Origin of the sequence: Corynebacterium sp. HMSC072G08 (assembly GCF_001809185.1) — a bacterium.
GTDB classification, from domain to species: Bacteria; Actinomycetota; Actinomycetes; order Mycobacteriales; family Mycobacteriaceae; genus Corynebacterium; species Corynebacterium phoceense.
Window position 1 is genome coordinate 55,210 of record NZ_KV796458.1, and the last position, 56,970, is coordinate 112,179.

Consider the following 56,970-nt stretch of genomic DNA (forward strand, 5'->3'; position numbering starts at 1 on the left):
CGGTGTAGGCCTTGGCCCGTGCGCGAGTACGCGGAGGTACCAGCGATCTCCACGGTGACCTCCTCCCCTACCGGCACGCCGGTGAGGTAGATGCGCGCGCCATCGAAGCCGCCGTCCACGGCCTTCCCGTTGACGAGAACCTCCTCGACGGAGTTGCCCAGGTAATCCACGAAGAACTCCGGATCGCTGGTCACGAGCCGGATGGTGGAACGGACGTTAAACTCGCTGGCCTGCGCGGCCTGGCTGAGGTCGAGGTGCAGGTTGTAGCTGTGAATGTCGAGCGCGGCGGTGTGGGCCGCGGCCTCTGTCTGGGAGAGGTTGCCGGTGGTGCGTGCAGTAGTCATGGTGCCATCTTATTAGCGCCACCGACCTGCGTCCCGAGATCCAGTCTCCTGTCCGAGTTGTTTCAAACAACTCCCCAACAACTAGCGTCGCTATTTTCGTTACCGCACGCCATAATCGGCGTAAAAGTGCTGGTCAAGGGAAAATGTAGTAGTTGAAAGTTGTTTATGGGTTGTTTGTTGCTCTTAGCTGGCTTGGATCCAGCGGGTTGCGGGACCGCGCTGGGGGCCGCTGGGGTCGACGCGCGCCTCGCCTACTGTGCGCAGGTGGCGCAGGATATCGGTGACGGTGTGGCGGTCGATTCCTAATTCGTCTGCAACTTCGCGCGTGGTGAGCGATGCTCCAGCGCGAAGCTGTGTCTGGATCCAATCCTGAACGGTGGTTGACGTGATGTGTGAACCATCTTCCAGCCCCATCGCCTCGCGTGCCGCGCCAGATAGCACCCATTCAGGTGCGCTGCGTAAGGGCTCGAGAAACCCAAGTCCGACGTACCACTCGAGGTTATCGAGGGTTTGGGGCTCGCCCAGCTGCAGGAGTTTCGCTGCGGTATGAAGGAGCAGAATCTTGTTATCCATGAAGTGTCGTGCGAGCAGTAGCCCGTTGACGCTCGTGAAGGCTTCAGCGTCGAAGCGCTCGCGGAGTGCTACGAGTGCATGGATGAATGCGGCATCGACGCTACCTGAAGAGAGCGTAACTTCAACGAAGTTCTCCTCTGCATGCACCGTGGGGACGCGGCGACCAGTTCCCAACATGGAGATCCACATGCGGTCAAAGCCGCGTGAGGACTCCTCTGTCAGTCCCAGCATGCGCAGTGCGTTCATGAGCCGCGGGTTGCGTGGCACGGACTGCGTCGTTAAGACGCGCTCGGTCGTCACTCCGACGGGGAAACCTCCGGGAGACCACACCGTGAAAGAGATGGGCGACTGGTCGACCACGACTGCTGCGGCGGCATCCCAGTCACGGTGTGCGAGCGCATTGGAAATGAGCTCGTCTACTGCGCGTTCTGGGAAGGCTGGGATAGCAACCTCTTGACCGTTGCTGAGATCGACGCGGGCAACTTCGCGTGCGGCATTGAGAGCTACCAGGTCCTTGAGCCGCAGATAAGTGGTCACTAAGGGTGCGGAGAGTTCCGTTGTCGTTGGCTCGCCGCTCGGAGTTGTACGCAGGAGATGTCGTACGGTGACTCGTCCATGCGGGGGCTTCATGAAGAGTATTTCAGCGGCAAAAGTGGGGGTGCCGTCATCAGTGAGGAGTGCGAGATCGATGAGAAGCTCGCTGGCCGTGCGCGGTCCCGGTTCCTCGCGTCCTTGTGAGGTGCGCTTCTGTGCGAGGAGGTGAAGTGCCTGGTCGATGGCTGTGGGGTCGAGCTCGCTCATGGTGCGCAGGGACGGTGCTGCGATGAAATCAGGGTTTGCACGGTCGAGATAGATCTTGTGGCGTTGCGCCTCAGTCAGTGGCTCGCACGACGTACCCACGCGGATGCTGGCTTGTCCTTTGGGTCGGTGATAGAGAGTAATTCCTGCTGGTACGCGCAGTGCGATGAGTCGCACGCCGTTGAAATCAAGCGCCTCACCTTCGACTCGGATGTTGGGACGAGTGCCGTCGAAGATCTTGGTTTCGAGCCACGTGATGTCACGATGAGTTCCTGTGAATGCCGAGGGACCGGACTTTTTATCCGAAACACCGAGCACGATGTACGCCGTTCCGCCGTCGGCATTGGAGAAACAGATGGTTTCGTCGATGAGGAACTCGATGAGGTGTGCATCAGGATTCCGTGCTTGTGCGTGGACAGCGGGATCTTCCTTGAAGTCGAGCGTCGGGGACTCTTGCGAGTCGCCTGTTGCGCCGTCGTAGATGGCGCGCAGCGCCTCCATAATGGCGTTGAGTTCGTCTTCCTTCATGCCGTTATTCTACTAGTTGTTTCAAACAACTCTGCAACAACTTTTCGGGTCCTCGTGCACACTTTTTGCATCTTCGGCAGTAAAAGAGCAGGTCAAAGAAAGAATATAGTAGTTGAAAGTTGTTTATTAGTTGTTGTGGGTGGGTGGAGTTGTGTGTGGGTAATACGAAAAACGCCGTATCCCGCCTCGCGAGGACACGGGATACGGCGTCAGGAAGGAAAGGGGCGATTGGGCGCGCCCCAGCGCCGGATTTCTGAAGAACTACTGCTTGATGGCAGAGACCTCGAGGACGATCTTGATTTCTTCGGACACTAGGACGCCGCCGGTCTTCAGCGGAGCGTTGAAGTCGATGCCGTAGTCGAGACGGTTGATCTTCGTGGTGGCCTCGAAGCCGAAGCGGGTGTTGCCGAACGGATCCTCGGCGACGCCCGCATCCTCAACCTTGAGGGTGACCGGCTTGGTGGTGCCCTTGATGGTGAGCTCGCCCTCGACGGTGCCCTCGCCGGACTCGTCAACGTTGAACGTGGTGGCCTTGAAGGTCAGCTCCGGGTACTGCTCAACGGCGAAGAAGTCGTCGCCCTTGACGTGGCCGTCGCGGTCCTCATTGCCGGTGCTAATGGAAGCGGTCTTGATGGTGACGTCTGCAGAGGACTCGTTGATGTTCTCGGCAACGTTAATGGTGCCCTCGAACTCTTCGAACTTGCCGCGGGCCTTGGTGACCATGGCGTGGCGAGCGATAAAGCCGATGTTGGTGTGGGCCGGATCCAGGGTGTAGGTGCCTGCGTTAACAGTCATGATTGTTTCTCTTTGATATAAGTAATCAGTTCGTTTGTTGATGTATCACTCATAGTACCCCAATGACTTCAAGCTTCAAGTCATTTTCTTTTACTATGTGCGAAAACGCATCACCACCTGCAAGGATCCGGTGAATATATTTCCTAAATTTCCGTCGCGGCGGCTGCGTTTCGGCACCCGCAACGCGCTCGTAGGTACGGGCCTGCGCGACAAGGTGGCCATCGGTGCCTCCGGCAAGATTGCTGGCGGCGCGGACGTCGTGCGCCGCATCGCGCTCGGCGCGGACTTCACGAACTCCGCGCGCGGCATGATGATGGCCACCGGCTGCGTCCAGGCACAGAAGTGCAATACCAACATGTGCCCGAGCGGTGTGGCGACCCAGAATCCGTGGCTTGCCCGCGGCGTTGACGTGGACGACAAGGGCCAGCGCGTGGCGAACTACCACAACGGTGTGGTGCGCTCCGCCAAGCGCATCCTCGCCTCCATGGGCCTGTCCTCCTTCCAGGACTTGGGTCCCGAGCATGTCTTCCACCGCGTGGACCCCGCGCATGCGACGTCCTACGGCGAGCTCTATGACTGGCTCGAGCCGGGCGCCCTGCTTACCGGTGAGGTCTCCGAGCGCTGGCAGCGCATCTGGGAGTGTGCCGACGCCACCGCCTTTACCGCCCTGCACCGCAAGCACCCGCGCGCAACCAACTAAGCCACCACATCCCAGAAAACGCAGAAAGCGCACTCCGCATGGAGTGCGCTTTTGTATGTGCCCGGATGTACGTTCCGGACATATAGGGCTTTCGTGGCTCTGGGCGGAGAGCCACTATATGTCCGGAAGGGATATGTGTGGGTCCGCCGGAGGAATTACGGTCGGCCAGTGACGAGGACGTCAGTGAGCGTCACCTTGTCTGCCTTGGGCAGGGAGTCGAACCAGATGAGGACGCCGTCGAATTTTTCCGGCAGCTCGTCCAGATCGACGTGGTCCTTGGCGGACTTGAGCTTGCCGCTGGCGAGCTCGGTGAGTTCCTTCGAGTCAGCATCGAGCGACGCGGGGTCCGGGGTGCCCGTGACGCCGAAGACGCGGTACTCGGCGCCCGTGGACTTGGACTGGGAGAAGACCACGTCGCGCAGCTGGGAGGGCTGGGACAACTCGAGGAGCACCCCGGTATCGGCCTTGGGCGTCGTCCACGTCGTCTTCGAGGAGTCATCGGTGAGCGCGGTCGTCTCCTTGCCAGAGGCCACGTCTACGGCGCCAGCTGGCGTGAGCACGAGCGCGGGGCCGGACACAGCGGTCGTCGTGGGTGCAGAGAGCGTGACAGGAGTCTCGGGCTCGTCGCCGCCGATGAGCGAGATGATCCATACGGTGAGCGCAGCCATGCCCACCACGAAGGCGGTCGCCAGCGTGCCGAGGAGGAAGACGCCGGAGCGTGAGTAGCCGCGGGAGCCGAAGCCCGGTTCCTCGTCTTCGACGATGATCTCAGGCTCGGAGATGGGCAGCGGCTCTTCCTCCGGAGCATCCTCCGCGTCGCCTCCTAATTCGCGGAGCTGGTCCGCGATGAGCGCGAGCGGTGCCTCAGACTCGCCCAAATCAATGAGCGCCTGCGGGGCCGGGCTGGCGGCATGCGCGAGAGTGGAAATCGCGGACGTGAGCGCCGCGTGGTCGGATTCCTCCGACGCGTTATTCAGCACGCCTGGGAAGGCAAGGCGGACCACGCCATCCGTGGCGACGCGGAAGCGCGCGCGATTGTCCACGCCGTAGGCAAGACCGGCGGCGTGGGCCGCGGCGGCATCGGCAAGCACGGGTGCGAGCGCGTGAGCCACGGCGCGGGAGTCGAGGTTGCCGGCCTCGGCGACGGCCTTGAGCTCGGTGCCCTCGATCCAGTCCGCAACCACGAGTCCGCCGTTGCGGTAGGACAGGATTTCAATATTGTCCGCGACGGTGGGCAGGCTCATCTCCGCGAGCTTGCGCGTGGAGCGCGCGACCTCGGCGGAGCGTTTGGCCACCTCGGCCGGGGTGGCCGCTGCCAGCGGCGCGCGGTTCGTGGTGTCGACGAAGGTGAGCGCGACCATGCGGCCGGTCTCTTGTTCGCGAGCCTGCCAGAAGCGCGCGCCCGGCACGGAGCCGTGCTCCTTGAGGAGGCGGAAGCGGCCGTCAGAGACCGGGGCACCCGGCACGAGGGCGGGGCCACGGACGATACCGGCGGACATCGGCGGCGGGACCGGCGAGGAGTTGAAGGCGTCGAAGGCGACGAGCGGCTGGATTTCCGCCTGCTCGGGTTGCTCGACCTGAATACCGGCGTCCGGCTTGATGTTGATGAAGCGGCTCATGCCCGGGACGCGCTGGAGCGCGCGGCCCAGGTTGAGGACCTCCGGCAGGCCGGAGCGGGACAAGACGAGGCCGGTGACGATGAGGAAGACGATGCCGGACAGGCTCACGCGCACGAGGATGAAGAGGCTGGGGACCTCGGGGATGACAAAGTCCAGGAGCCAGTTGAAGGCGAGAGCGACGAGCAGGCCCACGACGCCCGCGCCGGCGGACCACACGGTAGTACTCGTGACTTCGCGCCCGCCCAGCGAGCCCAAGTGTCTCTTGAGAAGGAACGCGCCGATGACGGCGCCGGCGACGAAGCCAAAGCCGTTGGCGGTACCGAGGAGGACGACCACGTTGTCCGGAGAGCTCGCCACGCGCACGGCGAGCAGGGAGAGAACGACCTTGCTAATGGTGATGCCCGCGATGATGAAGGTCGGCGTCCAGGCTTCCTCGCGGGCATAGAAGACGCGCAGGTGGAGTAGGACGAGGGCGTACGGGATGAGCGTGAACGCGGAGAAGGACAGCGTGAGACCGAGGATTTCGGCCTCGTCCATGGTGAAGCGGCCGTAGCCGAAGAGTCCTTGAGCGATGGGCACGCCGAAGCCGGTAAAGAAGACGACGATAGGGATAAGCGCAATGAAGGTGAGCTTCGTGCCCAGCGTGAGGTCGCGGACCACGGCGTCCGAGTCGCCGTCCGCGGCGTTGCGGGACAGGCGCGGCATAATCGCCGTGAGGAGGGTGACGCCGATGACGCCGTAGGGCACCTGGAGCAGCAGCCAGTGGTTCTGGTAGATGACGTTCGCGGCTTCAGAGGAGATGGACGCGATCTGTGAGGTCACGACGTAGCCGGCCTGGGAAATGGCGACGTACGCGATAATCGCGATGGCCATGGAGCCGAACTGCTTGAGGCGGGCGTCGATGCCCCACAGGGGTGTGAGGTTAATGCCCGCGCGGTGCAGGTACGGAACAAGGATGAGGCACTGGATCACGACGCCAGCCGTGGTGCCGAGGCCAAGGAGCAGGATGTGCGGGTCCGTGACTGGCGAGGGCGCGGCGGGGTTGAGCTCGCCAGGCAGGAACCAGTACGCCAGGAGCACCGCGATGGAAATGACGTTGTTGATGACCGGGGCCCACGCGCCGGGCGCAAAGATATTCTTCGTATTGAGGATGGCCTGGAAGAGAGCGAACAGGCCGTAGAAGAAGATCTGTGGGAGCAGCAGATACGCCATGGACGTTGCTTGGTCGACGTTGACCATGCCGTCCGATTTGATCATCATGCGCGTGAGTAGCGGCGCGCCCACGACGGAGAGGATGGTCACCACGCCGAGGAGCGAGGCGGCGAGCGTGAATAATCGTCGCACGAATTCCTCACCGCGGTCGGGGTCTTCCTTCTCCGCGCGTACAAGGACCGGGACGACGAGCGAGGTGAGCACCGCACCGAGGACGATCTCGGTGACGAGGTTCGGAATCTGGTTCGCCGTCTGGAACGCGGATGCGATGGCCGCGCCCAGCGTCGAGGAAATGAGCACGGTGCGCAGGAAGCCCGTGATGCGCGAGATGAGCGTCGCGATGGCCATGGAGCCGCCGGCGCGGACGACGTCGGCGTCAGAGGTGCCTTCTGAATTTTCGGCAGACGCTCCAGCGGATGCCGGCACGTAGTTTTCGCCCTGGAGGTGCGACTTGTCCGGCTCGGCGGGCGTGGGCTCGGGCTCAGGTTGGGCGCGTGGCACCGGCACGGGCGCCGGCGGAGTGGGTTGGACAATGCGCGAACGCAAGCCAGCGGGTTCTTGAGATGTCATAAAGAGCTCTACTTCTTCTTATGCGAGGCCCGGCGCAGGCGCACGGCGAGCGCGCCCAGCGCGAGCAGGGCGACGAGACCGCCCAGGCCGTAAACACTTAACATACCGCCCCTGGTCTGTACCGCAATGGTGACAGGCTGCGAGATGGTCGCGCCGTCAGGCGTCGCGAGCCACAGGCGGAGGTCTGTCCTGCGGTCAGTCGGCAGGTCGGCCGTCATCGATACCGTAATAGAACCCTTGGCGGGCACCCGCAGCGTCTCTGGCGTGTTGAGGGACGCGGACTCAGGGCCTTCATATTTAATGTGGGCCTCGACGGGCAGTGGCAGCGAGTTCTCCGCGACGATGAGCAGCGGCGACGATTGCGAAGATCGCGTATAGACGTTGCCCGGCGGAATGAGCGAGACGGAGGCGCGCAGCTCCTGCAGCTGCTCCGAGTTCGCCTCGAAGCGGCGCGTCGAGCGCACGATTGCGTCCTGGTAGCCGGAGGCCGTCTGGCGATCGTTGAGACTCAACGCCATGAGCAGGTCGCGGCGCAGCGGCAGCGTAAATCCGTAGCGCGTGAGCGCAATATTCGGATCATTGACCATGATGAGCATGAGCTCGTCCGCGTACCGCGCTTGTTGCTCGGCCAGCAGGATTTCCGGCTCGCTCAGCGCCGCGGGGTCCGCGTAGGGGCTGCCCGGCTGGTCGTTTGTCTCTGCCGCGCCCAGCTTGCCGATGCCCCTTTCGGCCGCGCCCTGCGCGAGCTCATCGAGGACCGCCGCAGCGGCGGCCGGATCGAGTTGGTTGGGCAGCTTGGCCACGAGGGGTGCATCTTTATCGGCTTCTGGGGCGGCGTGCTCGGTGCGCGCGAGGCGGATGCCGGCGGCGGCGCTGAGCGCGCGGGAGGCGGGGGCATCGGCAGCAAAGTCGTAGCGCAGTGCCGGGTTGGAGTACGCGGTGGTCTCCGGGCGCGAGCCGGTGGCGGCGAGCAGCGAGGCGAGCGAGGCGTTATACGTCGCGTAGTGCTCGCTGCCCGTGACTGTCGTATTGTCCGCGACGAGGACGGTGGGCGTGCCCAGGTCCGCGTAGGGGGCATTCGTCGTGAAATCCGAGGTGACGTAGCCGTTGCCGGGCACAAGGATAGTGGTAGGCGTTATGCCCAGGGTGTCCTCGATGGTCTCGTTGCCGCGGGCGACGGCCTCGTGGAGGAGCCACGCGTTGCGGGTTTTCGCCGCGGCGTTCTGGTCCGCGTTGGCCCACGGCATGGTGCTGATACAGTCGAGCTTCTTCAGCTTGTCCAGAAAGGCCTGCGCCGCGGCGGAGCCGGTGCCTTCGACGCCCGCGGTGTCGTTGGTCGAGCCCCAGGAGTCGCGCAGGCGCTGTGGCTTCTTCACGATGGACGGCCGGTTACTCGCCACGGTGTAGCCGTCCGCCATACGCGACGCAACGTCGACGAGCGCAGGGTCGAGCACGACGCAACCGGGCTGGTTGTGGTCGAGGTACGTGTCGACGAGTCGGGTAAGGCGCCCCTCGGGGCCGAGCTGGCCCGCGAGCTGCTCGGACTGGAGGATGAGCGACTCGCCGCCGGTCTCGCCCGGCACGATGTCCACGGTCGCGGTGAGCGGATAGAGGACCGTGAGGGAATCTTTGGCCTTGGAGTCGCCGACGGGAAGGAGGAGGCGGTCATCGGCAAGCGCATGCGCCGCCCCGTCCTGGAAGCCGGTGAGCGCGAACATGAGCGGGTAGACGCCGTCCTCGTCCAGGGCCAGGGTGCCCTGATCATTGAGGCCCGTGGGCACGCGGAGCTCGACCGTGGTGCGCTCCCCCGGTTCCAGGTCCGCGGGTGCGGCGGTGGCCGCGAAGTAAGGGAACTGGCCGGTGGCGAGCTCTGAGCGGCCTGCGTCGACGGTGGAGACGCGGTCCCCGCGCCGGGTGGTGACCTGGAGATCCGTCATCGTGGTGTCAGAGGTATTGACGATCTCGAGGGTGACGTGGAGATCCTCCCCGCGGCGCGGCGCGGAGATCTCCGTGACGCTGAGCTCGGCGATCTGCGGCGTGCGGACGCTCTCCCAGGCTGCGTCATCGAGCGTCGGCGCGGCCTGGGCGGGCGCCGTGAGGAGCGCGACGGAGGCGGCGATTGCGACTACAGCGGCGCGCCTCAACGCGGCGTGGCCTTCCCTGCTTCCTTGTCTGCGCGGGCTAAGTCAGGAAGCAGATCGTGGGCGATACGCGCGAGCTTGCGCTCGTCCGCGTACGCCAAATGCTCAATGAGTTGGGACACAGGGATCCAGGAGACTTCGGTGACCTCCGGATCCTCGTCATTGAGGATGCCGTCGCGGAACCGCAAGAGATAATGGTGCACCGTCTTATGGATGCGCACGCCGTCTGAGACGAACCAGTAGTCGATCTCGCCGAGGTCCGCGAAGACCTCGCCGTGGATACCGGTTTCTTCCCAGACCTCGCGCTCGGCGGTCGCGCGCTTGTCCTCGCCGGCCTCGACGTGGCCTTTGGGCATGGACCACAGGAGGCGGCCGCGGCGGTCGAGGCGCCCGATGAGCGCGACGTAGACCTGGGAGAGATCCACCGAACCGTCAGCCTGCACGGCCTCCGGCAATCCGGAGACAATGAGGCCGCCCGCGGACGTTTCGTCCCGGGTTTCCATCGAGCGCGACTGCTGGCGTTGCTGCTGTTGCGCGCGCTTGGCACGCCCGTCGGTACGCCGGCGGCGGCGACGCCTGCGCGGTGCGGGTTTGGTGCCTTCATTTCGGTTAGTCATCGCCACTTATCGTAGTAGACTTGGCCGCGTGAATTTTCAGGACACCCAGGACAGCACCGACCGTACGGATCCCGCCTCGCCGGAACGCCTGGGCGTCCTCGCGCGGGCAGACGCCGCGGTACGCGAGCTCTACCCGCTGCTCGAGGGGCTCATCGCTCGCTTCGAGGAGTCTGGCCACGCGCTCTACCTCGTGGGCGGCTCCGTGCGCGACGCCGCGCTCGGCCGCCTGGGTCACGACTTGGACTTCACCACGCCGGCGCGCCCGGACGTGGTGCAGGCCATCCTTGACGACTGGGCCGAGACCGTGTGGGACACGGGCATCGACTATGGCACGGTGTCTGCGGCGTACAAGGGCCAGCAGATCGAAATCACCACCTTCCGCTCCGACGTCTATGACGGGGACTCGCGCAACCCCGAGGTCGCGTACGGCGACACGCTCGAGGGCGACCTCACGCGCCGGGACTTCAAAGTTAACGCCATGGCGGTTGAGCTGCGCAGCGACGGGCCGGAGTTCCACGACCCGATGGGCGGCCTCGGCGACTTGGCCGCACGCGTCCTCGACACCCCGGCCGCGCCGGAGCAGTCCTTCCACGACGATCCGCTGCGCATGCTCCGTGCCGCGCGCTTCGCCTCCCAGCTCGAGTTCGACGTCGCCCCGCGCGTGCTCACAGCCATGCAGGACATGGCCGGCGAAATCCAGCGCATCACCGTCGAGCGCGTCCAGGTGGAGTTGGACAAGCTCATGCTCGGCTCGCTGCCGGAACGCGGTATCGACTTGCTCTGCTCCTCCGGCATCGCGGACTACGTCTTCCCGGAAATCCCCGCCATTGCCATGGAGCCGGACGAGCACGCGCAGCACAAGGACGTCTATGCCCACTCGCTCAAGGTGTTGCGCCAGGCCATCGACCAGGAAGAGGATGGCCCGGACCTCGTGCTGCGCTGGGCCGCGCTCCTCCACGACATTGGCAAGCCCGCCACGCGCGATACGACGGACGGCAAGGTGAGCTTCCACCACCACGAGGTCGTGGGCGCCAAGCTCGCGCGCAAGCGCCTGCGCAAGCTCAAGTACCCCAAGCACGTGACCGAGGACATTGCGCAGCTCATCTACCTGCACATGCGCTTCCACGGCTTCGATGGCGACTCGTGGACGGACTCCGCCGTGCGCCGCTACGTCACGGACGCGGGCGAGCTTCTCCCCCGCCTGCACAAGCTCACGCGCGCGGACTGCACGACGCGCAACAAGAAGAAGGCCGCGCGCCTCGCGCGGACGTACGACCTGCTCGAGGAGCGCATCGCGGAGATCGCCGCGAAGGAAGACTTGGCGCGCGTGCGCCCCGACCTGGACGGCAACGAGATTATGGAGATCCTCGACTTGAAGCCGGGTCCCGAGGTCGGCAAAGCGTGGAACTTTATGAAGGAGCTACGCCTCGAGGAAGGTCCCCTCGAGCGCGAGGTTGCGATTGCGAAGCTGCGCGAGTGGTGGGAATCTAGATAGCTATGTACGCCGACCGACTGTTTAAGGCCCTCGAACGCAACGAGCCAGCGCGCGGCCAGCTCCTCATCGCCGCGCCCGGCATGCGCTCTTCCGAGTTCGCGCGCTCCGTCGTGCTCATCCTCGAGCACAACGCGGAGATGACCTTCGGCGTCGTGCTCACCCAACGCTCCGAGGTCGCCGTCTTCAACGTGCTGCCCGAGTGGCTGCCGCTCGTGACCAAGCCGCAGGCCCTCTACATCGGCGGCCCGCTTAACCAGCAGTCCGTGCTGGGCCTGGGCATGACGCAGCCCGGCGTCACCTTCGACGAGGATGACGTGCTCTCCAAGATCGCGCCGCGTCTGGCACTCGTGGATCTGCGTGCGGAGCCTTCCGAGCTCGAAGATCGCCTCGCCGGCATGCGTCTCTTCGCAGGCTACGCGGAGTGGGCGCCCGGTCAGCTTGAAGAGGAAATCGCGGACGGCGATTGGTACGTCGCACCGGCGCTAGCGCAGGACGTGCTCACGCCTGGCCCGGCCGATCTGTGGGGCGACGTGATGAAGCGTCAGCCCATGCCTCTCCCCCTGTTCTCGACGTTCCCGCGGAGCGCCGACGCGAATTAGATTCCCGTACTGCGGGGCGTTCATACCATGTAGCGGGATTGGTATGCTGGCTCCATGAATTCCGTGGACACGCGTGCAGAGATAAAGAAGGGCCTTGCTGATACCTGGGCCGTGGGCTTGGGACTTATTCCTCTCGGCCTCGCCTTCGGTCTGCTCATGGTCCAGACCGGCTTCGCGTGGTGGTGGGCGCCCATCTTCTCCTTCGTGATCTACGCCGGTTCCATGGAATTCCTTGCCGTCGCCATGATTACCTCGGGTGTCTCGGCGACTGCGGCGGCCGTGACGGGTTTTATGGTCAACTTCCGCCATATCTTCTACGGCCTGACCTTCCCCCGCGATAGTATTCGTTCGGTGCTGGGACGTGCCTACTCGACGTATGCACTCACAGACGAGTCCTACGCGATCGTCTCCGCCCTGCCGCGCGGTGAAAAGCTCTCCGGTCCACGGGTGCTCACCATTCAGATCTTCTGCCAAGCGCTCTGGGTGCTGCCAGGCATCGTCGGTGCGGTGGCCGGCCAGGCTGTTCCCGACTCGGTCCAGGGCATGGAGTTCGCGCTCGTCGCACTGTTCGTGGTGCTCGCCTTCGACTCCTTTAAGAACAACCCGGACTACTCGCTGCCCGTCATCTCCGGCATCATTGCACTCATCTGTGCACTGCTTGTTCCCGGCCAGATGCTCATGGTCGCGCTTGTCGCGTACTTCCTCGTGCTCATTGCGCGCTTCTTCTCGCCGCGGCTCGATGCGGCACTCACCTGGAAACGGGGGGCATCGGAAAGCTCTGCACAGGTGGTGGACTAATGCCAGAAGGAGTGACCCTGGGCGCCATCTTCGCCGTACTGCTGCCCGTGTGTGTGGTGACGGTACTTATTCGATGGCTGCCGTTTGGCTTCGTCAAGGCCTTCAAGAATAACCAGTTCATTAGCCTGCTGGGCCTGCTCATGCCCGTGGGAGTGATGACGGTGCTCGTGGTGTACACGGTCTTCGGCCAGCGTGAGGCACCCGGCGGGCTGCTCGCGGCGCTCCTCGGCGTGGCGGCGACGGTGGGGTTGCACCTGTGGCGCCACACCTCGGGGCTCTCCATTATCGGAGGCACGCTCGCGTATATGGCGCTGGTGAATCTAGTGTTCTAGCCGCGCAGGTTGGAGCATCAGTATGAGAGCTCCGGGAAGCGGGCGGTGGCTTCGGCCCACAGCGCCTCAAAGTCCTCCAGGCTGAGACGCTCGGCCTCCATGCCCTCGTAGGAATCATAGGTGTTGGGGTGCGGCACCTCGGCGAGGGGAATTTGTGCGTCGCCCTGCGCGGCCTGAGGAGTCGCGGCGCCCACCACGGCGTCATTGGGGGCAAGAGCAACCAGGCGGTGCATGCGGCAGGTTGTGGGCGACAGCTCCTCGAGCTCGGCGACGTGGATGGCAACGCCCACCTGCGGGATGGTCATGGTGGTGCGGACGTGGAGGAAGGTGCTCATGGTGGACTATCTTACCGGCGTCTCTTCTTGGCGGGCGTAGCGGGCGGCCAGCCATGAACAGATCATGAGCTGTACTTGGTGGAAAATCATGAGGGGCAGGACGAGGAGGGCGAGCTGCGCGCCGCCTGCGCCGAAAATGACCGAAGCCATGGGCAGGCCCGTCGCGAGTGACTTCTTCGTGCCGCAGAATTCGATGGCGCGCGTGTCGCTGCGGTCGAAGCCCAGGAGCTTGGATCCGCGCTGTGTGAGCCACAGCATGAAGACGACCATGACGATGGAGAAGAGGACGAGGAAGAGCACCTGCCACACTCCGATATTGGACCAGATGCCGCCCACAATGCCGGCGGAGAATGCGGAGTACACAACCATGGCGATAGACCCACGGTCGACGATCTTGGTGCCCTTGGTAGCGGCGAACGTGCCTACCCAGCGGCGAGTGATTTGGCCCAGGAAGAAGGGTAGAAGAAGCAGGACGGCGAGATCAATGAAGACGGAGGAGTCGATGTGAATGCCGGAGCCCACACCCATGCACAGCATAACGAGCAGTGGAGTGAGGAGGACGCCTGCCAGGTTGGACAGTGAGGCCGAAACGATGGCGCCCGCCACGTTGCCGCGGGCGATGGAGGTGAACGCGACGGAGGATTGCACCGTGGAGGGCACGAGTGTGAGGTACAGGATGCCTAGATACATATCCTCGCCGACGAGTCCACTGAGGGGTCGGAGCGCAAGGCCGACGAGCGGATACACGACGAACGTGAATGCCAGAATTGTGAGGTGGAGCTTCCAGTGCTTGAGGCCATTGAGGGCCTCAGACGTGGAAAGACGCGCCCCGTAGAGGTAGAAGAGGAGCGCGATCGCGATATTCGTCGCGATGGAGAACGCGTCCGCGAAGGCGCCGCGCGCGGGCAGGATGGTGGCTAAAACGACCGCGCTGAGGATGAGGACGATCAGTGGGTCGGTGTTTTTCAAGCGTGCGAGCATGCCTTGCAGTCTACGCGGGCGCCGCGGCGCGATGTTTCACGTGAAACTACGTGTTGGGAGATTAGCCGGCAGCGGTATTCTTTACCGTCGTGCCGTCAGATTCCACGCCGAAGGCTGTGAGACCGGTGGGCGCTGGGCCGGAGACGACCTCGCCCGTGGCGAGATCGAACGTGCTCATGTGCTTCGTGCAGATGGCGTTGCCGCCCTGGATCTTGGAGATCGGGTTCTGCTGGTGCGGGCACGTCGTGGAGTAAGCCTTGAACACGCCTTCCTCTGGCTGGGCGAAGATAACACCGTCGACGATGACGCCAGACCCAACAGGAATTTCGGTGGCGGCTACCTCGGCGGTGGGCTCTTTACCGCAGGCGGCCAGGTAGGCCCCTGCGAAGGTGGTGGCAGTGCCGAGGAGGAAAGCTCGGCGGGAGCATCGAAAGGTCATGCCTCTACCCTAGCGGGTAGTTAGGCCGTGAGGTCAATGTCCACGCCGTAGCCGTCGTCGTCATTCTCCGCCTCGAGGTGAATATTCCCCAGTATTGCCTCGGCGTCATCGCGTGCCGCGTCGGCGGCCGTGTTGGAGAGCGTCCATTCCTTAATCTCGGTCCATGAGGTCTCGCCGAAGTCATATTCGCCGAGGGCCACGCCGACATCGGAAAGAATGGCGTCGATGTGCTTCTCTCTATCGTTGGGAGCGCCGGTCACTGTCGCGGAGACGGAGTCCGAATCGAAGTCGACCTCATACGTTGCAGCGTCTGCTGTGCGGGTACAGTCATCATCCTCATCGCAGGTGTATCCGGCCTGCTCGAGATTGGAACGGAAGCCTGGTACGTTGACGCCCTTCGACATGGCCGACGGTGAGGTCGTCTCGGCGGAAAAGGTGTGCGGAGCGGCCGACGTTTCGGTGGTGGCGGTCATCTCGGTGGTCACCGGCTCCGAGCTTGGTGCGTCCGAAGTGTCTGCGGTCGAGGAGCACGAAGCAAGTGCGAGAGTAGAGGCAGTGAGGAGGGGAAGCGCGCTCAAAGATTTCATGCGTTCCAGTGTGCCTGTTATAGAAGATGCTGTCATGTCTCACCCCTCCGTGAGGGGGATTCCGTGCGGCGAATAAGTGGCGAACACCAACGAAGACTAGGTTTTGTGGACAGGCTCAGCCTCTTGTTTATTTAGTCACTGTGACGGCAAACGAATTAAAAAGTTGGGCAAATGATGTAATGGGTTTAGTCCACTATAGGATTAAAAAAGAACCGCGGCAGAACCGCGGTGTACGTTTACTTGTTGTCCGCTTTGCGGGCGGCCCGGCGCAAGGCCGTGAGATCGACTGCGGGGCCGGCGGCTTCCTTTGCCTTTTCGTTCTGGTCGAAGAGGAATGCGGCGCGGGCGCCCATGTTGGCGCCGACGGAGACGGCGAGCACGGCGACGATGAAGCCGAGCGCGGGGATGATCCACATCCACCCGTGGGCGATGAGCGCGACGAGGCCACCGAAGAGGAGTGCGACGCCACCGAGGATCCATACTGGGCCAGCGACGGAGTGGGCGAACTCCCATGCCTCGCGCGACTTGCGAGCTTCCTCGACACGGAGTCCGATGACGTTATTGCCCGGTAGCTTGCGGGCAGCAGCGAGGCCGCCGATGACGACGAGCGCTACAGCGAGAATAAGGAGAATGACTCCGAGTGCAACCATGGGCTCCATTCTAAACGGTGCCTCCCCCGCGGCCGTAATCGTCCCACCGGGCACACTCGCCGCATATGTATTCATTATTCCCATGGGTGTGGGGTAACCTCAATGAGTATGTCGACCAATAGAAATTCGGCCGACCTGCTTCACTCCCTCGGGAGGCCGCGCTGCGTTGTGGCTGGTCGCTTGGGGGGTGCGGAGTAGCCTCCCACCACAGGCTCCCTTTATCTTTGTGAAAGTACTGCCATGAACCTCAAGAGCATTGCGAATAGTCTTCTCTTCAAGATTATTGTCGCCATCATCCTGGGCGTTATCGTCAGCTTCTTCGCGCCGGTGTGGCTCGGCCGCATCTTCGCTACCTTCAACGGGCTCTTCGGTAACTTCCTTAACTTCTTTATTCCTGTCCTTATCTTCGCGCTCGTCGCGCCCGCCATCGCGGGTCTTGGACGCGGCGCGGGTAAGTGGCTGGGTATTACCGCGGGTATTGCGTATGGCTCCACCATTCTCTCTGGTGCGATTGCCTACGGCCTGTCGTTGGCCCTCTACCCCACCTTGCTGGCAGGTCAGTCCATCAATACGAACGTCTCCGACATCGACGAGGGCGCCTTAGAGCCCTTCTTCACGGTGGAGATGCCCGCGCCCTTTGAGGTCATGACCGCCCTCCTGCTCAGCTTCTGCGTGGGTGTTGCCATGACGACGGTGAAGTCGGACAATCTGTACCGCGTCATCAAGGAAACCGAGAACGTTGTTATCAAGGTCATCTGGGGCTTTGTTATCCCGTTGCTGCCCATTTACATCTTTGGCATGTTCCTGTCCCTGGGCATGAACGGCAACCTGGGTGACGTCCTCGTTGCGTTTACCAAGGTGCTTATCCTCGCCGTCGTGATGACCATCGTGTACCTCATCTTCCAGTACGTCGTCGCGGGCGCCATCGCGGGCAAGAACCCGTTTACTGCCCTGAAGAACATGGCGCCGGCCTATTTTACGGCATTGGGCACGTCCTCTTCGGCTGCCTCCATTCCGGTGACGCTGGATTCGGCCTTGAAGAATGGCATCAGCAAGCCAGTCGCCGGCTTCGTCATCCCGCTCTGCGCCACGATTCACCTCTCGGGTTCCATGATGAAGCTGACGCTCTACGCGTTTGCCATCGTCTTCCTTACGGGCATGGATGTCTCTGCTGGTTCCGCCTTCGGATTCATCTTCCTGCTGGGCATCATGATGGTCGCTGCCCCGGGTGTTCCTGGCGGTGCCGTCATGGTTGCCGTTGGCCTTCTCCAGTCCAACATGGGCTTCGATGATTCCCTCGTCGCGCTCATGATCGCCGCGTACATCGCGATCGACTCCGTGGGTACCGCTGCTAACGTCACGGGTGACGGTGCCATCGCGATGATCGTGGATCGATTCGCGGGCAAGAAGATCAGCGAGGACGAGGCGGAGCGCGCCGCCCTCGCCGCCACAGAAGAGTAACAACACTAAGAATGAGGCCCAGCCGAAAGGCTGGGCCTTTGGTCATTCTTGGACACTGTGAGGTGTTATCCAGGCGCGTTCCCACGTGAAAGACGCGACGCATGCGCCGTCCGTCTTCTCTTATGAAGAAACTTTTGAGAAGATGAGAAACGGAACTCTTACACATTTCGGGAGAAGCAATGAGGTTCCGCTTCCCGTCATCCTGGCGCCGACTCCCCAGGAGGGGACGCAAGAGAACACCGTGAAGCTGCATAATGCTGCCGATGCCCCCAAGGACAACTCCGAGGAGGGTAGCTCCTCGGCAGGAGACATTGTCCTCCTCCTGCGTCGTTAACGCGTCTCCGCCTTCATGGCGGAGACGAACTCCGTCACGTCCTTGGCGAGCGCGTCGAGGTCCTCGACGCGCGTCGTGCCCGCTTCCTCGTCGATGGTGACGAGGTGCTTCTCAATGATCTTGGTGAGCGCCGAGCCAGTGATGGCACCGGCGGCGCCGGCCTTGATGGCCGCCGCGACATGCTCCGGGGTGGAGATGCCGAAGCCGAGGAGGACCGGCGCGCCGCCGAATCGGGCGACGTTAGCGACGACTTCGTCGAGGCCGAGAGTCTCGGACTCCTTCTCCGTGCCCGTCACGCCGTCGCGGGAGATCGCGTAGATATAGCCCTTCGAGCTGGCGGCGACGCCCTCGAGGGTGTGCTCCGTCGCGCGGGCTGGGGCGATGAAGATCGGATTGATATCCGCTTTCTTTGCGGCGGCAACGAAGGGTGCGCCCTCGCGCACGGGGACATCGGGAAGCAAGATGCTATCCGCGCCAGCGTCCTTGAACTCCGTGTAGAAGCGGTCGAGGCCGCGCGTAAACGGCACGTTGCCGTAAATGAGCATGCCGAGGGGAAGCTCGGGGAACTCCGCGCGGATCTGCGTGATCTGTGCGATGGCGGTATCGACGGTCGCGCCGTTGGTGAGTGCGCGGATATGGGAGGCCTGGATGGTCGGGCCGTCTGCGACCGGGTCGGAGAAGGGCACGCCGAGCTCGAGGGCATCGGCACCGCCTGCCACCGCTGCACGGACGACGGTGAGAGTGGCGTCCGGTGTCGGATCGCCGAGCATGATGAAGGGGACGAAAGCGCCTTCGCCGCGCTGCTTCAGGGTCTCAAAAAGTTGGCTGTAGCGATCCATGATTAGTCCTCCTTGTAGACGTATTCCGGGTGGGCCTCGAGCGTGCGGCGCACGTGGGCGATGTCCTTGTCGCCGCGGCCAGAGAGTGAGACGAGGATAGTGATGTCCTCATCCTTGCGCTTGAGCGCGTACGCGAGAGCGTGCGAGGACTCGAGGGCGGGGATGATTCCTTCCTTGCGGGACAGGATCTGGAAGGCCTCGAGTGCCTCCGCGTCCGTGATTCCTACGTATGTCGCGCGACCCGTCTGTGAGAGGTAGGCGTGCTGCGGGCCGACACCCGGGTAGTCGAGGCCGGCGGAGATTGAGTAGGACTCCTCCACCTGGCCGTCCGCGTTGCGCATGAGGTAGCTGCGTGCGCCGTGGAGGATGCCGATCGTGCCGTTGTTGATGGTGGCGCCGTGCTTGCCGGAGTCGAGACCCGCTCCCCCGGGCTCGGCGCCGACGAGCTCGACGCCTTCCTCGTCGATGAAGTCCGCGAACATGCCGATGGCGTTCGAGCCGCCGCCTACGCAGGCGACGACGAGGTCCGGCAGACCGCCGGTGCGCTCGAGCATCTGCGCCTTGGCTTCCTCGGAGATGACGCGGTGGAACTCGCGCACAATGGTCGGGAACGGGTGCGGACCCGCCGCGGTGCCGAGGAGGTAGTGTGACTCGTGGAACGTTGCCGTCCAGTCGCGCAGTGCCTCATTCACGGCGTCCTTGAGTGTGCCCGAGCCGGAGTCGACCGGAACGACCTTCGCGCCCATGAGCTCCATGCGGTAGACGTTGGGCTGCTGGCGCTCGACGTCCTTGGCGCCCATGTAGATAACGCAGTCGAGGTCGAGCAGCGCGCACGCGAGTGCGGTGGCCGTGCCATGCTGGCCGGCGCCGGTCTCCGCGATGATGCGCGTTTTGCCCATGCGCTTGGCGAGTAGCGCCTGGCCAATCACCTGGTTCGTCTTATGCGCGCCGCCGTGGACCAGATCCTCGCGCTTGAGGAAAATACGCGCTTTCCCGCCGAGTTTCGTCGCCTCCGTGAGTGGCGTCGGGCGCCCCAAGTAGTCCTTGAGGTAGCCCTTCAATTCAGCACGGAACGAAGGGTCGTTCTGCGCGTCGACAAAAGCCTTCTCCAGTTGGTCAAGCGCCGGAATGAGCGACTCGGGGACGAACTGTCCGCCGAACTCGCCGAAGTACGCTGGCAGCAAAGTCGGTGTTTCACGTGAAACTGTCATTGTGTAATCCTCGTTTAATCCTCTGTGGTTCCGTTGTTAAAAGTTCGAATCTTCGCGAAGGTGCGCGCAATGAGTCCGGTGTCCTTGACGCCCTTCTGGCGTTCGACGCCGGAGTTGATGTCCAACCCTGCGGTTCGGACGTGGAGGGCGCGAATCGCATTTTCCGGACCGATGCCGCCCGCGAGCAACGCCTTCTCCTTCACTGCATCCGGGACCGTCGACCAGTCGAAGGACGTGCCAGTGCCACCCTTGCCGGAGTCAAGGACGAGCATGTCTACGTCCTCGATGAGTGCGGCCGCGAACTGCGGCCCGCGCGGGTCCGTCATGTCGAGGGCGCGCCACACCTCGCGCTCCCCTGCCGCGGCACGAACGGCGGCAATGAGGGCACGCTCCTCCTCCACCGAATTCTGGAGTGGCGCGTGAATCTGGAAGGCCTCTACACCGTCGAGCGCGAGCTCCTCCCATCCTTTGGTGCGTCGCGAGACGGCGACGTACACGAGATCCGGCTCGTGCGCGATGATATCTTCCGCGGTTTCACGTGAAACATTACGCGGTGACGCGGCCTCGAAGATGAGTCCGCCGTAGACCGCGCCCGCCGCACGGGCGGCTTGGGCGGCGCTCCATGTGGTGAGGCCGCAGACCTTGTGTGTGCCGTAGACGAGCTTCCGCGCCGCGCGGTCGATGTCCGGCGTACCAGTCAACTGCGAGCCGACGAGGAACGCATTGGCGTCGGCGCCAAGCTCGCGTACCGTCTGATTGTTGCGGATGCCCGACTCGGAGACGACAACTTTGCCTTCTGGTATGTACTGTGCGAGGCGCGCTGTGCGGCCCAGATCGATGGTGAGGTCGTGGAGGTTGCGGTTGTTGATGCCGATGACGTCGACGCCGAATGCGACCGCGCGGTCGACCTCCTCCTCCGTAATGGCTTCCGTGAGGACGTCGAGACCGAGCTTGTCAGCGAGCGCCTTGAGCTCCGCGTAGGTCTCGTCATCCACGATGGACATCATGAGCAGGATGGCGTCCGCACCAAAATAGCGGGCCGCGTAGACCTGGATGGGGTCGATAATGAAGTCCTTGCACAGCACGGGCAGGTGTGTGGAGAGTGCCACCGTCTGCAGGTGGTCATAGTCGCCGCCAAAGCGCTCCGGCTCGCAAAGCACCGAGATGGCGGATGCGTACCGCGAATAGACGCGCGCGATGGCACCCGGCTCGTAGTGCTCGCGAATAAGGCCCAGCGATGGGGACGAGGACTTGCATTCCATGATGAAGCGGTTCGTTCCATTGAGCGCGTCGTAGAACGAGCGCTCGGAACGCGGCAAGCTCTCGAGGTCCACGCCTGCGAGGCGCTCGCGGATGGCGGGCAGATGCGTGCGGCGGGTCGCGACGATGCCCTCGAGGACTGTCGGCACACTATTCGGCATAGTTCGCCTCCTCGTGCTTCTTCAACCATGCGGCAACCGTGCCGTCCGCGAGTAGACCCAGGGCCTTCTCCGTGCCCTCCTTGAGGGTCTCGACCTGGCCGTCGAGGTAGAGCATTGCGCCTGCCGATGCCGCGATGGCGTCACGGTGGGCCGGGCTTCCGGTTCCCTCGAAGACCGCACGAATGAGCGCCGCATTCTCCTCGCCGTCGCCCCCCACGAGGTCCGCGAGTTCGTGACGCTCGATGCCGAGGTCCTCCGGCTCCTTGGCGTAGTGCGTGATCTCACCGTCACGCAGCTCCCAGAACTCCGTCGTGCCGTGGACGGCGATCTCGTCCGTGCCGGCGCCGTGCGCGACAAGGGCGCGGCTGCGGCCGAGTTCCTGGAAGACCTCGGCGAGGAGCTGGCCCTGTGCCGGGTTGGCGATGCCCATGAGCTGATGCTCCGGGCGGCCCGGGGAGAGCAGCGGGCCCATCGTGTTGAAGAGCGTGGACACGCCCAGTGCCTTGCGCACCGGCTGCACGTGCGCGACGGCTGGGTTGTATGCCGGGGCAAAGAGGAACGTGAAATGGGAGGCCTCGAACTGGCGAACGGCGCGCTCAGGGTCAAGGTCGAGCGGAATGTTGAGCGCCTCGAGCACGTCCGCGGAGCCGGACTTAGAAGAGACCGAACGGTTGCCGTGCTTGATCATCTTCACGCCGCCGGCGGCAGCGATGAGGGAGCCGGCCGTCGTGATGTTAATCGTATTGGCGCCGTCGCCGCCCGTGCCAGCGGTGTCCATGAGACCCTCGCCGGTAATCGGGAATGGGCGGCCCGCCTTGAGGAAGGCCTTCGCCGCGCCCGCAACGTCCGCGAAGGTCTCGCCGCGCGTGCGGATGCAGGTGAGCAACGCCGCGATGTGGACCTCGTCGTAGTCGCCGACGGTCAATGGAGTGAAGACCTCAATGGCCTCCTCCATCGTCGGCTCTTTGATATCGAGGAAGCGCTGCAGGGTCTTGAGTGAGTCGTGGCTCGTCATGATGCGTGTCCTATCGGTTTGTCGTGTGAGTAGTGAGTTGGTGAATGGCCCGTTCCAACATGATGGGGCCCTTAGGAGTGAGCACGGATTCGGGGTGGAACTGGACACCCACCGCCATGCCGTCGAGAGTCTCCCCCGCCATGACCACGTCGCCGATGTCAGTCCGAGTGGTCGCCAGCGCGCGCATGCCGGAGGGCACGCTCGTGCAGCCCAGTGAGTGATAGCGCGCAACCGGGACCTGCGTGCCCACGTAGTTCGGATTGTCAGGCTCCACGTCGGTGGTGAGCCCCTCGAAGAGTGGGTGTTTCGCACCCTCTGGCGTGAGCGTCATCGGGAGCGAGACGCCGTGCACCGGGCCGCAGGGCTCGACGGTGCCGCCGTGGTGATGCAGCAGTGCCTGGAAGCCGAGGCAGATGCCGAACAGTGGTATCGTGCCCAGGACGGTGTCGATGAGTTCCATCATGCAGCCCGCCTCTGTCGGGTGGCCGGGGCCGGGCGACAGGCAGATGATGTCCGGGCGCGCGCCCAGGATCTCGTCCACGGAGACAGTATTACGGAAGACCGTGGTGTCGAAGCCGGCGAGTGCGTCGACTAGGTTGTAGACGAAGGAGTCGTGGTTATCGATCAATACGACCTTGGGTGAAGTCATTAGCGCACAACCTCCAGCGTGGCATGATGAGCGGCGGCGATGGCGCTCAAGACCGCGTAGGCCTTGTGGAGCGTCTCATCAGCCTCGGATTGCGGGACGGAGTCGCGCACGACGCCCGCTCCCGCCTGGACCACGGCGGTCCCGTTCTTGACGTAGGCCGAGCGTATGACAATGCAATTGTCCATCGAGCCGTCGCCCTTCAAGTACCCCACTGCCCCGCCGTAGGAACCGCGGCGTACCTTCTCCGTCTCACGAATGAGCTCCATCGCGCGCAGCTTGGGCGCGCCGGTGAGCGTGCCCATGTTCATGCACGCGCGGTACGCGTCGAGCGCGTCGAAGTCCGGGTGCAGCTCCGCCGTCACGCGCGAGACCAAGTGCATGACGCGCGAGTAGCGGTCCACCTGGAGCAGGTCCGCGACGCGACGGGTCCGCGGCACCGCCACGCGGGCCAAGTCATTGCGGGCGAGGTCCACGAGCATGGTGTGCTCTGCGACCTCTTTGTGGTCGGTGCGCATCTCAAGCTCGTTGCGGATGTCGAGTTCGTCGTTGATGGTGCCGTCTGGGTTGAGGCCGCGTGGGCGCGTGCCGGCGATGGGATAGAGCTGCACCTCGCGCGTCGCCGCCGTGAATTTCAGGTTGGACTCTGGCGAGGCGCCGAAGAGTTCGTAGTCCGCGCCGCGGACGTAGAACATGTACGGCGACGGGTTCGACTCGCGCAGCGCGCGGTAGGCCGCGAAGGCATCCGGGCACTCGAGCGAAAATGCGCGCGCCGGCACCACCTGATAGATGTCGCCCGCTGTGACGTTATTTTGTAACTGTGACACAATTGCCCTGAACTCTGAGTCGGGGATCGAAGCGGTCGCGGTGACCCGATCGCGGCTCGGCGCGGGCTCCAGATCCTTCGCCGCAGTCTCCGCGAGCGCCGCCAAGCTTGCCGATGCCGCCTCTTCCGTCAGGTTGACCGCATGCAGCGCCGCGGTGCCCGCGAGGTGATCAACCGTGAGGAGAGTCTGCGCGACGACGAACTCATAGTCTGGGTAATCGTTTGGCCCCTCCCCTACCTTCGGCAGCTTCTCGAAGGTCTCGAGATAGTCATAGGCGAAGCCGCCGCCGATGAAGGGCAGCATGCCGTCGGAGTATCCCGCATCGAGCTGCAGGGCGCGCAACACCGCTGCGGTCGATACGTCTCGCAGACGCTCGCGCTCGTCCACCTTCTCTGAGAGCTCGAAGACGAACGCCTCGCCGTCGAAGTGATCCGCAAGTTGTTCCTTGAGTCGGCCCAGCATTGCGTCGCCCACTGGGGTTAGGGGCGTAGCAATGACGTGCTGACCCCGGCACGTGACCTTAAGTGCTGCTTGGAGAACGGCGATGCAGTTGACGTTCTTCTTCGACTCGATATCCGCCGCCTCGAGCAGCAGGCTGTCGTGCGCCGTCGCCAGCCGGTGGAAGAGCAGGGAAGCGTCCTGCTCATAGGGAATCTCGCGTGTGGCTGTCGCAAGTAGTGGTGGCATTTTCAGTGCCCTTTCGCGGCTAAATAATATCTGTAGCTTGTTTTATTTTGTCAGCTAAAGGTTCGCGCCGCGAGCGCCGGGTGGCTATGAAAACCACGAAAGGCCCGCGTACACGCGAGCCTTAACTTTCTGGGTTGCTTTCAACCGGCCCGCCGTTACGCGCGCCACCACCAGTTCTGGGTGTTGTTGGTCAGAAGTTGCATGAGACACACGTTAGCACGCGCTTCCACCGGGCGGGAGGTTTTTCCCATAATTCATTCACGCGGCGGCGCTCCCTCCTCTGTTGGCGAGGTCGCTCTCATAGTAAAAGTCTTTCGAAAGTTTCACTATGAACCGTCAGATTTTTACTATGAGGCGTCAGTTTTTGCCATGAGTTCGTAAATTATCGCGGGCGGGTCGGCACACACAGTTGAGGACAGTTGCATTCTGCCGTGTCATGGCGTTGAAGGGATGATCTCTGTAACCTCGGCCACATGGACACCCTCGCAGAAAAGTTAGCCCTGCTCCAGGACCAGTTTTCTACCGAACTCGCCAACCGCCGTGCCGACGCGGAGGAAGCCTTTGCCCGCTTCGAGGCGGCCCATGCCGCCGACCCGCGCTTCGATGGACTCAAGCCGTGGCGCGCACCCTATGTCGACGCGTTCGCTCGCGCCGTCGCCCCAGAGATGAGCGTCGAGGATGTCGAGCTCGTGCTCGGCCAGGCCCTCGTGAAGTACTACGACAGTGATTGGCTTGTGGTGGGCGACGATGACGGCAGGCCGGTCTTTGGCGCCTACGCGCCCGGCCGTCGCTTCGCGCACCTGCCGGGGACATACGCGCGCGAGGTCGTGAATGGCACCCAATACCGCTACTTCGGACTGCACTGGACCGAGGACTTCACGTTTCCGGAAGAGAACGAGGAGGAATGGGCGGACCATTACCGCCACCTCGTGGAGGCGTTCTACTACCTCATTGCACATCCCGAGGCGACGGTGAAGGAGGCGCTGGAGTCGGTGCAGGGGGCATCGGAAAGCTCGGCGGAGCTTGAGGCCGAGCTTACGGAGCTAGCGGAGGAGCACCTCTAGTGGGGCACATATTTTCATGTGACTGAAAACCCACCGAGCAACAGCAAATTACGCTTCACACAAGTATTTCTTCCGATAGGAAGTCGACACCTGCCCGTCGACACGGGCACTATCACCGTCTCTGGCACGGATGTCGCCCGCCGCATCGTCGCTGAAGGCAACCTCACGACGCTCATGGTCACCCACAACATGGCCCAGGCCCTCAGCGTTGGCAACCGCCTCATCATGATGCACGAGGGGCGCATCATCTACTCCGCCGACGCCGAGACCAAGGCGCAGCTCACCGTGGACGACCTCATGGCGGAGTTCGCAAAAATCAAGGGTGTCTCTGACCGCACCCTGTTGCACTAGCTTTCCGATGCCCCTACCCCGGCGTTGTGCCTCGTCACGGACGGCCCCTGCCAGACCCTCCTTGCGTTAACCTCCGGCACCGTCCTGCAGGAGCATAACTCCCCGCCCGCCGCGAGCATCCAGGTTCTGGCTGGAGCTGTGACGAGGCGGCCGGGCATGAGAAGCCACGGCGATTAGTCGGGTTCTTTCATTCGGAGGATATAGATGCTCACGCACACCGCAATGGTGGGCAACAGAATCCACGCGAACATCTTCCCGATGAGGAATGCAGACAACAAGATGCTCGCCCACAGCAGTGGAATTGTCCGTGCCTTGTCTTTGCGGGACATCTGTCCCGAGCGGAAGTTGTGGATGTAGGGGCCGAAAACAGGGTGGCTCATGAGCCACGAATGGAAGCGGTCCGAGCTGCGCGCGAAACAGAAGCCCGCGACAAGCAGGAATGGTGTCGTCGGTATGAGGGGCAGGACGACGCCCACGGCGCCCATCGTAAGGGACACGCAGCCGGCGGCTAGCAGGAGTGGTCGAAGCATGAGGGTTACCTTACTAAGCTTGCCCTTCACATCCAATGTTTCACGTGAAACTCATCAGGTGCCCCCATGCGAAGGAAATGCGATCCGGGCACCCAAAACCCGCGTAGCGTGGCCTGCATAACTCTCCACAAGAAAGGATCTGACAATGGGAGTAAAAGTCTCCGAACTGCTCGCAAAGGTGCCTACGGGTCTCCTTATTAATGGTGAATGGCGCGACGCCGCCTCGGGTGAGACCTTCGAGGTGGAGAACCCCGCCACTGGCGAGACTCTTGCGACGCTTGCGTCCGCAGGTTCGGATGACGCGATGGCCGCCCTCGATGCCGCCTGTGCCGTCAAGGACGAGTGGGCGCGCACCTCCCCGCGCGAGCGTTCCAACATCCTGCGTCGCGCCTTCGATCTCGTGACGGAGCGCAAGGACGAGTTCGCTGCTCTCATGACTCTGGAGATGGGCAAGCCGCTCGCCGAGGCCTACGGCGAGGTGACCTACGGCGCCGAGTACCTGCGCTGGTTCAGTGAGGAGGCCGTCCGCGACTATGGCGCTACCCTGCCGGCGCCGGAGGGCACCATTCAGATGGTCACTCGCCGCAAGCCGGTGGGCCCGTGCCTGCTCATTACCCCGTGGAACTTCCCGCTTGCCATGGCGACCCGCAAGGTAGGCCCGGCCGTGGCTGCTGGCTGCACCATGGTGCTCAAGCCGGCGAAGCTCACGCCGCTCACGTCCCAGTACTTCGCCCAGACCATGATTGAGGCAGGCCTTCCGGCTGGCGTCCTCAACGTCGTCTCCGGCAAGTCTGCGTCCGCCATCTCCGAGCCGCTCATGGCAGACTCTCGCCTGCGCAAGGTCTCCTTCACTGGCTCGACTCCGGTGGGCAAGACTCTGCTCAAGGCTGCCGCGGACAACGTGCTGCGCACCTCCATGGAGCTGGGTGGTAACGCGCCGTTCATCGTCTTCGAGGACGCCGACCTGGACCAGGCGGTCGAAGGCGCGATGGGTGCCAAGATGCGCAACATCGGCGAGGCCTGCACCGCGGCCAACCGCTTCATCGTCCACGAGTCCGTCGCCGACGAGTTCGCGAAGAAGTTCGCCGCGAAGATCGGCGAACTCAAACTCGGCAACGGCCTCGACGAGGGTGTTACCTGTGGCCCGCTCATCGAAAAGAAGGCTCTCGACAATGTCACCTCGCTCGTGGACGACGCCGTTGAGAAGGGCGCCACCGCGCTTATCGGCGGCAAGCCCGGTGAGGGCGTGGGTTACTTCTACACCCCGACCGTCCTCACCCACGTCTCCCGCGACGCCCGCGTGGCGCAGGAGGAGATCTTCGGCCCCGTCGCGCCGATCCTCACGTTCTCCACGGAGGCCGAGGCTATCGAGATCGCCAACGACACGGAGTTCGGCCTGGCGTCTTACGTCTACACGGAAAACTCTGACCGCATGTGGCGCCTCGCTGACGGCCTGGAGTTCGGCCTTATGGGCTACAACGCGGGTGTCATCTCCAACGCCGCTGCCCCGTTCGGTGGCGTGAAGCAGTCTGGCATGGGCCGCGAAGGCGGCGCCGAGGGCATCGCCGAGTACACCTCGCTGCAGTACATCGGCGTCCGCAACCCCTACGCCAACGCCTAAGCGCCGCGTAACGATCTATCACCTCCTGGAGATGTAGTATCGTGAGTCACATTTTGACTCACGCTTTCTCCAGGAGGTTTTATGTCTCAGTTCAGCACCTACGCGGATCTGCTCGCTGCCGTCACCACTGACGGCGGGTCACCGGTCCACGACCCGGCGACCGGCGAGCTTATCGGCACCTACACCGTCGGCACCGTCGCGGACCTCGACCACGCCGTTGCGACCGCGCGCGTTGCCCAGAAAGACTTCGCTGCCCTCAAGGATGAGGAGCGGTGCGAGCTCCTGCTCAAAGCTGCCGATGCCGTCGAGGCCGCCGCCGAGCCCCTCGCCGAGCTCCTCTCCCGTGAGCAGGGCAAGCCGCTCAACGGTCCTAACGCCCGCTTTGAGGTAGGTGCCTGCGCCGCGTGGCTGCGTGCCACCGCCTCCTTCGAGTCCCCCGACTACACCGCCGTCGATGACGACATCACCGCGACGGTCCACTACCGTCCCCTCGGCGTTGTAGGTGCCATCGGTCCGTGGAACTGGCCCATGATGATCACCACGTGGCAGTTCGCCCCGGCTCTGCGCATGGGCAACGCCGTCGTCATCAAGCCCTCTGAGTACACCCCGCTCTCCGTCCTCGCCCTCGCGGCCGTGATTAACGACGTCCTGCCGGCGAACCTCCTCCAGGTCGTTACAGGCGACGGCTCCGTAGGCGCCGCCGTGACCTCCCACCCGGACATCGACAAGATCATGTTCACCGGTTCGACGGCGACCGGTAAGAAGATCGTCGAGTCTTCCGCCGCGAACCTCCAGCGCCTCACCCTCGAGCTCGGCGGCAACGACGCCGGCATCGTTCTCGACGACGCGGACCCAGCCGCCATCGCGGGCGACCTTTTCTGGGGTGCGTTCATCAACACCGGCCAGACCTGTGCCGCCATGAAGCGTCTCTACGTGCCCGAGTCCCTCTACGACGCCGTCTGCGATGCCCTCGTCGAAGTCGCTAAGGCCTCCCCCATGGGCGTTGGCCTTGAGGAAGAGAACGTCCTCGGCCCGCTGCAAAACCAACAGCAGTTCGACATCGTCGACCGACTCGTGAAGTCCGCCCAGGACTCCGGCGCCCGCGTTCTGTTGGGCGGCGACCCGGACTACGACGCGCCGGGCTACTTCTACCCCACTACGCTCGTCGCAGATATCGACCCGGACAACCCGCTCGTGATCGAGGAGCAGTTCGGCCCAGCCCTGCCGATCATCAAGTACACCGACCTTGACTGGGCCATCGAGCAGGCCAACAAGCTCGACGTTGGCCTCGGCTCTTCGGTCTGGTCCTCGGACCGCGACCGCGCTCGCGAAGTCGCCGCACGCCTCGAGGCCGGCACCACGTGGATCAACGGCCACGGCGGCGTCGACCCCCGCGTCCCCTTCGGCGGCATCAAGTCCTCCGGCTACGGCGTCGAGTTCGGCACCGAGGGTCTCAAGGGCCTCGCCTACCCGCACATCATCAACGGCTAGCCGCGCACCGATCACTCCCGATCACTCATCCATCACTCCCGATCACTCATCCATCACTGACGATCACTCATCGTCAGTGATGGATTCTCGTTTTTCTCGCGCCGCTTGGCCCCCTCATCCGGACACCCGCAAGGCTTGAAATATGTATGTGTCCTGCAGAAATCCGAGAAAATTCGCCGTATCATACACACTACGAATCCGATTCTCTCACTCGGATGAGTGACGCTATCCCTTAGCCGAAAATGGCCATCATTCACGCCAGAACCCCGATCACTCATCCCTAAGCAGAGATCACTCATCGATTTGCGGCTACTTCGGACGATCACTCACGCTAAATTTTCGATCACTCATGAAAAAATGCTCGTATTTCACGATGAGTGACGATATTATGGAGATCACTCACGCAACAGCTACAGTCGCGGGTGCGTTTTGGGCGAGTCACGACGAGACGGGGAAAAGCGATGGATTTCGAGGCGGTAGTTGATGTCTTGGAACATCATGATTCTGATAACCAGAGGATTGAAGTAAAACGCACGGCATCGTCATTAGGGAAGTCGGTGTGGGATAGCATTTCGGCGTTTGCCAATACTGACGGTGGGGTTGTCGTTCTTGGCGTGAACGAGACACCGGAGGGCTTTGTACCTGCAGAGGATTTCTCTCCTCAGAAAATCCGGGATGAATTGCTTAGTGGGCTCAATGAAAAGTCCTCTGCGGGTACGAAAGTTACACCGGTTCCGGAATATCAAATCAGCACGGAAACCTGGCGGGATCATCCGGTCATTATGGTTGGCATTGAACCGATGCGATTCCATCCGCAGCATCAGCGCAACATGCCATGCTACGTAACGGCTAAGGGCTTAAAGAATGGCACGTTTAAGCGTGTGGGCGACGCGGATAAGCGAATGAGCGCTTATGAAATCTATCAGTGGCAAAGCCGCTTCATTCCGGATGACTCTGACGCCGCTATCGTCAATGGCGCGGCGTTAGAGGACCTCGATCTTGAGGCTGCCGCAGCCATGGTGGAGACGTTGCGTGTTCACAACTCGCGCGTGGTGGAGGGTGCCGAGGACCTTACCGATGTGCTGGCGCGGCTCAACGTTCTGTCTAGTGGCGTGCCCACGCTGGCGGGCGTATTGACGTTTGGACACTATCCGCAGCAGTTCTTCCCGCAGTTGTTTATCGATGTCACGTCCCACCCAGGAGTTGCAAAGGGAGCCAGTGACGATGGAACGCGTTTCCGCAGCCGTGAGATGTGCGATGGTCCTATTCCATTGGCCATCCAATCCGCGGTCGATGCCGTCATGAAGGAAATGCGGGTGCGCTACGTCGAGCGCGACGCGCAGGTCGACCGGGAGCCGGAAATTCCGGAGATGGTCGTGCGCGAGTCCATTACCAACGCCGTCATGCACCGCGACTATTCGCCGATTGTGCAGGGGCGTCAGATTGCCGTGGACATTTTTGCCGATCGGGTGGAAATCAGGAACCCGGGCGGGCTATGGGGCGACCGCACCGTGGACAATATCCGAGACAATAGCTCCATGTCGCGCAATCGGCGTTTGTCGTCGCTGCTCAGTCGGACGCCAGCAGCACGCGGCAGCGGTACGGTGTCAGAAAACCAAGGCAGCGGCGTTCCCCGCATGTTCCAGGCAATGACGAAGTCAGGGCTTCCCGGCCCAGAGTTCATAGATCGCGGCGGCGAGTTCGTGGTGGTGTTATCCCGCTTTGGGCTCATGGATGACGCCATCGCCCGGTGGGTGGATTCCGTGGCGCCACATGCGGAGCGAGCATTGCAGGTTGCGCTGGTCTTTGCGCGCGATCTCGGCGCCGTGACCCCGCACATGTTGCGTGAGCACTTGGGACTCGACTCCGATGATGCGCGCGCGTGTCTCGAACGCGGTGTACGTGACGGAGTCCTCGATGCTGCGACCGATGAACGTTTTGTGTTATCGACTTCGAGCCTGGGATTGGATAGCGAGCAGGAGAAGATTCTCGCCCTGCTCGCAGACAAGGGGACGTTGTCGAGCCATGAGGTGGCAGAAGGAATCGGGCTGAGTTTGAGCCGGGTTCGCCCGCGCCTTTCCGGACTGGTCGACGTGGGGTTAATCGAGGCGACGGCCCCATTGACAAGCCGTAACCGCAAGTATCACCTCGCTTGATGTGGCGCCGGCTCGGCAACCCTAGTTCGCCACCGCCAGCACATCGCTGAGCGGCGCCTGTGGCGCGTCCACGGTGGAACTCGACGAGCGATCCTGCGCCAGCATTTCCGGCAGGGCGCGGCGCAGCGCCTCCTGGAGGAAGCCGATGACATCCGGCGGCAGGTGGATGCAGCCGCGCGGCGCCTCGCGGTCGCGCAGACCGAGGCAGGCCGCGGAGCTTAGAATGTGGTCCACGTAGGAGTGGATGAGGCCGCCGCCCTGGCGCGGCCAGAGCGCTTCCTCAACATGGTCGAGGAATTCGTTCTGCACCTGTGTGATGTGGACACCGCGCATATCCGCGAGCGGATGGAAGACGAGGTCGCTGTAGAGGAAGTACAACGACAGCAGACTGTCGAGAATGAGCCGGTCGCGGTTGCCGACGGGATAGTAGTCGAGCAGGGCACGTCCCAGCTCGGCCGGGGCGAGCTCGGTGAGTTCCAGTGCTTCGGCGGTGACGCGGACTGCGCCCTTCTCGCGATCGAGGACGAGAAGCTGCATGTTGGCAAGGTTCTCAATCATGATGCCGGCCACGGCGATCGTGTGATGCTCGCAGAGAGGTACGGGGTGGACGGAGCGAATGATCCGGGCGGCGTCGTCGAAGGAGAGCGGCGGGTGGGGATCCTCGTTGAGACGCAGGGTGGGGGCCATGCGCACAATCTTCTTCACGGCGCGTCCCACGGTAGCCGCACCGGAGTCGGAGAGGCCGAACTGCTCGGTGGAGACGAAGGCGCCCACGAGTGCATCGAGCCCTGGGATGTCGAGCTGATCTGCGAGGAAAGCGGGCACGGATGTTCCGGCCTGTGCGGCGGCGATGGCGGCGTCTTCGAACTGCTGCGTCTTCCAGAACGGCAGTGCGGGTCCCAGCGTGGCACGGGCGAGCTCGAACTGGGGGCTTGCCTGGAGCTCGCCCGTGATGACGACGCTGCGCACAGCGTCCGTGAGCGTCGCGAGCTTAGCGCGCCGGGGGTCTGCGTCGGAGATACGAATCTGCTTGATCGACCGAGTGCCCAAGACTCGCTCACAGGTGTTGAGCTGCTCATCGGTGAGCTTCGTGCCCTTCTTCTGCACGGCTTTGATGATGCCCTGGACGGTGTACCAATCGTCAAACGACGTGCCCGGTGGAGGAGTTGCGCCACAGGCGTCGACGAGCATGGCCCGGCGGTGCATGCGGTGAGAGTACTGCAGGTGCTCGACCTCGATGGTCCACTCCTCTCCCGGTCCGCCTTCGTAGCGGATCACGGCATCCGTTTCGAGGGCCTCAATGACGCAGTCATAGGACTCGGGATGATGGAAGTCGTAGGGGTCATCGGACAACGAAGTGGGTTCGACCTCGAAATAGTGGAACCCCGTGGCGTCGAAGTTGAAGGCTGCGCAGATGAGGTGGTGGAGATCGTCGAAGGTCGTGGCTTCCGGGACGATGAGTGTGCGGGACAGAGTTTCGTAGGAGTTGATGGACGTGAGAGTAATCATGTGAGAAATCATGGCCGCGATACTACAAAGAAAGTCGGCACATCCGTTCTACCTGGGAAAATGCAAAATACGGCTATCACGTATTGCCCAATATATTGTGCAACGAGGTTCCCAGCGATGTGAGCGGGTACCCCTGAGTAGGAGTTTTCCAATTTGGTATCTGCTGATTCGAGAGTGTTGACGGACACCAACGGGGATGGATTTGCCGGGGTGCGTTAGCTCTCGAACGCCCAATCTCACGCCTTGATGGGGGTAGTCTCTCATGGCCACTGTTCCGCCAGGCAACCCGAACCACCCGCCCGACGCCAACGTCCCCATAGATGCCATCCGCGCGTTTATCGAAGCACGCGACGGTACCTGCCGCCGCGCCGACTGCACCGTGCCCGCCAAGCACGCACAGCGTGACCACCACGTCGAAACCGGCGAAGGCGCAGACACCTGCACCGACAACCTCATCGCCGTATGCCACTATCACCACAACGTGAAGACAGACCGGCGGTGGGACTACATCCTCGAGCCCGCAACCGGAACCGGCTACTGGCTCTTTGAAGATGGCATCTGGGAAGCCATTAAACGCAACTTCGTCCCCCTCCCCGACTCCGAGGAGATCAGCTTCGACGACTAGAAAACAGACCGAGTATTACTCGGAATGCGATGTTCCACGTGAAACACGGAGTTTCGCGTGCTTGTCCGCGACCTCAACGCGCTTTGCCATCGGCAGGTGATGGATATCCGGCAAGCAGTGGACCTCGACGACGTGGCGGGCGAGCTCCAAATCGCCCAACTTGGCGCGAAAGGCCATGCCCATGGTGACGTCATGATCGGGGCGCCCGATGAACTCGAGCGCGTCGCCGGGTGTAATGCGGCCGGGCTCGAGCACCCGGAAATAGGCACCGCAGTCGCCGCGATCCGCCCAGGTCTTGACCCAGCCGCGCTCCCCCAGCCACTCGGCAAAGGTGCCGCAGGGCGTGCGGGGTACGGAAACCTCGAGGAGAGCGGAGCCGACGCGAACCTGCTGACCGATGAGGAGATCGCGGAACACGACGCCGGAGGTGGTGAGGTTCTCGCCGAACATGCCGCTGCGAAGCGGTCGCCCGAACTCGGTCTCCCAGAAGTCGAGTTCCTCGCGAGCGTAAGCGTAGACCGCCTTGTGGGCGCCGCCGTGAAAGTCGCTGTCCCCTACGAAGTCGTCGGCCACGCCGGATCCGTCCCCGTAGTTCGGACCAGGCGCGGAGACGTTAATGGACGCGGCCGGGTGTTTGTCTATGCCCGTCGTGGGATACCGGCGGACGGAGTGATCGTGTGGAACGGCGATATTCGTGGAGACAACCTGCATGGTTATCTATTGTTGCATAGATATTGGGTGAGTCCCTCCGCTGTGCGAAGGTCGTAGGCGAAGAGTGCGGGGGCGAGCGCGGCGGCATCGGCAAGCTGGGGCAGGTCGTCCTGGAGGATGGCGAGGACGGCGGGCTGTGGGAGCAGTCCAGCGGCGACGGCGCGGAACGCGAGTGCGAAGACGTACGAGATGTACGGCATCCAGGCCGCAGAGACGAACGGCGTGTCGCCACCACCGAAGGCGCCGAGCGCGACGAGGGTATGCGAGACGGAGGTGTCGAATCCCAGTTGGCCCAGTACGCTGGCGAGCTTTTGGGCGTCGCCGCGCAGGTGGCTCACGGAGCCGAGGCGGTAGAAGTCCTCGTCGTGCGCGAAGCAGTCGCGCAGGGCCGCGATGCGGGCGGCCTCGTCGTTGATGGCTGTTGAGGACGGGGTTGCGTCGGGGCCGGAGGCCTTCATGAGGAGCAGCGGGCGAGTGAGCGAGTCGATGCCGGAGTTAAAGGCGAGGGAAAGCTCCGAGGCGGCGCCGGCGGGGACGCCCACGTTCCATGGGTGAGCCACAAGTTGGGTCTGCGCCAACGCTTTCGCTTGACGGGACAATGAGAGGCCGGACGCGGGCAGTGCGCGCACGGCGGCGCCGGGCTCCGCGCGCAGGCGCTCGAGGACGGCGGCGAAGGTGGACTCGATGCGGGCGTTGCGGCTCGCGGTGGCGAGGGCCTCGAGCGCGGCGTAGGCGGCCCAGGCTTCTTCCACCGTAGCGTCGGCAAAGCTTACCTCACCGGGGGCCTCCGCGATGACGGCATTTGGCGCCGGGTGCGCGGGCGCGGACAGGTCAGTGAGTGGCTCTTCCGCGCGGGCGTCGATGATAAGTGGGCCAGCTTCCTGCAAAGAGGAAGGAAGCGCCAGGTCAACGAGGCGCTCCGGGGAACGAGCCGGGTCGTTCAAGGGCCAGGCCCAGACGAGGAGATCCGAAATCTCTTCTTCTTCTTCGTTGAAGGAGAGCTCGACGTGGGTCTCCGAGAGCGTGGCGCCGGTGATGAGCGGGGCACGCTTCACCGTCGCGATGGCGGCGTAAATGAGATCCGAGGCGGCAGATGCCTCGTATTCCACCACGCGGCGCTCGGGGGCTTGTGCAAGGTGGCGGGAGCGGGCGGCATCGTCAAGCGAGTCCAGGAAGTCCTCGTAAGACAACGTCGACCACAGGAGGTAGAGCTCCATGGAGGACTGCTTGCGCACCGCGTGGCGCAGCGCGCGGTTGGACAGGGAAACGTTGCGGTGTGACTGCGTGGAGCCGGCGGTCGAGGCGAGCGACTTCATCTTCTGGCGCTTATCAATGGCCACGAACTTGGCGAGCGGCAGCGGCTGCGGCGAGTATACCGTGAGCGCGGCATCCGCATCGAGCAGGCTGGCGTAAATGACCTGCTTATCGAAGGATTCCGTGGGTTCGGTGCCGGTGAGCTTCACGCGCGTGCGCAGCGTCGCGGGCGTCACTCGGAAATCGAGTTCGTAGCCGGCCTCGCTCGCGACCGTCTCCATTCGGGAGGTTTCCGTGGGCTCGAATTCGCGCGTGCCCTTGTCAAACACAATCGCCTTGCCTGGCGCCGAGGCGAGCGTGTAGCTAAACGGGGAGAGCTGACCAGCTGCGTCGATAAACCGGAAGCCGGTGCCGCGCGGACCTTCGTTCTTCGCGCGCATGTGGAGCGCCTCCGCGATGGAGAACACGCGCATATCCACCTGCTCGCCGTCGCGCAGCAGCCCCACCTCGTAGCGGCCGACCCAGGGGTCTTCGTAGAGGTCAGAGGGGAAAATCTCGAAGGTCCCCTCCCCTACCGTCTCGTCCGAAATCGGCTCCCGCTCGCCGCCCAGCGGCGCGTAGACGAGCTGAATGACCCACTCGCCCGGCTGCGTGATGGTCACCGTGGGCGACGCCTTAAACACCGGCCGGTGGTCGAGCCCGCGCGCGTTCGGCAGCGTCGCGACGTCCGTGCCCCACTCCCAGGCCGCAGGGGCGGTCACAGCGAAGCTTGCCGCGCTGACCTGCGGTGTGATGAGGGACAGCTCCGAGCCTTCCGATGCCCCCTCCACGTCCAGGTTCCAGGCCGCCCAGCCGTCCCATTCGCCGTGCGCGTGATGGGTCTCGGAGACCCCGGAGATCCCGGAGACCACCGTGCCAGCCGGCGCCAGCAGGACGTAGTGCGCCGGGAAGAGACCCTGTCGCGCGTCCACGACGCGGGCGCGGTCATCGAGCACGATGTACGGGGACTGTGCGGTCGCGCCGATGAAGGTGGCCTTAAAGTGCTCCCCCAACGCGAGATCGATGCGGGCGAACGGCTGTGACAGCGCCACGAGCAGTGGTTCTTCATCGCCCGCCGCGGCGCGCAGGACGCGCGTGGTGGTCTCCCCCTCCAGGTCCGTGACCGCCACGGTCCAGGTGTAGCCCGTTGTCGCAATCGCTGGGATGTCGATGGCGAGGCTGTGGGTTGAGTTGCTCCACGTCAGGTGCGGCATGCCGGTGACGAGGGCTTCATCTGCCGAAGCAGAAGCAGAAAATGTGGACGATTGATTAAGGCGGTTGTCCTGACTCATTTGCTCCATCCTAGGACAGCGGGCGCCCTTTTCCGCAACCCGCAGGAACACGAGGAAAGTCTAGTCATTCTCCCTAAAAATAGCCGCGCAAGACAACGATGTATTGGCCTAGTGCGTTCTGCGCGACGCCCACTCCCCCCACGCGCAGGCCCGGATCGAGCATCACCGCGTTATGGGTGGGCGAGGCTTGCCACTGCCGCACAGGCGCGTGCGCGTCCGGCCCCGCAGTCAGCGCGATGTTTTCAAACGTATCCGTGCCGGAATGCCAGATCCGCGTCCCGCCCTGTGCGTTGAGGTGGTCCGCCCAGCCCTGCGCGTCGTTCGCCTGCCGGACGTTAAAGGCCACCGGCGCGCGTCCGTGGCTCACGCGATACGCATTGAGCTCGGTCATGACGGTCCCGCGCACGGCCTCCAGATCCGGCCGCGTCGCCCGGTACCCCGTCGCTGTCGAGGACCCTGCCTGCGAGGACAGCCCTGCAAAAGACGGCAGCTTAATCTGGGAGAACAGGCCGTTGACCTGCGCCATCACTGTCGCCACGACATCGTCCACCACGGTGGCCTGCGCGGGAGACGACACCCCCACGGTGAGCGTGGCTGCAAGTGCGGCTGCGGCAAGGGCGGGTGGGGTACGCATTAAATTCTCTCCGAGGTAGGTGGCTGTGTTCCTTGGTGTTCCGTTGGAAGTGTAGGCGAGCGAAGGCCCTCCCCGCACCGCAGTACGGAAAGGGCCCGAAGAAAAGTGAAGCTACTTGAGGAGCTTCTGGATGGCCGACATATCAATCTTCAGCATGCCGATAGCCTGCAGCGCAGCCGCCACGGCAGCGAGGATGGCCGCCATGATGCCGGCGCCCGCCAGGCCCGCACCGACAGAATCCTTCGAGGAGCCGTCCTGCTTCGGCTGCTCGTTCTGCTTGTCGTCGTCCTGCTTGGAGTCGTCTTCCGTCCACCAATTGTTGAAGACCAGCTTGGCAATGTCGGTGTTGTCAATGAAGTCGCCACGGACCGGGTCCGTGCCCTTCACTGCGGCCTTGATGTCCTCAGAGCCAACGCCCTTGAAGAAGAACGGCACGACCTGGTTGGTGTGCTCCTTGGAGTACCACTCGTGGCTTGGCAGCGCGTCCTTGTCGCCGGCCATGGAGTTCCACTTTTCCTTCTCGTCCGCGCCGGAGAGGTAGCCCGTCTCGTGGTCAGCGGTGACAATGAGGAGGGTCTCCTCCCAGTTGGAGTTCTCCTCGACCCAGTCGATGGCGGCATCGACAGACTTGTTGAAGTCTTGGACTTCCTCGATCTCACGAGCGGAGTCGTTGGCGTGGCCGGTCCAGTCGATGGCGCCGCCCTCAATCATGATGGAGAAGCCGTCCTCATCCTGGCCCAGCACGTTGAGCGCACCCTTGGTCATGGTGGGCAGATCCACCACGTCGTTCTGCGGGTCGGAGTACGGGGTCTCGCCCTCACCGGCGCGGCCCTGCTGCAGCGTCGAGGCGACCTGCGGGGTGCCCCAGTACTTGGCGCCTTCCTCGACCTCACCAGCGGCAAGCTTGTCAAAGCCCTCGTTCGTCTCCACGAACTTCCAGTCGGTCTTTCCGCCTGAGAGCGCACCAAAGTCCTCTTCGGTGATGTAGTCGTAGGACGGGGTGGCCAGCAGCTGGTTCGAGTCATCGTAGAGCGGGTGGCCAGCACCCATGACAACGGAGAGATCCGAGTTGAGCATGTCGTGGGCGATCTCGCCGTACGCGTTGCGGTCCTTGTTGTGCGCCGCGTAGGCCGCCGGAGTGGCGTGGGAGAACGGCACGGAAGAAACGACGCCGGCGGACTTGCCCTGCTTGATGGCGCGCTCGGAGATATTCTCCTCCGCCATGCCGTAGTTGGACATGCCCAGCACGCCGTTCTTCACCTTGATGCCGGTGGCCATGGCGGTACCTGCTGCAGCCGAGTCGGTGATGACGCCTTCAGAGACGTAGTCGTGGGTAGCCCACGCCTGCTCCGGGTGGTAAGAACCGCCCTGGGAGAAGGTGGTCTGGGACAGGCGATTGAAGTCCTCGTAGCGCTGTACGGACTCACCCTCGAGCTCCTTCGGGCCCTCGGCGCTGAACTCACCGTCGACGAGGTACTTGGACTGGCCGGTCTCGTAGAGGTTGTTGTAGGCGATGTGGCCGTAGCCCATGCCGTCGCCGATCATGACGATGATGTTCTTCGGGCCAGCAGACTCAGCCGCCTGTGCCGGGGCGACGATGCCGGTGCACAGGGCAGCGGCGGCCAGGGTGGCGACGGTGCGGGAGAAAATGCGCATGAAAAATGTCCTTGGGAGTGCGAGAGTTGATAGCGACGTTCACCTCACGAGCCACTTGCCGTGAGCGAGACTCGCCTACCTTAAGAAACACACGCGACCGTCAAGGAAATGCGGTGGAAACTTCCGGTGAATTTCCGTGGAAGTACTACCAAAAATCCGCTGAGGGAAACGTAAGGGCTCTACCTGCACCACACCGTGGCGTTATAACGCAGGGCTACTACACTGTCTAAGCATGACTAACCCGAGCGAAAGCACAGCCCACCGCTATACCCCGGAGCTGGCGAACCAGATTGAAAAGACCTGGCAGCAGTACTGGAAGGATCACGGCACCTTTAACGCACCGAACCCCACCGGTCCGCTAGCTGGTGAGGGTGAGCTGCCCAAGGACAAGCTCAACATCCAGGACATGTTCCCGTACCCCTCCGGCGTGGGCCTGCACGTCGGCCACCCGCTGGGCTACATCGCGACGGATACGTACGCTCGCTTTAACCGCATGCTGGGCAAGAACGTCCTGCACACGCTGGGTTATGACGCCTTCGGCCTGCCGGCTGAGCAGTACGCCATCCAGACCGGTACGCACCCGCGCACCACCACGATGGCCAATATTGAGAACATGCGCCGCCAGTTGGGCATGCTGGGTCTCGGCCACGATCCGCGCCGCTCGGTCGCTTCCACGGATCCGGAGTTCTACAAGTGGACGCAGTGGATCTTCCTGCAGATTTATAACTCGTGGTTCGATGACAAGGCCCAGAAGGCCCGCCCCATCGCCGAGCTCATCAAGGAGCTCGAGGTCGGTAAGCGCAAGACCAAGGACGGCCGTTTTTACGCAGATCTCACGCCGGAAGAAAAGCGTGAGGCTGTGGACGAGTTCCGTCTCGTCTACCTGTCTAACTCCACCGTGAACTGGTGCCCGGGCCTGGGCACGGTGCTCGCGAACGAGGAGGTGACCGCGGACGGCAGGTCTGAGCGTGGCAACTTCCCGGTGTTCCGCAAGAACCTGCGCCAGTGGATGATGCGCATCACGGCCTACTCGGATCGCCTCCTCGACGATCTGGAACTGCTCGACTGGCCGGACAAGGTCAAGTCCATGCAGCGCAACTGGATTGGCCGCTCCCGCGGCGCCGAGGTCACCTTCCGCGCGGAGGGCCATGACATCAAGGTCTTCACCACCCGCCCGGACACCCTCTTCGGCGCGCAGTACATGGTGCTGGCCCCAGAGCATGAGCTTGTCGATGCCCTCCTCTCCCCCATTCCTTATGACGACGACGTCGATCCTCGTTGGACGTACGGCAACGATGACCCGAAGGAAGCCGTTGAGCAGTACCGCCTCGACATCGCGGCGAAGTCCGACCTCGAGCGTCAGGAGAATAAGGAAAAGACCGGTGTCTTCCTGGGCACCTACGCCACCAACCCGGTCAACGGCCAGCAGATCCCGATCTTCATTGGTGACTACGTCCTGACTGGTTACGGCACCGGTGCCATCATGGCGGTCCCGGGCCACGACCAGCGCGACTATGATTTCGCGACTGAGTTCGGCCTGCCCATCGTTGAGGTCGTCGCCGGCGGCAACCTTGACGAGGAGGCCTACGTGGGCGACGGTCCGCGCGTGAACTCTGCCAACAACGACGGCCTGGACATCAACGGCATGGAAAAGGCCGAGGCCATCGCCACCATGATCCAGTGGCTGGTCGACAACAAGGTCGGCCAAGAGAAGATCCAGTACAAGCTGCGTGACTGGCTGTTCGCCCGTCAGCGTTACTGGGGCGAGCCCTTCCCCATCGTCTACGACGAGGCCGGCGAGCCCTACCCGCTGCCCTACTCCATGCTCCCCGTCGAGCTGCCGGAGGTCGAGGACTACAAGCCGGTCTCCTTCGATCCGGACGACCGCGACTCCGAGCCGCAGCCGCCGCTGGCCAAGGCCCGCGAGTGGGTCGAGGTCGAGCTGGACTTGGGCCAAGGGCCCAAGAAATACTATCGAGACACCAACGTCATGCCGCAGTGGGCCGGTTCCTCCTGGTACCAGCTTCGCTACATCGATCCCACCAACGATGACGCGTTCTGCGACATCGAGAACGAGCGCTACTGGACGGGACCTCGTCCGGCGGAACACGGCGCGAACGATCCGGGCGGCGTGGACCTGTATGTCGGCGGCGTTGAGCACGCGGTTCTCCACCTGCTCTACGCGCGCTTCTGGCACAAGGTCCTCTACGACTTGGGCTACGTCACCTCCAAGGAGCCGTACCGTCGCCTCTACAACCAGGGCTACATCCAGGCTTATGCCTACACCGATGCTCGCGGCGTCTACGTCCCGGCCGCCGAGGTCGAGGAGAAGGATGGCAAGTTCTTCTACAACGGCGAAGAGGTCAACCAGGAGTACGGCAAGATGGGCAAGTCCCTGAAGAACGCCGTGGCTCCGGATGACATCTGCCGCGACTTCGGTGCGGATACCCTGCGTGTTTACGAGATGTCCATGGGCCCGCTCGACGCGTCCCGTCCCTGGGCTACGAAGGACGTCGTCGGCTCCCAGCGCTTCCTCCAGCGCCTGTGGCGCCTGGCTGTGAACGAAGAAACCGGCGAGCTCGCCACTAGTGACACCGAGCTCACGAAGGATGACCTCAAGCAGCTGCACCGCACCATCGCGGGCGTGCGTGACGACTACGAGAACCTGCGTCTCAACACCGTCGTGGCCAAGCTCATCGAGTACGTCAACTACCTGACGAAGACGTACAAGGCGTCCGCCCCGCGTGCCGCCGTTGAACCGATCGCGCAGTTGGTCTCCCCCATCGCCCCGCACATCGCGGAGGAGCTGTGGAAGCGCTTCGGACACGAGGGCACCATCACGTACGTGGACTTCCCCACCTTCGATGAGAAGTACCTCGTTGACGATGAGGTCGAAGTCCCCGTCCAGATCAACGGCAAGGTCAAGGCACGCATTACCGTGGCTGCCGATGCCGCCCAGGACGATGTTGTTGCCACCGCCCTCGCCGACTCCAAGATCGCCAGCCTGACCGAGGGTAAGAACATCGTCAAGCAGATTTACGTCCCGGGCCGCATGGTCAACCTGGTTGTGAAGTAAATCTGAGCCGCCCTCCCCTGGGGTGAGGGGTGGGCGGGCGGCAGTTCGGGGAAATTTCATCACGTGACTAAATAGGCTCGCGTCGAATAGGTAACAAAACATACTTTCAATAGCGCGCATGTTGAAGGTGCGGTACCTATAAATTATGCGACCGACATATACTTCTGGGCCGCCCGATGACGCGACGCTGCGCGACGTTGTCCGCCGCCTTGATATTGCTGAACGTGCTTTGAGCGATGCCCGCTCACAGCTTGCGGGTTACCTGGAGTCTGCATCCGTGACTCCTTCGCCGCCCTCAGAACCTCTCAAGCCTATTCCCCGAGTCCGGAAAAAACCTGCTGGTATCCCGACTTTTCGGTCCAGCATGGGCTCGCCGCAGGCGCGCACACCACGCGATCGCGAGTCGACGCTCATCAAAGCCGTGGCGATCGGCGGCGGCGTCATCACACTCGCGGGCGTCGCCTTCCTCGTTGCCGTGGCCATCCAGGCTGGTTTGCTCGGCCCGGCTGGCCGCGTGATCCTCGCCTACATTGTGTCGGCGGCTCTGCTCGCAGCCGCGCACCACTTCCGTGCCAAGGCCCCGGCCGCCTCCGTGACGGCGTTGCTCGCGACGGGACTCTATACTGCCCTCGCCACGACGTGGCTCATGGCTTTGGAACTCGAATGGATTCCGGCGTGGATCGCCCCACCGATCATGGCGGTGATTTATCTCGCCGTCGGCGCGTACGCGGTGCGCGTGAACCAGCGTGCTGCGACCGGAACGTGGCTCGCGGGCGGCGCCGCGGTCGGTGCGGTCACATTCTCTGCATTTAATATATATTATGCTGGGTCTACCCTAGTATTCCTCATACCGCTGATCATCGTCGGTATGGGCATTGCGCATAAAAACTACGGCATCAGCGCCATTGGTGCACTCAGTTCTATATTGGTGTACCTGAGTGTTGGCCGCCCCGATGTTTGGATATCCCTAGATGTTGTAACAGTAGAGGCTATAGTGACTGCAGTTATTCTAGCCGTTCTAGGTCTCAAATTCCGAATTTCGTCGCCATATCCAGATTTTAAAATACATTGGGGAGTCTATCCCGCCATCCTGGTCGTCGGCGCAGCCATCGTGGCAAACTCCATGTGGACGGTCTGGCTGGTCGCGGTCGTTACGGCTGGACTCCTCGTCCTCGCCCTGCGGGCCCCCTTCGGCTCTGCGGCGACGGAGACGAAGATGACTCCTGCTGCAGACCTGTGCGCGTGGATGCTGCGCGCCCTGCCCATCGTTCTCGTGGCCACGACGGAGATCTCCGACATGGGGCTCGCACCGTCCGTATCCCGCAGTCTAGGACTGGTGGGCTTCGCGGCGTTCTGCCTGGCTGCGGTCCTCGTTGTCAACTACATCCGGGACAACCTCACCATTGCTATCTGGGCATTCTGCGCTCTCTGGCTCACGTGGGAGCTCGCCGAGCGCGTCCTCGGTTTCTGGTCGCGTCCCATCTCCACGGAGTTGTTCATTCAGGCGGCGTTGCTCGCTGTGACGCTCGTGGTGCTCACCGTGCTGCCACAGCGCCTTCCGCGGGTCGAGGACGGGGGAGTAAAGGTGGTTGCGTTGCTCCTCGCCCTGTACCTGAGCATGCTCGCTGTCGTGGGCATCGCGCTGCAGCTGGGCGTCGTCACCGGCGGAACCGAGGCGGCCTTCCGTCTCGGCCATGCCGTGGTGTCCATCGGTTGGATGGTTCTTGCCGCGTGGTTCCTGCTCGCCAAGCACCTGGGACTCACAGGCCTCGGCGCTGCGCTCGCCATTGGCTCGGTGGTCAAGCTCGTCTTCTACGACATGGCGGCCATCAACGGCCTCATCCGCGCCCTCGCCTTCCTCCTGTGTGGCATCGTGCTGCTCACCATTGCGGTAAAGCGTTCCTCGCCGGAGGAAGCGAGCGCTATTTCGGGCGACTAGCTCAGGAGTCGATGCCGCCCAGCATCATGGCCCGGCCGGAGCGGGGGACTGGCTGGGTGGAGGGGGGCATCGGCAGGCAAGGCAACGGCGAGCACACCGGAAGGCAGCGTGTAAGGCAATGGGCATCAAGTGGGCAGGGGATGAGCCCCTGCCAACCGCCTTATGAAAAGAAACCTTGGGAACTTCCCACATGCGCGGCGATAATGGTGCTCGGTCTACAACGCCGCCAACGCCTCGCCCACGCGCTTGCCGGAGTGGATGCAGCCGCCCAGGAACGTGCCTTCCAGCGCGTTCTTGCCGTGCATGCCACCACCGCCGAAGCCGGCGGCCTCACCGCAGGCGTAGAGCCCCTCGAGCACGGTGCCGTCAGCGTGGAGGCAGCGGCCGGAAAGGTCGGTTTCGATGCCGCCCAGCGTCTTGCGGGTGAGCACCTTGAGGCGCACGGCGATAAGTGGGCCCTTGGATTCGTCGAGCAGCCGGTGCGGTGGGGCGGTGCGCACAATCTTATCGCCCAAGAATGCGCGCGCGATGCGGATGTAGTTGACCTGCGCGTCTTTGCTAAACGGGTTGTCCAGCTGCGAGTCGCGGTCTTCGATGAGGGTGCGCAGGGAGTCGAGTTCAATGCGCTCGTTGCCAGCGACCTTGTTCATGCCGTCGACGAGCTTGTCCAAGCTGTCAGCGACGACCCAGTCGATGCCATGATCCATGAACGCCTGAATCGCCACGTGCGTGCCGGGACCCAGCTTGCCGGCGAGCTTCCTGAATTCCTTGTCCGTGAGATCCGGGTTTTGCTCTGAGCCGGAGAAGATGAACTCTTTATCCGCGATGGCCTGGTTGAGCACGAACCAGGAATAGCCGTGGCCGGTGCGGCCGATATGCGCGAGCGCGGCCAGGTTGTCGGAGCCAGGGAATAGGTTGGTGGGCAGGCGCTTGCCCTCCGCGTCGAGCCACAGGCTGGACGGTCCCGGGATAATGCGGATGCCGTGGCCGGGCCAGATGGGATCCCAGTTGGTCATGCCTTCCGGGTAGTGCCACATGCGGTCCGTGTTGACCAGGTGGGCACCGGCCGCAGCCGCGATGTCGATGCCCCGGCCATCCACGTGCGCCGGCACGCCGGTGACCATGTCTTCCGGACACGGTCCCCAGCGATCCTCCGGCCACATTTCGCGGACCTTGGCCAAGTTGCCGCCGATGCCCCCAGTCGCCACCACGGTGGCGATCCCGCGGACTTCAAAGGTGTCGACCACCTCGCGCGAGGAGGCGACGCCACGATCCGCGTCCGAGGGCGCGAGCACGCTGCCACGCACGCCGGTGACACGACCGTTCTCCACGATGAGCTCGTCCACGCGGTGGCGGAAGCAGAAACGTACGCGGCCCTGCTTTTCGGCCTCGAGGAGCGGCTCGCGGAAGACTCGCACGACCTCTGGGCCTGTGCCCCACGTGAGGTGAAAACGCCGGGCCGAGTTGCCGTGTCCCGACGCATCGCCGGAGCCGCGCTCCGCCCAGCCGATGGTGGGCAGCATGTTAAGTCCCAGTGCCTTCAAGTAATCGCGCTTCTCATTCGCGGCGAAGCGCACGTACTCGCGGCCCCACGCGCGTGGCCACGTATCGTGCTCCGCGTCGTCGTAGTCCGCGGAATTCTGCCAGTCGCGCCAGGCGAGCTCTTCCGAGTCGTGGACACGCATGAGCTTCTGCTCCGGGGAGTCCACATAGAAGAGTCCGCCCAGCGACCAGAACGCCTGACCGCCCAGGTTGGCGCGGTTTTCCTGTTCCAGGATGATGACGTGCTTGCCGCCCTTGATGGCCTCATAGGCCGCGACGAGACCCGCCAGCCCCGCGCCGACGATGATGGCAGATTCTTGCTTGTGACTCATGACACAAAGCTAGCACGCACGCCTCGCCGTGCACCTGCATCCGCGCGGCTATTCCACCGCGGATCCGCCGATCCGGCGGATCTTTGTCAGAATATAGGGGGTCTAATCTGACAAAGAACCGGTGAATTCACGGATCCTTGTTAGAATAAGGAGGTCCTATTCTAACAATCCGCAGGTGGGCTTCGATGAAGGTAGAACTTGAGGGCCGTAAGGCCGAGCTTGAATCTGAGGTTGATCGCATTCTGTCGTCTGCACGGGGTGGCAGGGTGACCATCACCAAAGAGACGCAGTCGGTAGATCTCAAGGAAGAGGCGGGTCGCCGGAACGGCAAAGAGATTGAGCCTGGCTATCCTGAAAATCCAGACGCCGCTGTCAAGCTGGCGGATGAGGTGGCATGCATGGCGAATAGTCCCGGAGGCGGCGCTCTCATCGTGGGGATCGCGGATAAGACCGGCGACGTCATTGGGACAGAGCTTGATGTCGATTGGTTGCGCGAGCAGATCTATAACAAGATTGATGTTGCTCCTGATATTGCAGTTCGCACTGTTGAGGGGCAGCGCGTGCTTGCTCTATATGTCGCGCCGTCGCCGGAGCCTGTGCATGACACCGCCAACCGCCTGCGCTGGCGGGTGGGGAGTTCTTGCAAGCCGGTTGATCGTTCCGAGTGGTGGGAGCATCAACGCCAGCGTCAAAATCTAGACGTACTCGCGCAAGACTCCGCGAAGACGCTGGCTGATGTGCGGGAACGCGCCGTAGACTTGGCGCGCCGTGCGCTGTCGAAGCGGGAGGACGAGGTCACGGATCTCAGCAAGGAGGATTTCCTCCGGCGTCTCGGCGCTCTGGGGCCCAAAGATGCCTTGTCGGGGGCGGGCGCCATGCTCTTTACGGCGATGAATAGGGTGGCTTTCGAAGTCACTATTCTCGACGTGCACGGGGGCGCCGTCCAGCGTCGCGTCTCCACGCGCGCGGAGGAATCGCTGCTTGAACAGTTGGATGAAGTGGAAACGGTGCTCTCCGCAGTCAATCGCGATAACACGGTGATCGAGGGGTTCTTGCATACCCCAGTGCCGGAAATACCAGTCAGTGCGGTACGCGAGGCGCTTCTCAATGGCATTATCCATCGCGATTGGAACCGGCGTGAGCCTACCGATGTGCGATGGATTGATTTGGACTCGACACTCGTTGTGCGCAGTCCAGGTGGGTTCCCGCCGGATATTAACGCGAAGAATATCCTCAGTAATCGTTTCGCACGTTACCCTGCTCTCGCCGACATATTTCGTGCCGTGGGGCTGGTGGATAAGCAGGGCGTGGGAGTCGATCGCATGTATCAGGCAATGATTACCTTGGGGCACCGTCCGCCGCTGATCGAAGAGGTAGCCGGTCCTTGTGTTGAAACTACGCTGGTGGGCGGCGCTCCGGTCCTTCCGGTCTTGCAGTTGGTGTCAGCCATTGTCCCCGCTCCGCGTCAGAATGACTTTCGCATCGCGGTGATTCTCTATCTCCTGTTCCATCGGTCTTTTATTACCGAAGAGGACGTTGCCGAGGGGCTTCAAACCGGACTGGAGTCTGCGCGCGTTGCGCTTACTGCGGCATTACAGACGACCATCGACGGCGTGCCGATGATTACTAAACACGAGGACGCATGGTTGCTGGGTGATACTGCTCGAGATATGTTGCATTCCCGCTCGACAGACTCGGTGTATGAGTTAGTTCCGTATCTCAGCACGGAAAGTTCCGCGCTTGCGAAGCTGGTTCGGCAATGGACCTCGCGTTTCGGGGCCATTGCCACGAAAGATCTGATGGCGTTGTCGGGCGTGTCCCGCGGAACGGCCAAGAAATGCATTGACGACATGGTGGAGGACGGAGAACTGCGTCTGGTGGGCGGCGGTCGGTCGACCAAGTACGTACCCGCAACCTAGAACTGCAACCTAGAACCTGTCTTCACGGCGCCTAGTCGTTGTCTTCTGGTGCTGTGCTATTCCACCACGGATCCGCCGATTCGGCGGATCTTTGTCAGAATAGAGGGGGTCTAATCTAACAATCCCCAGGTCGCGGTTGCTCGGCGATGGTAACCACCGTGCGGCCGTGGTGGTTGCCCGCGAGGATCTCCTTGGCGGTTTCCGCGACATCGGCGAGCGCGACGGTGGTAGTGATGGAGCGCAGCAGCTCGAGGTCTAGGTGTTCGTCGAGCAGCTTCCAGGCCTCCTCGCGGCGGGGCAGCGGCGCGTCGACGGAGTTCACGCCGGCGAGTGTCACGTCGCGGAGAATGAAAGGCAGGACGGAGGCGGGCAGGTCGGGGCCTGCGGCCATACCGGTCGCGGCGACGACGCCGCCCCAGGTGATCTGGGCCAGAACGTTGGCGAGCACGGCGGAACCGGCGGTATCGACGGCACCGTCAAAGCGGGCTTTCTGCAGCGGGCGGCCGGGCACGGAAATTTCTGCGCGGTCGAGGATGTGGTCAGCGCCCAGCGTGTGCAGGTACTCGGATTCTGCGTCGACGCGGCCGGTGAGTGCGGTGACCTCGAAGCCGAGCGACTTGAGCAGCTGCACCGCGATGGAGCCCACGCCGCCGGTCGCACCGGTGACGAGGACGTGGCCCTCGGTGAGCCCGTGACGGAGCAGGGCGTTGACGCAGAGGGCGGCGGTGTAACCGGCGGTGCCGATAGCGGCGGCATCGGAAGCCGAGAAGCGCGAGGGGACCGGGACGGTGGCCGCGGCCTTGACCTTCTGCTGGGTGGTGTAGCCGCCGTGGCGGAACTCGCCCAGGCCATCGCCGAAGGCGGCGACGAGGGTACCTTCCGGCAGTCGCGCGTCAGAGGACTCGGCCACGGTGCCGATGACGTCGATGCCCGGCACAAGTGGGTCGACGCGCATCACGCCCTTATTGCCGTCGAGAGCCATGGCGTCCTTGTAGTTGAGGGAGGAATAGGCGACATCCACGAGTATGTCGCCCTCGCCGAGCAGGGGCCCGTCAAGGAACTCGTGGGAAACTCCGGAATCGGTGCGGGTGACTTTGAGTGTGCTCATGGGCACAAGCCTACGCGTCTGTGGCGTGCGGCTCGTGGGGAATTGGCAGGGATGGGCAGGTGACATTCAGCTCGTACCCCGGAGAGCTGACAGGCGGGAGGCTTAGGTTGTCCTTTATGACAGTGACAGCGACGAAGAGCCCGGCCCCCGCGCGACACCGTTCCGTGAGCGACCACCTCACGGTGCGCCGCGACGCGCGCCCGGTAAGCCTGCTCGTGCTCGCTGTGACCGCAGTGGCGACGGTGGGCAAGCCCTTCATCGAGATCCCCGGCATTATCAACGCCTCGGCGCACCGGGTGCGGTCGGTGAATCTCGACCTCTTCCACGAGTGGGTCGCTGGGACCACCATTTGGTACGGCAAGTACACCAATACCTTTGGCAATATCGCGCTGTTTATTCCGGTGGGGCTCGTGCTCGTGGCGCTCGCGGCGACGGCGGTGCGCGGTCGCGCGAGCCGCCTGAGCCTGTGGCTGCGCGCCGTGGTTATCGCGGCGGGGCTCTCGGTGGGCATCGAGGTGACGCAGTATATCTTCGCGCTGGGCTACAGCGATGTGGACGACGTGCTCTTCAATACCGCGGGCGCGGCAATGGGCGCGTGGGCGATGCTGCGCCTTGACCACGAGCGCCAAACCAAGCTGCTGTGGCGCCTGGGCTTCCTCGCTGCGGCGCTGCTCGTCATCGTGGTCTGTGGGCTGGTGACCGGAATAATCGGATAGTTACGTGATGACCTCGAGGCTGCGCAATGCGGGCTCGAAGGCCTGCCACGGCGTGCCCTCGATTCGTACAGGCGAGACGTCCGCGAGCTCGTTGAAGCCTAGCCCCTCAACGTCGCGCCCAAACCCCACCAAAACTCTGGAATCCCGTACACAATTCCGAATTCTGGGTGGGGTTTGGGCGCCGCTTCGGCGGTTTCTGCGGTGGCTTCAGGCGCGGGCCCTGAAGTGTTTTCTGGGGAGTCCGCGCTGAGGAAGTAGGAGGCCACACGGCCGGCTACGGCGACGACGGTGAGGACCAGGATGATGAGGACGCGGGGTTGAGCGAGCTGGAGCGGTGCCGAGGGGGAAAAGATGGAGAAGGAGAGGCCGGGGGAGACCTTTCGGGGAGCTAAAAGGGGCGAGTTTGATCGTCGTCGAAGTCGTCGGGCAAGCCGTAGTTCTCTTCGTCGAGAGTGAAGAAATCGTGCAGCGTATCCATGTCGAGGTCGTGATGAGTGGGCTCGGTGAGAGGGGTAGGGCGCGTGTCGAGCAGGTGCGTGATGCCGGCTTCCTCGTTGAGCAGGCCCTTGTATTCGATGATGCCGCGCAGGTTGTGCAGCTGCCAGCCCACCATGCCGCGGCCGGCCTCGGTGAGCCGGAGCGGATCGTCCGGGGCGAGGATGCCGAGCATCTGATAGAGACGAATGGTGCGGTGCACGTTATCGGGGCCCTCGGGGCCGACCTTGGTGGGCACGCCGCTCAGCGGCAGCGGCTCGCCGCGGATGAGCAGGCAGAACAGGAGAGCGGTGCTCACTAAGTCACTGTCGTCATCGCAGAAGGGGAGCATGGTGAAGTAGTCCTCGCCCACCAGACCCGGGTCGCTCAACAGCCGGTTGGTCTTCTCCGCGAGGTTCATGCGTGAGGAGGTCTCCTCGATGTAGTCCATGAACACGAGGAAGTCGTGGAGAATTCCAATGGGCGGCACGGAGGATTCGCGGGAGGCGGTAGCCGCGCCGGGCCAGAAGGCCGCAACGTCGAGCTCTTCGATCAACCGCTTGACCAGCGCGGGACGGAACGCGCCGGTGGAGGTGAGGCGCAGCTCCGAGGTGAGCGTGCGCAGGATGCCGGTAAGGCGGGTACCGAGGGTGCGCGCGGCGGCATCGGAAAGCTGGGGCAGAGGAAAGTCGAGCTGGAGCTCGGGGAAGGAGTCGAGGAGAAACTCGCGCAGGCCGATGGGATCCTCGAGCCGCGCGGGCATGCGCGGGGTAAAGGGAGTGTCAAAGTCGAAGCCCTCGGGCATGACGTCTTCAACCGAGCTGAGCTCCCGGAGACGATCCGCGATGGTGGGGTGGAAGCACTCCGTGAGCCGCTGGCGCAGCTGGTCGAGCGAGTAATTGGGGAAGATGGACTGGATGGCTTCCCACTGCGTCTGCGGGATAGGAATGCCCGCGAGAAGCTGGCGGACGTCCTCGAGCATGGAGCGCATGCGGTTGCCGTCGCCCACGGCGGTGACAAGATCCGGGCCCGTGGCGTCGATGAGCGCGGGCGTGGCTTGCTGCAGGCGGGTCTCCGAGAGGAACATGAGGTGGATATCCCAATCGCCGACGGAGGGGTGGTAGTCCACGCCAGTGCTGCGGTTCATGAGCGTGTGGAACGCGGGCTCATCGAGGACGTCGAGGATCTCAATGAGACGTTCGCCCACGTGGACATGCCCCGGAGGGGAAGGCTCTAGGCCCAGCGCGGCATGCGCGATGAGCGCGAGCTCGCCCACCGTCACGTCTGGGTCCACGCCCACGAGGCGGGAGACTTCAAGGTACTGCGAATCGAGCGAGATGAGCACGCACTGCGCGGGGTACAGGTCCTGATCCATAATGCGAGCCTAAAGCAGGCGGCGCTGCCTCGCCACCGTTACGGCGGCCGTGCGATTATCCACCCCCAACTTGTCATAAATGTGGATGAGGTGCGTCTTAATCGTCGCCTCGGAGACGAAGAATTGCTGCGCGAGCTCGCGGTTGCTCGCGCCCGTGGTCAGGCCTTCCAGAATCTCCCGCTCCCTTCGGCTCAGGGCCTCGCGCGGCTTTCCGATGCGCGCCGCCAGCAGCCCCGCCACCTCCGGCGCGAGCGTGCGTTGGCCCTTGGCTGTCGCCACGATGGCGTCGTGCAGCTTGTCCTCCGGTGCGTCCTTGAGCAGGTAGCCTAGGGCCCCGGCCTCCACGGCGGCGATGACGTCGCCCTCCGTGTCATACGTGGTGAGGATGAGGACGGGGACGTCTCCCGCGACCTTCTTGGTGAGCTCGATGCCGTCCGCGTTGGGCATTTGGATATCGCAGACGACGACGTCGACGGCATTGGCGTCGACGTCCGCGGTGCCGTCCGTGCCCTCCGCGACGACCTCGAGGTCCTCGAAGGAATCCACGATGGCGCGCAGGCCCGCGCGGACCACCGGGTGGTCATCGATGAGCATGACGCGGATGGTCATTGGTTCTCCTTGAGCGGTAGTCGTACGGTGAGGGCGGTCCCGGTTCCTGGGCCGGGGCTCATTTCTAGGCGGCCGCCTAGTTCGGCGACGCGGGCGCGCAGTCCTGGTAACCCAAATCCCTTGTTGTTCGTCGTGGCGAAGCCACGACCGTCATCGACGACGTCGAGCGTCGCCGCATCTTCGAAGATTCCGAGGGTGACCACCGCGCGCCGGGCGTGGGCGTGCTTGGCGACGTTGCTCAGCCCCTCCCGGGCGGCGCGCTCGAGGCAGGCACTCACCTTGTCCGGCAGCTCTCTGGTGGTGTCACCGGTTTCGACGAGCTCGAAGTGGGTGTCTTCCTCGAGCGTGCGCGCCCGCTCGTTCTGTGCCTCGACGAGGGCCTCGAGTGCCGTGGTGAGTTGCGGCGGCGCAGCCAAGTCCTGCACCAGCTTCCGCGTCTCCTGGAGCGAGTCCTGGGCGACCGTCGCGATGGTTTTGAGGTGCCCCGAAGGATCCGCCGCGTTCTTCCCGGCGCGGGCCATGAGCACGATGGAGCCCAGACCTTGGGCCACCGTGTCGTGGATTTCACGCGAAAGCCGGGCGCGTTCTGCGAGCCGTCCGGCGAGGTTTTCGCTGCGTGCGAGCTCCTCCTGGGTCGCTCGCAGCTCCTCCGCGAGCGCGCGGTAGCGCAGCGCCTCGTCGCGCAGCGCCACGTACGCGTAGTAAAACGCGATGGCGAAGACGGTGCCGATGGCCGGACCCACCGCCGCCGCGATGGTCCACTGGTCTGGGTAGCGCCACGCCGGGATGAGCGCCGCGCCGGCCCAGAGACAGACTGTGGAGACGATCCCCGGCGCGCGTGGCAGTTCGTGGAGGAACAAGAAGAGCAGCGGAAACTCGAGCCACATGAAGTCCCGGGCGTGGACCATGAGCCCAATCCACAGGATCGTGATGAGCGCGAGCCACCAGTATGCGGCGCGCCGGGTGGGTGGGCGCTTGACGGTGCCCCATACGTAGACGATCCCCAGCGCGATGGCGAGGCCGCAGACCCGCGCATCCAGGTCACCGTCCCCGGCAGCGCGCACGACGCCGAAGGCGAGCAGCAGCGCGAACATGGTGTGCAGCCCCACGCGCAAGCTGCCCAGCACTGTGCTCAAGTTGATAGATCTCACGTCCCTCAACGCTAGCGTGCCCGCGGCGGACGCGGAATCAACCGACCGGTTGATTCCGAAATCAACGCCGCTCCCGATGTATCCGTTGCCGCTGCGCAGGAGGATAAAAGTATGTTCCTTGCACTTCGTGAATTACGCGCCGCCCGTGGCCGCGTGACGCTCATGGGTGGCACCGTGGCCCTCATTACGCTGCTGCTCATCATGCTCACCGGCTTAACCGGCGGCCTGTCCAAAGAAAATACCTCCGCCCTCGACTCCCTCGACCCGGCTCACCTCGTGTTCTCCACCGAGGAACCCTCCTTCATGGAGTCCACGTACTCCGGCCCACTGCCCGCCCTCGGCGTGGCGCAGACCAAGCTCGACTCCACCGGTGTCGCCGTCTTTGGTCTGCCTGCGGACTTCTCCTCGCCTGTCGGTTCGATCCCCTCCGACGGCCTCCTGGTCCCTGAATCCCTCGGCTTTGCTGCGGGCGATACCGTGACGCTCGGCGGCGTGGCCACCACTGTTGCCGGCGTCGTGGACGAGCTCGACTACTCCCACCAGCCCGTGGTTTGGGCGCCCACCGAATTGTGGCAGGCTGCCGCCCACACGGATGCTGACGGCACCGTCGGGCTGTCCACCGACGGCGCCGAGGGCGTGTCCATCCGCGACGCTTACTCCGGCCTGCCGTCCTACTCCTCGGAGAACGGCTCGCTGCTCACCATGCAAGGCTTCCTCTACGCCATCTCCGCCCTGGTCACCATCGCCTTTTTGAGCGTGTGGACCATCCAGCGCACGCGCGACCTCGCCGTCCTCCGCGCCCTCGGCGCCAGCTCCCGTTACGTACTCCGCGACTCCCTCGGCCAAGCCGCGATGTTGCTTGCTGGCGGCGTCCTCGTGGGCGGCCTGCTCGGCATCGGCCTCGGCACCCTGGCCGCCGGCGCGTTGCCTTTCGACCTGGGCTGGCGCACCCTCGCTGTCCCTCCCGCCGGCGTCTGGCTGCTCGGCATCGCCGGCGCCTTCATCGCGACCCGCCGTGTCGCCCACACCGATCCACTCATCGCACTAGGAGGAAAGGCCTAACATGCTTTCGCTTAACGATGTCTCCGTCATCTTCCCCGACGGCGACCACACCCTTACCGCCCTCGATTCCGCCTCGCTCACCGTAAACCCCGGTCAGCTCGCCGCGATTACCGGCGAGTCGGGCTCCGGCAAGTCCACGCTGCTCAACGTCGCCGCCGGGCTTATCGCCCCGACCTCCGGCTCTATCCAGGTCGCCGGGCACGAACTCGCTGGTCTCGACGACGAGACCCGCGCTCGCGTCCGCCGCGAGAACATTGGCATGGTCTTCCAACAGCCCAATCTCCTGGGCTCGCTCACCGCGCGCGAGCAGCTCCTCATCGTCGACCATCTCCGCGGCGTGCGCCCCCGCAAGGACCGCGCGGACGAGCTCCTCTCCTTCGTCGGCCTCGCTGACCTGGGCCACCGCCGCATGGAGCGTCTCTCCGGCGGCCAGCGTCAGCGCGTCAACATCGCGCGTGCGCTCATGGCGGATCCGGCCGTCCTGCTCTGCGATGAGCCGACCTCCGCGCTGGATTCGAAACTCACGGAGGACATCGTGGAGTTGCTCCGCCGCGCCACCGCCGAGTGGGACACCGCGACCGTGGTCGTCACCCACGACCTTTCCGTCGCGGCCGCGGCCGACGCACACTGGGAGGTTCGCGACGGCCACGTAGGACTGCTTTCTCGGGCAGCGTAGGTCCTGCATTTTTAGCCGACGAAGCACAAGATTTGGGGCCACAATGACGGCTTAATCGGCTAGAAAATCCTTCCGGTTGCCGGCCTACGCGGGTGCAGTTACGGTGAAAGCACATCTCGGGGGAAATGGGGAACCAATGCGTGAACCGTTGAAGGGGACGAGTCGCCAACTGTCAGCCATGGCGCAACGCGGCGAGGCAGTGAAGATCATGAACGGCCTTTATCGGCCATCGCTCAGGGAACAGCAGACTACGTGGTCCCGCCGTGGAGGTGGCACACGTACTTTCGTGACCGCGGCCAAAGCATTTGTGGCCGAGAAACATGCCGTGAAATCCCACAAGCTAAGGCTTCGTTGGCTAGAAATTTCTCGCTCGTTCGGTACCCTCATATCCCGTTATGTCTCGACCCCGCTTTCGCCGTCTCACAACTCGCCTCGTCGAGGGGCTTATCGATCGCCCCACCGCGACCACGTATGAGCGCATGCCACAGTTCGGCCGCGCGCACTGGGCCATGCTGGGCACGACGGCCGCCACGTGTACTGGGTTCATCAGCGGTGCGCGCCGACTTCGAGGGACACGCCATGAGGAGAGAGCCAGGCAGGCGTGGGGCTGGACGCACCTGGCCCTCGGCACGGCGTGGACGGTGGCGTCCCTTGACCCCAAGCAATTCGATATTCGCGAGTCCTTGCCGCTCCATTTGTGCGACGTCCTGCGTCCGGTGCTCGCACTAGGACTTATTACAGGAAACGATAAAGCGCTCGCGCTCACGTACTACTGGGGCCTCCTGCTCAACCCGCAGGCTATCCTCACACCCGACGTCATCTACTACTACGAACCGCGGGCCCTGCGCTTTGCGACGTATTGGTTCTTCCATATCACGGCGCTTGCCACGCCACTCGCGCTGAGTTTCGGACTGGGCTATCGCCCCACGTGGCGCGATTACCGCTTCGCTGTTGCCGTCACGCCTGCGTGGATGGCCACGGCTATGACCACGAACGCGCTGACCCGTGGCAACTATGGATTCCTCAATCACGCGCCGGGTAGTCCGTCCGTCATCAATCTGCTAGGGCCCTGGCCCGGCTACATCGGTGCGGAAATCGTGGGCGTCGCCGCGGCGTGGGCCGCACTCACCGCCGCGTGGCGGTAAGACGTGCGATGGCGGTGGGGATGGACCGCGCGATTTCCGATGCCGTCGTCGGCGCCAATCCTTCCGGTGTCGCCGCCGCAATGGCTGCGGCGTGAGCATGGATGGCGACTGCCTCGCCGAGGGCATCGATCACTGCGAGTGCGCGGTCCTCGGGACGCGTGTGTTCGAGATTGGCGTGCGCGAGCCAGGCGCCGATGATGCCCGCGAGCACGTCGCCGCTGCCCGGGGTCGCCGCGTAGGAATTACCTGCGTCGACGGCGAGCAGCATGCGCGGGTAGCCCGCGAGGATGGTCTTGCGTCCCTTGAGCAACACAAAGCAACTGAGTTCCTCGGCAAGTTGCTGCGCCAGGACTGCGCGG

At 63.5% G+C, this 56,970-nt stretch carries 48 protein-coding genes and 1 pseudogene (2 of these 49 cut by a window edge); 19 read left to right on the plus strand and 30 right to left on the minus strand.

Annotated features, from left to right (window positions below; all coding sequences use genetic code 11):
- The 3 genes from pepN to HMPREF2559_RS10580 all read right to left on the minus strand — a co-directional run.
- Nucleotides 1-344, minus strand: partial view of an aminopeptidase N gene (pepN, locus tag HMPREF2559_RS10570; RefSeq protein ID WP_070540664.1) — the start only. The gene continues 2,137 nt to the left of window position 1, outside the view; the window shows 344 of its 2,481 coding nt (coding positions 1-344); the start codon lies at nt 342-344; its stop codon lies beyond the left edge, outside the window.
- Nucleotides 345-527: 183 nt separating this feature from the next.
- Nucleotides 528-2,243: an RNA-binding domain-containing protein gene (locus tag HMPREF2559_RS10575; RefSeq protein WP_070540667.1), complete on the minus strand. Its 1,716-nt coding sequence runs from the start codon at nt 2,241-2,243 to the stop codon at nt 528-530.
- Nucleotides 2,244-2,504: 261 nt separating this feature from the next.
- Entirely contained in the window at nt 2,505-3,038 is a 534-nt protein-coding gene (locus HMPREF2559_RS10580; RefSeq protein ID WP_066492710.1) for a YceI family protein, read from the minus strand.
- A gap of 130 nt (nt 3,039-3,168) precedes the next feature.
- Between HMPREF2559_RS10580 and HMPREF2559_RS10585 the strand changes: the two genes are divergently transcribed.
- Nucleotides 3,169-3,738 (plus strand): glutamate synthase-related protein, encoded by a 570-nt coding sequence (locus tag HMPREF2559_RS10585; protein WP_066492706.1) that lies wholly within the window; start codon nt 3,169-3,171, stop codon nt 3,736-3,738.
- A gap of 155 nt (nt 3,739-3,893) precedes the next feature.
- Here HMPREF2559_RS10585 and HMPREF2559_RS10590 read toward each other — a convergent pair whose 3' ends face one another.
- Genes HMPREF2559_RS10590 through HMPREF2559_RS10600 form a run of 3 tightly spaced genes read right to left on the minus strand, consistent with a single transcriptional unit; the run spans nt 3,894 to nt 9,897 of the window.
- A complete protein-coding gene (locus HMPREF2559_RS10590) occupies nt 3,894-7,139 on the minus strand; it encodes a murein biosynthesis integral membrane protein MurJ (protein WP_066492705.1) in 3,246 nt (1,081 codons plus the stop codon).
- Between the two features lie 8 nt (nt 7,140-7,147).
- Entirely contained in the window at nt 7,148-9,283 is a 2,136-nt protein-coding gene (locus HMPREF2559_RS10595; RefSeq protein WP_070540670.1) for a hypothetical protein, read from the minus strand.
- A complete protein-coding gene (locus tag HMPREF2559_RS10600; RefSeq protein WP_070540674.1) occupies nt 9,280-9,897 on the minus strand; it encodes an NUDIX hydrolase in 618 nt (205 codons plus the stop codon). The genes HMPREF2559_RS10595 and HMPREF2559_RS10600 overlap by 4 nt, the downstream gene beginning before the upstream one ends.
- 28 nt (nt 9,898-9,925) lie before the next feature.
- Between HMPREF2559_RS10600 and HMPREF2559_RS10605 the strand changes: the two genes are divergently transcribed.
- The 4 genes from HMPREF2559_RS10605 to HMPREF2559_RS10620 are packed head-to-tail and all read left to right on the plus strand — an operon-like array spanning nt 9,926 to nt 13,121.
- Entirely contained in the window at nt 9,926-11,392 is a 1,467-nt protein-coding gene (locus tag HMPREF2559_RS10605; RefSeq protein ID WP_066492700.1) for a CCA tRNA nucleotidyltransferase, read from the plus strand.
- A gap of 2 nt (nt 11,393-11,394) precedes the next feature.
- The gene (locus HMPREF2559_RS10610) at nt 11,395-11,991 is read left to right on the plus strand and encodes a YqgE/AlgH family protein (protein ID WP_066492698.1); all 597 of its coding nucleotides are present in this window, start codon (nt 11,395-11,397) and stop codon (nt 11,989-11,991) included.
- A gap of 54 nt (nt 11,992-12,045) precedes the next feature.
- Complete coding sequence (locus HMPREF2559_RS10615; RefSeq protein ID WP_066492692.1) at nt 12,046-12,789, plus strand: AzlC family ABC transporter permease; 744 nt, start codon at nt 12,046-12,048, stop codon at nt 12,787-12,789.
- Nucleotides 12,789-13,121 (plus strand): branched-chain amino acid transporter permease, encoded by a 333-nt coding sequence (locus tag HMPREF2559_RS10620; RefSeq protein WP_066492686.1) that lies wholly within the window; start codon nt 12,789-12,791, stop codon nt 13,119-13,121. Before HMPREF2559_RS10615 ends, HMPREF2559_RS10620 begins: the two co-directional genes overlap by 1 nt.
- A gap of 17 nt (nt 13,122-13,138) precedes the next feature.
- On the opposite strand, the gene HMPREF2559_RS10625 is transcribed toward HMPREF2559_RS10620, so the two are convergent.
- The 5 genes from HMPREF2559_RS10625 to HMPREF2559_RS10645 all read right to left on the minus strand — a co-directional run bounded on the left by HMPREF2559_RS10625 (nt 13,139) and on the right by HMPREF2559_RS10645 (nt 16,113).
- Entirely contained in the window at nt 13,139-13,456 is a 318-nt protein-coding gene (locus HMPREF2559_RS10625; protein WP_066492685.1) for a hypothetical protein, read from the minus strand.
- A gap of 6 nt (nt 13,457-13,462) precedes the next feature.
- Nucleotides 13,463-14,437, minus strand: coding sequence for a bile acid:sodium symporter family protein (locus HMPREF2559_RS10630; protein WP_066492684.1), 975 nt, complete (start codon nt 14,435-14,437; stop codon nt 13,463-13,465).
- Nucleotides 14,438-14,498: 61 nt separating this feature from the next.
- On the minus strand, nt 14,499-14,876 hold the full coding sequence (locus HMPREF2559_RS10635; protein ID WP_066492682.1) for a Rieske (2Fe-2S) protein: 378 nt from the start codon (nt 14,874-14,876) through the stop codon (nt 14,499-14,501).
- A 20-nt stretch (nt 14,877-14,896) separates the two neighbouring features.
- Entirely contained in the window at nt 14,897-15,463 is a 567-nt protein-coding gene (locus HMPREF2559_RS10640; protein ID WP_070540677.1) for a hypothetical protein, read from the minus strand.
- Nucleotides 15,464-15,699: 236 nt separating this feature from the next.
- Complete coding sequence (locus HMPREF2559_RS10645) at nt 15,700-16,113, minus strand: SdpI family protein (protein WP_066492676.1); 414 nt, start codon at nt 16,111-16,113, stop codon at nt 15,700-15,702.
- Nucleotides 16,114-16,353: 240 nt separating this feature from the next.
- Between HMPREF2559_RS10645 and HMPREF2559_RS10650 the strand changes: the two genes are divergently transcribed.
- Nucleotides 16,354-17,574: a dicarboxylate/amino acid:cation symporter gene (locus HMPREF2559_RS10650; RefSeq protein WP_070540680.1), complete on the plus strand. Its 1,221-nt coding sequence runs from the start codon at nt 16,354-16,356 to the stop codon at nt 17,572-17,574.
- A 330-nt stretch (nt 17,575-17,904) separates the two neighbouring features.
- Here HMPREF2559_RS10650 and trpA read toward each other — a convergent pair whose 3' ends face one another.
- From trpA to HMPREF2559_RS10685, 6 genes are read right to left on the minus strand one after another with little or no spacing between them, the layout of a single operon-like run.
- Complete coding sequence (trpA, locus tag HMPREF2559_RS10660) at nt 17,905-18,747, minus strand: tryptophan synthase subunit alpha (protein WP_070540686.1); 843 nt, start codon at nt 18,745-18,747, stop codon at nt 17,905-17,907.
- Nucleotides 18,748-18,749: 2 nt separating this feature from the next.
- On the minus strand, nt 18,750-19,958 hold the full coding sequence (trpB, locus tag HMPREF2559_RS10665; RefSeq protein ID WP_066512507.1) for a tryptophan synthase subunit beta: 1,209 nt from the start codon (nt 19,956-19,958) through the stop codon (nt 18,750-18,752).
- Between the two features lie 14 nt (nt 19,959-19,972).
- Nucleotides 19,973-21,379, minus strand: coding sequence for a bifunctional indole-3-glycerol-phosphate synthase TrpC/phosphoribosylanthranilate isomerase TrpF (trpCF, locus tag HMPREF2559_RS10670; protein ID WP_070540688.1), 1,407 nt, complete (start codon nt 21,377-21,379; stop codon nt 19,973-19,975).
- Entirely contained in the window at nt 21,369-22,394 is a 1,026-nt protein-coding gene (gene trpD, locus HMPREF2559_RS10675) for an anthranilate phosphoribosyltransferase (protein WP_070540690.1), read from the minus strand. The genes trpCF and trpD overlap by 11 nt, the downstream gene beginning before the upstream one ends.
- Before the next feature lie 10 nt (nt 22,395-22,404).
- Nucleotides 22,405-23,043, minus strand: coding sequence for an anthranilate synthase component II (locus tag HMPREF2559_RS10680; RefSeq protein WP_070540693.1), 639 nt, complete (start codon nt 23,041-23,043; stop codon nt 22,405-22,407).
- Nucleotides 23,043-24,554 (minus strand): anthranilate synthase component 1, encoded by a 1,512-nt coding sequence (locus HMPREF2559_RS10685; protein WP_066512501.1) that lies wholly within the window; start codon nt 24,552-24,554, stop codon nt 23,043-23,045. The genes HMPREF2559_RS10680 and HMPREF2559_RS10685 overlap by 1 nt, the downstream gene beginning before the upstream one ends.
- Before the next feature lie 473 nt (nt 24,555-25,027).
- Here HMPREF2559_RS10685 and HMPREF2559_RS10690 point away from each other — a divergent pair, with 473 nt between their 5' ends.
- Together HMPREF2559_RS10690 and HMPREF2559_RS10695 are read left to right on the plus strand one after the other, a co-directional pair.
- Nucleotides 25,028-25,618, plus strand: a complete 591-nt coding sequence (locus tag HMPREF2559_RS10690; RefSeq protein WP_070540696.1) for a hypothetical protein — start codon at nt 25,028-25,030, stop codon at nt 25,616-25,618.
- 126 nt (nt 25,619-25,744) lie between these two features.
- Nucleotides 25,745-25,969: pseudogene (locus HMPREF2559_RS10695) on the plus strand (ABC transporter ATP-binding protein); the annotation flags it as partial.
- Between the two features lie 173 nt (nt 25,970-26,142).
- Here the strand turns inward: HMPREF2559_RS10695 and HMPREF2559_RS10700 are convergent.
- Nucleotides 26,143-26,499: a YbaN family protein gene (locus tag HMPREF2559_RS10700; protein WP_070540702.1), complete on the minus strand. Its 357-nt coding sequence runs from the start codon at nt 26,497-26,499 to the stop codon at nt 26,143-26,145.
- Nucleotides 26,500-26,644: 145 nt separating this feature from the next.
- Here HMPREF2559_RS10700 and HMPREF2559_RS10705 point away from each other — a divergent pair, with 145 nt between their 5' ends.
- The 3 genes from HMPREF2559_RS10705 to HMPREF2559_RS10715 all read left to right on the plus strand — a co-directional run bounded on the left by HMPREF2559_RS10705 (nt 26,645) and on the right by HMPREF2559_RS10715 (nt 31,767).
- Complete coding sequence (locus HMPREF2559_RS10705) at nt 26,645-28,120, plus strand: NAD-dependent succinate-semialdehyde dehydrogenase (protein ID WP_070540705.1); 1,476 nt, start codon at nt 26,645-26,647, stop codon at nt 28,118-28,120.
- An 81-nt stretch (nt 28,121-28,201) separates the two neighbouring features.
- Nucleotides 28,202-29,611, plus strand: a complete 1,410-nt coding sequence (locus tag HMPREF2559_RS10710; RefSeq protein ID WP_066492646.1) for an aldehyde dehydrogenase family protein — start codon at nt 28,202-28,204, stop codon at nt 29,609-29,611.
- A gap of 461 nt (nt 29,612-30,072) precedes the next feature.
- Complete coding sequence (locus tag HMPREF2559_RS10715) at nt 30,073-31,767, plus strand: ATP-binding protein (protein WP_066492645.1); 1,695 nt, start codon at nt 30,073-30,075, stop codon at nt 31,765-31,767.
- Between the two features lie 21 nt (nt 31,768-31,788).
- On the opposite strand, the gene HMPREF2559_RS10720 is transcribed toward HMPREF2559_RS10715, so the two are convergent.
- Complete coding sequence (locus HMPREF2559_RS10720) at nt 31,789-33,288, minus strand: IS1096 element passenger TnpR family protein (protein ID WP_066492643.1); 1,500 nt, start codon at nt 33,286-33,288, stop codon at nt 31,789-31,791.
- 250 nt (nt 33,289-33,538) lie between these two features.
- On the opposite strand from HMPREF2559_RS10720, the gene HMPREF2559_RS10725 reads away from it, so the two are divergent.
- Nucleotides 33,539-33,901 (plus strand): HNH endonuclease signature motif containing protein, encoded by a 363-nt coding sequence (locus HMPREF2559_RS10725; protein ID WP_066492641.1) that lies wholly within the window; start codon nt 33,539-33,541, stop codon nt 33,899-33,901.
- A gap of 15 nt (nt 33,902-33,916) precedes the next feature.
- Here the strand turns inward: HMPREF2559_RS10725 and HMPREF2559_RS10730 are convergent, their stop codons facing one another.
- From HMPREF2559_RS10730 to HMPREF2559_RS12545, 4 genes are all read right to left on the minus strand, one after another.
- The gene (locus HMPREF2559_RS10730; RefSeq protein WP_070540708.1) at nt 33,917-34,612 is read right to left on the minus strand and encodes an MOSC domain-containing protein; all 696 of its coding nucleotides are present in this window, start codon (nt 34,610-34,612) and stop codon (nt 33,917-33,919) included.
- A 2-nt stretch (nt 34,613-34,614) separates the two neighbouring features.
- On the minus strand, nt 34,615-37,197 hold the full coding sequence (locus HMPREF2559_RS10735; protein WP_066492636.1) for a hypothetical protein: 2,583 nt from the start codon (nt 37,195-37,197) through the stop codon (nt 34,615-34,617).
- A gap of 73 nt (nt 37,198-37,270) precedes the next feature.
- The gene (locus tag HMPREF2559_RS10740) at nt 37,271-37,831 is read right to left on the minus strand and encodes a CAP domain-containing protein (RefSeq protein ID WP_066492634.1); all 561 of its coding nucleotides are present in this window, start codon (nt 37,829-37,831) and stop codon (nt 37,271-37,273) included.
- Between the two features lie 111 nt (nt 37,832-37,942).
- Complete coding sequence (locus HMPREF2559_RS12545; RefSeq protein WP_083297827.1) at nt 37,943-39,487, minus strand: alkaline phosphatase; 1,545 nt, start codon at nt 39,485-39,487, stop codon at nt 37,943-37,945.
- A gap of 232 nt (nt 39,488-39,719) precedes the next feature.
- Between HMPREF2559_RS12545 and leuS the strand changes: the two genes are divergently transcribed.
- Both leuS and HMPREF2559_RS10755 read left to right on the plus strand, forming a co-directional pair.
- A complete protein-coding gene (gene leuS / locus HMPREF2559_RS10750) occupies nt 39,720-42,563 on the plus strand; it encodes a leucine--tRNA ligase (protein ID WP_066492632.1) in 2,844 nt (947 codons plus the stop codon).
- Nucleotides 42,564-42,927: 364 nt separating this feature from the next.
- Nucleotides 42,928-44,502 (plus strand): DUF2339 domain-containing protein, encoded by a 1,575-nt coding sequence (locus HMPREF2559_RS10755; RefSeq protein ID WP_070540711.1) that lies wholly within the window; start codon nt 42,928-42,930, stop codon nt 44,500-44,502.
- Nucleotides 44,503-44,717: 215 nt separating this feature from the next.
- Here the strand turns inward: HMPREF2559_RS10755 and HMPREF2559_RS10760 are convergent, their stop codons facing one another.
- Nucleotides 44,718-46,376 carry an FAD-binding dehydrogenase gene (locus HMPREF2559_RS10760; RefSeq protein WP_070540714.1) on the minus strand — a complete coding sequence of 553 codons (1,659 nt, stop codon included), beginning with the start codon at nt 46,374-46,376 and terminating at the stop codon, nt 44,718-44,720.
- A gap of 185 nt (nt 46,377-46,561) precedes the next feature.
- Here HMPREF2559_RS10760 and HMPREF2559_RS10765 point away from each other — a divergent pair, with 185 nt between their 5' ends.
- A complete protein-coding gene (locus tag HMPREF2559_RS10765) occupies nt 46,562-48,295 on the plus strand; it encodes a DUF5635 domain-containing protein (RefSeq protein ID WP_070540717.1) in 1,734 nt (577 codons plus the stop codon).
- A 115-nt stretch (nt 48,296-48,410) separates the two neighbouring features.
- Here HMPREF2559_RS10765 and HMPREF2559_RS10770 read toward each other — a convergent pair whose 3' ends face one another.
- Complete coding sequence (locus tag HMPREF2559_RS10770) at nt 48,411-49,403, minus strand: MDR family oxidoreductase (protein WP_070540719.1); 993 nt, start codon at nt 49,401-49,403, stop codon at nt 48,411-48,413.
- Nucleotides 49,404-49,519: 116 nt separating this feature from the next.
- On the opposite strand from HMPREF2559_RS10770, the gene HMPREF2559_RS10775 reads away from it, so the two are divergent.
- Nucleotides 49,520-50,119, plus strand: coding sequence for a VanZ family protein (locus HMPREF2559_RS10775; RefSeq protein WP_070540722.1), 600 nt, complete (start codon nt 49,520-49,522; stop codon nt 50,117-50,119).
- Here the strand turns inward: HMPREF2559_RS10775 and HMPREF2559_RS13410 are convergent, their stop codons facing one another.
- From HMPREF2559_RS13410 to HMPREF2559_RS10790, 4 genes are all read right to left on the minus strand, one after another.
- A complete protein-coding gene (locus HMPREF2559_RS13410) occupies nt 50,120-50,248 on the minus strand; it encodes a hypothetical protein (RefSeq protein WP_255356881.1) in 129 nt (42 codons plus the stop codon).
- 259 nt (nt 50,249-50,507) lie between these two features.
- Nucleotides 50,508-51,968, minus strand: a complete 1,461-nt coding sequence (locus HMPREF2559_RS10780; RefSeq protein ID WP_066511284.1) for a hypothetical protein — start codon at nt 51,966-51,968, stop codon at nt 50,508-50,510.
- Nucleotides 51,969-51,977: 9 nt separating this feature from the next.
- Nucleotides 51,978-52,577, minus strand: a complete 600-nt coding sequence (locus HMPREF2559_RS10785; RefSeq protein ID WP_066492603.1) for a response regulator — start codon at nt 52,575-52,577, stop codon at nt 51,978-51,980.
- Nucleotides 52,574-53,728: a sensor histidine kinase gene (locus tag HMPREF2559_RS10790; protein WP_246818474.1), complete on the minus strand. Its 1,155-nt coding sequence runs from the start codon at nt 53,726-53,728 to the stop codon at nt 52,574-52,576. The genes HMPREF2559_RS10785 and HMPREF2559_RS10790 overlap by 4 nt, the downstream gene beginning before the upstream one ends.
- A 111-nt stretch (nt 53,729-53,839) precedes the next feature.
- Between HMPREF2559_RS10790 and HMPREF2559_RS10795 the strand changes: the two genes are divergently transcribed.
- The 3 genes from HMPREF2559_RS10795 to HMPREF2559_RS10805 all read left to right on the plus strand — a co-directional run bounded on the left by HMPREF2559_RS10795 (nt 53,840) and on the right by HMPREF2559_RS10805 (nt 56,611).
- Complete coding sequence (locus HMPREF2559_RS10795) at nt 53,840-54,790, plus strand: ABC transporter permease (protein ID WP_070540725.1); 951 nt, start codon at nt 53,840-53,842, stop codon at nt 54,788-54,790.
- Nucleotide 54,791: 1 nt separating this feature from the next.
- Entirely contained in the window at nt 54,792-55,466 is a 675-nt protein-coding gene (locus HMPREF2559_RS10800; RefSeq protein WP_066511266.1) for an ABC transporter ATP-binding protein, read from the plus strand.
- Nucleotides 55,467-55,861: 395 nt separating this feature from the next.
- A complete protein-coding gene (locus HMPREF2559_RS10805) occupies nt 55,862-56,611 on the plus strand; it encodes a YwaF family protein (RefSeq protein WP_246818475.1) in 750 nt (249 codons plus the stop codon).
- Here the strand turns inward: HMPREF2559_RS10805 and HMPREF2559_RS10810 are convergent.
- On the minus strand, nt 56,592-56,970 hold the end of the coding sequence (locus tag HMPREF2559_RS10810; protein ID WP_070540728.1) for a bifunctional ADP-dependent NAD(P)H-hydrate dehydratase/NAD(P)H-hydrate epimerase. The gene runs 1,247 nt beyond the window's last position; only the last 379 of its 1,626 coding nucleotides appear in the window; the start codon falls outside the window, past its right edge; the stop codon is at nt 56,592-56,594. The two genes, HMPREF2559_RS10805 and HMPREF2559_RS10810, sit on opposite strands and share 20 nt — an antisense overlap.

Bases quoted from the DNA above. Each gene is read 5' to 3' on its own strand.
- HMPREF2559_RS10575 (WP_070540667.1), bottom strand. From the start codon at position 2,243: ATGAAGGAAGACGAACTCAACGCCATTATGGAGGCGCTGCGCGCCATC.
- HMPREF2559_RS10580 (WP_066492710.1), bottom strand. From the start codon at position 3,038: ATGACTGTTAACGCAGGCACCTACACCCTGGATCCGGCCCACACCAAC.
- HMPREF2559_RS10590 (WP_066492705.1), bottom strand. From the start codon at position 7,139: ATGACATCTCAAGAACCCGCTGGCTTGCGTTCGCGCATTGTCCAACCC.
- HMPREF2559_RS10600 (WP_070540674.1), bottom strand. From the start codon at position 9,897: ATGACTAACCGAAATGAAGGCACCAAACCCGCACCGCGCAGGCGTCGC.
- HMPREF2559_RS10610 (WP_066492698.1), top strand. From the start codon at position 11,395: ATGTACGCCGACCGACTGTTTAAGGCCCTCGAACGCAACGAGCCAGCG.
- HMPREF2559_RS10615 (WP_066492692.1), top strand. From the start codon at position 12,046: ATGAATTCCGTGGACACGCGTGCAGAGATAAAGAAGGGCCTTGCTGAT.
- HMPREF2559_RS10620 (WP_066492686.1), top strand. From the start codon at position 12,789: ATGCCAGAAGGAGTGACCCTGGGCGCCATCTTCGCCGTACTGCTGCCC.
- HMPREF2559_RS10625 (WP_066492685.1), bottom strand. From the start codon at position 13,456: ATGAGCACCTTCCTCCACGTCCGCACCACCATGACCATCCCGCAGGTG.
- HMPREF2559_RS10630 (WP_066492684.1), bottom strand. From the start codon at position 14,437: ATGCTCGCACGCTTGAAAAACACCGACCCACTGATCGTCCTCATCCTC.
- HMPREF2559_RS10635 (WP_066492682.1), bottom strand. From the start codon at position 14,876: ATGACCTTTCGATGCTCCCGCCGAGCTTTCCTCCTCGGCACTGCCACC.
- HMPREF2559_RS10640 (WP_070540677.1), bottom strand. From the start codon at position 15,463: ATGAAATCTTTGAGCGCGCTTCCCCTCCTCACTGCCTCTACTCTCGCA.
- HMPREF2559_RS10645 (WP_066492676.1), bottom strand. From the start codon at position 16,113: ATGGTTGCACTCGGAGTCATTCTCCTTATTCTCGCTGTAGCGCTCGTC.
- HMPREF2559_RS10650 (WP_070540680.1), top strand. From the start codon at position 16,354: ATGAACCTCAAGAGCATTGCGAATAGTCTTCTCTTCAAGATTATTGTC.
- trpA (WP_070540686.1), bottom strand. From the start codon at position 18,747: ATGGATCGCTACAGCCAACTTTTTGAGACCCTGAAGCAGCGCGGCGAA.
- trpB (WP_066512507.1), bottom strand. From the start codon at position 19,958: ATGACAGTTTCACGTGAAACACCGACTTTGCTGCCAGCGTACTTCGGC.
- trpCF (WP_070540688.1), bottom strand. From the start codon at position 21,379: ATGCCGAATAGTGTGCCGACAGTCCTCGAGGGCATCGTCGCGACCCGC.
- trpD (WP_070540690.1), bottom strand. From the start codon at position 22,394: ATGACGAGCCACGACTCACTCAAGACCCTGCAGCGCTTCCTCGATATC.
- HMPREF2559_RS10680 (WP_070540693.1), bottom strand. From the start codon at position 23,043: ATGACTTCACCCAAGGTCGTATTGATCGATAACCACGACTCCTTCGTC.
- HMPREF2559_RS10685 (WP_066512501.1), bottom strand. From the start codon at position 24,554: ATGCCACCACTACTTGCGACAGCCACACGCGAGATTCCCTATGAGCAG.
- HMPREF2559_RS10690 (WP_070540696.1), top strand. From the start codon at position 25,028: ATGGACACCCTCGCAGAAAAGTTAGCCCTGCTCCAGGACCAGTTTTCT.
- HMPREF2559_RS10700 (WP_070540702.1), bottom strand. From the start codon at position 26,499: ATGCTTCGACCACTCCTGCTAGCCGCCGGCTGCGTGTCCCTTACGATG.
- HMPREF2559_RS10705 (WP_070540705.1), top strand. From the start codon at position 26,645: ATGGGAGTAAAAGTCTCCGAACTGCTCGCAAAGGTGCCTACGGGTCTC.
- HMPREF2559_RS10710 (WP_066492646.1), top strand. From the start codon at position 28,202: ATGTCTCAGTTCAGCACCTACGCGGATCTGCTCGCTGCCGTCACCACT.
- HMPREF2559_RS10715 (WP_066492645.1), top strand. From the start codon at position 30,073: ATGGATTTCGAGGCGGTAGTTGATGTCTTGGAACATCATGATTCTGAT.
- HMPREF2559_RS10720 (WP_066492643.1), bottom strand. From the start codon at position 33,288: ATGATTTCTCACATGATTACTCTCACGTCCATCAACTCCTACGAAACT.
- HMPREF2559_RS10725 (WP_066492641.1), top strand. From the start codon at position 33,539: ATGGCCACTGTTCCGCCAGGCAACCCGAACCACCCGCCCGACGCCAAC.
- HMPREF2559_RS10730 (WP_070540708.1), bottom strand. From the start codon at position 34,612: ATGCAGGTTGTCTCCACGAATATCGCCGTTCCACACGATCACTCCGTC.
- HMPREF2559_RS10735 (WP_066492636.1), bottom strand. From the start codon at position 37,197: ATGAGTCAGGACAACCGCCTTAATCAATCGTCCACATTTTCTGCTTCT.
- HMPREF2559_RS10740 (WP_066492634.1), bottom strand. From the start codon at position 37,831: ATGCGTACCCCACCCGCCCTTGCCGCAGCCGCACTTGCAGCCACGCTC.
- HMPREF2559_RS12545 (WP_083297827.1), bottom strand. From the start codon at position 39,487: ATGCGCATTTTCTCCCGCACCGTCGCCACCCTGGCCGCCGCTGCCCTG.
- leuS (WP_066492632.1), top strand. From the start codon at position 39,720: ATGACTAACCCGAGCGAAAGCACAGCCCACCGCTATACCCCGGAGCTG.
- HMPREF2559_RS10755 (WP_070540711.1), top strand. From the start codon at position 42,928: ATGGGCTCGCCGCAGGCGCGCACACCACGCGATCGCGAGTCGACGCTC.
- HMPREF2559_RS10760 (WP_070540714.1), bottom strand. From the start codon at position 46,376: ATGAGTCACAAGCAAGAATCTGCCATCATCGTCGGCGCGGGGCTGGCG.
- HMPREF2559_RS10765 (WP_070540717.1), top strand. From the start codon at position 46,562: ATGAAGGTAGAACTTGAGGGCCGTAAGGCCGAGCTTGAATCTGAGGTT.
- HMPREF2559_RS10770 (WP_070540719.1), bottom strand. From the start codon at position 49,403: ATGAGCACACTCAAAGTCACCCGCACCGATTCCGGAGTTTCCCACGAG.
- HMPREF2559_RS10775 (WP_070540722.1), top strand. From the start codon at position 49,520: ATGACAGTGACAGCGACGAAGAGCCCGGCCCCCGCGCGACACCGTTCC.
- HMPREF2559_RS10780 (WP_066511284.1), bottom strand. From the start codon at position 51,968: ATGGATCAGGACCTGTACCCCGCGCAGTGCGTGCTCATCTCGCTCGAT.
- HMPREF2559_RS10785 (WP_066492603.1), bottom strand. From the start codon at position 52,577: ATGACCATCCGCGTCATGCTCATCGATGACCACCCGGTGGTCCGCGCG.
- HMPREF2559_RS10795 (WP_070540725.1), top strand. From the start codon at position 53,840: ATGTTCCTTGCACTTCGTGAATTACGCGCCGCCCGTGGCCGCGTGACG.
- HMPREF2559_RS10800 (WP_066511266.1), top strand. From the start codon at position 54,792: ATGCTTTCGCTTAACGATGTCTCCGTCATCTTCCCCGACGGCGACCAC.
- HMPREF2559_RS10805 (WP_246818475.1), top strand. From the start codon at position 55,862: ATGTCTCGACCCCGCTTTCGCCGTCTCACAACTCGCCTCGTCGAGGGG.